This is a genomic window from Sphingomonas colocasiae (assembly GCF_019880585.1).
Lineage (GTDB): Bacteria > Pseudomonadota > Alphaproteobacteria > Sphingomonadales > Sphingomonadaceae > Sphingobium_A > Sphingobium_A colocasiae.
This window is the reverse complement of sequence record NZ_JAINVV010000009.1, coordinates 343,539-398,876: the sequence shown is the minus strand read 5'-3', so window position 1 is coordinate 398,876 and position 55,338 is coordinate 343,539. Positions and strand designations below refer to the sequence as shown.

Below are 55,338 nucleotides of genomic sequence, written 5' to 3'. Positions count from 1 at the left end.
GCCGTGGCGGACAGCAACAGAACGGATATGGCCGCCGAGGCGGCCAGGGAAGCGGTGCGGAGCATGGGGAGGCCCTTTCGAACGATTTAAGTTGCGAATCACTACTTACCAAGCTAGATTTTTAGTTGCAACTGAAAACTGAAATTTTTTGCGCGACCGATTTTTTTGAGTTAGGCTGGGACCATGGGATTGAGAGAACCGCTCAAGCTGATCGCCGAGGATTGCGGGCTGCCGGTGGCGCTGGAGGCGATGGGCGAGCGCTGGTCGTTCATGATCCTGCGTGCCGCCTTCAACCGCATCTATCATTTCGAGGAGTTCCAGTCGGAACTCGGAATCGCGCGCAATATCCTGGCGAACCGGCTCTCACGGCTGGTCGATCACGGCATATTGATGCGCAACCCTTGCCCCGACGATCGTCGCAAGATCGAATATCGGCTGACCGAAAAGGGCCTGGCGCTGTTGCCGGCGATGATCGCGCTCCGCCAATGGGGCGAGCAATGGGGATCGGGCATTCCGTCGACGCCGGTGCTCGTCGATGAGCGCGACCATCAGCCGATCCGGCCGGTCACCATCCGCGCGCATGACGATCGTGTGCTGGGCGCGCAGGATCTGTGCTGGCGACAGGCCGAGGAGATTCGGCCGCTCAGCATGTCGCGCGAGGAAGAAGCGCAGGCGGCCGAATAGCAGCAAAAAAAAGTCGATGGAACTTACATTGTCATTCCCGCGAACGCGGGAATCCAGACGATGTCAATCATAGCGCTCTACGCCACTGGATTCCCGCGTTCGCGGGAATGACAAGAGGACCGGATCGCCCAGGCCATCCAATCATATCAAGCGTGAAGCGCGACCGCCGTCTTTCGACGGCAGTCCTGCACCAGTTCAGCCGTCGTAATCGGCGCCCAGATTCTGGTTGCGCGGCGGCGCGGCGGCGGTGAGGCGAAGCGCCTCGGCCGACTGGCTCAGCGAGCCGATCTCGTCCGCGACATCGTCGTCGTCGATCTGGACGCGCTGCAGGTTGGAAACCACCGCTTCGCTGAGATCTTCGGGGTGAACCGTCTCGTCGGCGATCTCGCGCAGGGCGACGACCGGATTCTTGTCACGGTCGCGATCGATGGTCAGCTCCGCGCCGCCCGAGATCTGGCGCGCGCGCTGTGCCGCGAGCAGAACCAGATCGAAGCGGTTCGGAATCTTGTCGACGCAATCTTCGACAGTAACGCGCGCCATAGTCGCTCCACCAATCCTCTAGGCGATTTCACGTCGGATATCATCCGATGAGTCGGAAATCACGGAAAACAAGCCATAAGCATAGTCTGTCTCGCTGTCATCCAGGCAAGCCAGGCTCTGCTGATATCGGAAAGGCGGCGAGGTAGCGACGACGGCGCCGGATGTCAAGGAAATGCGGCTTTTCCCTTGCTCTCCGCGCCTTGCACACCCATGAATCGGATATGGCTTTGGCGGCTCCGATCGTGATCGACGACGTTCCCGCGCTGGACGGCAACCGGCTGGAACTGGTCGTCGACGGCCCTGCGAGCTGGGCGGCGCTGATCGCGCTGATCGAAGGCGCCAGGACCAGCCTCAAACTCTATTATTACATCTTCGAGGGGGATGAATCCGGCCGGGCGGTGCGCGAGGCGCTGCTCGACGCGATCAATCGCGGCGTTTCCGTGTCGCTGATCGTCGATGGTTTCGGCAGCAGCAACACGCCCCCCGCGTTCTTCGCGCCGCTCGTCGAGGCCGGATGCGACACCTGCCGTTTCCTGCCGCGTTTCGGCCGGCGCTATCTGCTGCGCAACCACCAGAAGATGGCGATCGCCGATGGCCGTGTCGCGATCATCGGCGGATTCAATATCGCCGACGATTATTTCCGGCCGCCCTCGGCGGGCGGCTGGCACGATCTCGGTCTGGAGATCGAAGGGCCGGCGGTCCATTGGCTTTCGCGCTATTTCGACGCGTTGATGATCTGGGCGCGGCTGGAGCGCCCGAGCCTGCGCCGGCTGCGCAAGTTGTTGCGCACGATGCAGCATCATGCGCGCGGGCGGCTGCAATGGCTGCTGGGCGGGCCGACGCGCCGGCTGAGCGCCTGGGCGCGATCGGTGAAGCACGATCTGGAACATGCCCGTTCGGCGGACATGATCGAGGCCTATTTCTCGCCGGGCCGTTCGATGCTCAAGCGTATCAAGCGCGTGGTGAAGCGTGGCGGCCGCTCGCGGATCGTGACCGCGCGCCTGTCGGACAATGGTGCGACGGTCGGCGCCGCGCGTTTCCTCTATGGCGGGCTGCTGCGGCGTGATGTCGAGGTCTATGAATATCTGCCGGCGAAGCTGCACATGAAGCTGATCGTGATCGACGACGTCACCTATATCGGATCCGCCAATTTCGACATGCGCAGCCTGTTCCTGAATCTGGAACTGATGCTCCGGATCGACGATGCGGCGTTCGCCGCCCGGATGCGCGCCTTTTTCGAGGCCGAACTCGCCGATTGTGAGCGGATCACGCCGGAAATCCACAAGGCGAATGCGGGTTTCCTCAATCGCATGAAATGGGCGCTGTCCTATCTGGTGGTCGGCGTGGCCGACTATACGGTGACGCGCCGGCTCAATTTCGGGCTGGACTGACGCCTAATCCTTCCAGGCCCAATAGAGCTGGGCGGGGGGCACGTTCCACCACTCGATCGCGTGGTCGATGCGCTCGAAATTCGGTGCCAGGAAGTCGTGGACCTTGGGGGAGAATTGATAGACGAGGAACGCGCCGCCCGGGCGGATCGCCGCGGCGGTCTCCTCGGCGATCTTCGGGCCGATGCCGGCGGGCAGGGTGGAGAAGGGCAGGCCGGACAGCACATAATCGGCATGTTCGGCGCCATGTTCGGCGATGATGCGGCGAACGTCCGCTGCCGATCCCAGCACGGGCACGAAGCGCGGATCGGGAATTTCCTCGCTCAGATAGGCGATGAAATCGGGATTGGTGTCGATCGCGATCAGCTTCGCGTCATTGGGAAGCTTCTTGAGCACCGGCCGGCAGAAGGTGCCGACACCCGGGCCATATTCGACGAAGATCTTGGTATTGGCCCAGTCGACCGGACCGAGCATCTTCGCGATGGTCGCATCGGACGACGGGATGATCGATCCCACCATCACCGGGTGCTTCAGAAAACCTTTGAAAAACATCGCCAAGGGGCCGGTTCGCCGCGTCATACGCCGCATCCAGGCGGGAAGCTTGCGCCCGGTCTTCGCGGATGATGCGGTCATGTAATCCCCTTTGGGCGTTTATCGAAACACTGGCAGTCGCAAATAAACCGGCCTTGTTCAAGCATCTCTAAACGCTTCCGTCGCCAAGCCTATCCTTCCTTGCGCCAGTCCGGCGCACTATCAGGCCGCATGGACGCGAATCGGACAGGGGAGGACGCGGCCGCGATGGTGGCCGATCGTGAGCGCAGACGCGATTTCGGCCTGCTTTTCGTCGTCATGCTGACGGTGGCGGCGGGCAATACCGCGATGCAATCGGTCCTGCCTGCGCTTGGCCGATCCTTGGGGGTAATGGACAGCGCGGTCGCGGCGGCCTTTTCGGTCTCGGCGGCGATCTGGGTGTTCGCGGCGCCGTTCTGGGCGAAACGGCTCGATCGCTACGGGCAGAGACGGCTGGTCATCACCGGCATGATCGGCTTCACCATCTCGACCCTGGCATGCGGATTGTTCCTGGCGGCCGGCATTCTCGGCTGGATCACGCCGGCCGCGGCATTCCTGTTGTTCATCCTCGGCCGGCTGATCTACGGCGCGTTCGGATCGGCGACGCCGCCCGCGGCGCAGGCGATGGTCGCGGTGCGCACCACCCGCGCCGAACGGACCAAGGCGCTGACCCTGCTTGCCTCCGCCTTCGGCCTCGGCACGATCCTGGGCCCCGCGCTTTCGCCCTATCTGTTGTTGCCGGTGGTGACGATGGCGGGGCCGGCCTTCGTCTTCACGGTCGTCGGCATCGCGGTCGTGATCGCTGCGGCGAAGCTGCTGCCCGACGATCGCCCGGCGATCGACGAGGATGCCCGCGGCGCCGCCGTGGCCTATCCCACGATCGGCGGGCAATCATCGGGCGCGAGCGTGACCGCGGCGACGGCAGGGCCGTCGCGCGATGTGCGACTGCGCGATGCACGGATCTGGCCATGGATGCTTGCCGGGCTGGTGATGGGCCATGCCCAGGCGATGACCGGGCAGACGATCGGTTTCCTGTTGATCGATCGATTGGGCGGTGGGCTGAGCGACGCGCTCCAGTCGACCGGGCTGGTGCTGATGATGGGGGCCGGGGCGGCGCTGCTCGCGCAATGGGGCCTGATCCCCATCCTCAATCTGGCGCCGCGCGCGTTGATCCTGATCGGCCTCGCGCTGTCGGCGGCGGGATGCGTGCTGCTCGGCATCGCCGATTCGCTCCACGGCATCGCCACCGCCTATGCGCTCGCCTCGCTCGGCTTCGGCTTTGTCCGGCCGGGATTCACCGCCGGCTCGTCGCTGGCGGTGGGCGCGAATGAGCAGGGATCGGTCGCCGGCAAGACCACGGCGATCAACGGTGCGGCGTTCGTCTTCGGCCCCTCGCTGGGCGTCGGCCTGTACGAGGTCTGGCGGCCGCTGCCCTATGGCATCGCGGCCGCCGCGCTCGTGCTGCTGATGGCCTATGTCTGGTTCAATCTGCGCCCTTCGGCCCACGAGGCTTGAGCATCCCTGGCGCGACGAAACCGATCGGATCGAGCTTCAAGGCATTCTGCTTCAGTTTCGACGCGATCGTCTCATATTCCTGTTCCATCTCGGGCGTGACGGATGCGCGCGTCTCGTCGAACGCCTTTTCGAAATGGTCCATGGTCACCTGCTTGACGTCGAGCGACTGGCGCAGCGCCGACAGGCCGGCGCGGCGAACCAGATCCTCCAGATCGGCGCCGGTGAAGCGCTCGGTGCGTTCCGCGATCTCGTCCAGGTCGACATCCTTGCCCAGCGGCATGCGGCCGGTGTGGATCGCCAGGATGCGCCGACGTCCGCTTCGATCGGGCACGGGCACATAGATCAACTCGTCGAAACGACCCGGGCGCAGCAATGCGGGATCGACCAGATTGGGGCGATTGGTCGCGCCGATCACCACCACCGATTGCAATTCCTCCAGCCCGTCCATCTCCGAGAGGATGGTGTTGACCACGCGCTCGGTCACCTGCGGTTCGCCCAGCCCGTTGCCGCGCGCGGGGACAAGGCTGTCGAGCTCGTCGAAGAAGATCACGGTCGGCGCCACTTGGCGCGCGCGCGCGAACAGGCGGGCGATCTGCTGCTCGCTCTCGCCATACCATTTGCTCAGCAGGTCCGATGATTTGGTCGCGATGAAATTGGCCTGCGCCTCGCGCGCCACCGCCTTGGCGAGCAGGGTCTTGCCCGTGCCTGGCGGACCATAGAGCAGAAAGCCCTTGGCCGGACGGATACCGAGCCGGCGGAACGCGTCGGGATCCTTCAGCGGAAGCTCCACGCCTTCCTTCAACCGTTCCTGCGCGACGTCGAGCCCGCCGATATCGTCCCAGCGCGTCGTCGGCATCTGGACCATCACTTCGCGCATGGCTGAGGGCTGGACGCGCTTGATGGCGGCCATGAAATCCTCGCGCGTCACCGACAGCGTATCGAGCACATCTGCGGGAATCGATCCTTCCGACAGATCGATCCTGGGCATGATGCGCCGGACCGCCTCGATCGCGGCCTCGCGCGCAAGTGCCGCTAGATCGGCGCCGACGAAGCCATAGGTCATCCGCGCGAGTTCGCTCAGGTCCACCTTGTCGCCCAGCGGCATGCCGCGCGTGTGGATGCCCATGATCTCGCGGCGGCCACGCTCGTCAGGCACGCCGACCACGATTTCGCGGTCGAACCGGCCGGGACGGCGCAGCGCCTCGTCGATCGCCTCGGGGCGGTTGGTCGCGGCGATCACCACCAGGTTCACGCGCGCTTCCAGCCCGTCCATCAGTGTCAGCAACTGCGCGACCAGGCGTTTCTCGGTTTCGCCCTGCACCTGTCCGCGCTTGGGCGCGATCGAATCGATCTCGTCGATGAACAGGATCGACGGGGCGGATTTGGTCGCCTGCTCGAACACGTCGCGCAGCCGCTTCTCGCTCTCGCCATAGGCGGAGCCCATGATTTCCGGGCCGTTGATCAGGAAGAATTCGGCGTCGCTTTCATTGGCGACCGCGCGCGCCAGCCGCGTCTTGCCGGTTCCCGGCGGGCCGTGCAGCAGCACCCCGCGCGGCGGATCGACGCCCAGCCGCTGGAAGAGTTCGGGATAGCGCAGCGGCAGCTCCACCATCTCGCGAAGCTGGTCGATCGTGCCCGCCATGCCGCCGATATCGTCATAGGTGACGTCGGCGCGCCGCGATTCCTTGGGCTCGGTATATTCGGGAAGCAGTTCGACCTCGGTCTCCGGGTCGATATGGACGATGCCCTTGGGCACCGTCGAGATCACTGCAAGGCGGATCTCCTGCAGGGCATAGGCGGGTGCCGCCAGCATCTGGCGAAGCTGGGCGGGCATCGCGCCCTGATCCACCTGCTGTTGCCCGGCGGTCGCCACCGTGTCGCCGGCGGCGAGCGGACGGCCGATGAAGCTGCGCTTCAGCGCGTTGGAGGAACCGTGCAGCCGAAGATTTTGTTGTGCAGGTGCGAACACGACGCGCTGCGCGGGGCGTGATTCACCTTTGCGGATCTCGACGAAGTCGCCCGATCCGACGCCGGCATTGGCGCGCTGCAAACCGTCGAGCCGGATCAGGTCCAGCCCTTCATCCTCGCGATAGGGGCCGACGGCGCGCGCGGGGGTGACGCGCTTGCCGACGATTTCGATGACGTCGCCTTCGGCCAGGCCCAGTGCCTGCATCGCCGCGCGGGACAGGCGAGCCAGCCCGCGCCCGCTGTCTTCGGGCCGGGCATTGGCTACCTGGATACGGTGCCCGGTCTCAGCTTCGGCCATAGTCACGCTCTCCCCTCGATCGGTTCGAAACCGGAAAGATAGGGGCGGGGTTCCGGGCTTGCGAGCCCAAGCCAAAAAAAAGGCCGATCCCGAAGGACCGGCCCTTGAAAGTTTTAGGAGAGGATGCCTGAAAGGCAGGATCAATTTGCGTTGCAGTACGAAATTGTGCAAGTGCGAAAAGGAATTTGTTGATTGCAAAGAATGCACTCATGGATTCCTGATACACGCGCGCTACAAAGCGCGGACTGGATAGGACCCTGGGATCAAAATGCGGCGATTGCCTCCATTGACGGCGCTCGAGGCGTTTCTGCAAGTCGCGCGGCTCGGCTCGATCAAGGCTGCGGCCGAGGATCTTTCACTGTCGTCGCCGGCGCTCAGCCGGCGCGTGCAGGCGCTCGAACGCTTTCTGGGCAAGCCGCTTTTCCATCGCCGGCACCAGTCGCTCGCGCTGACCGAAGATGGCGAGAAGCTGCTCCATCAAGTGGCGCCCGCGATCGACATGCTGTCGCTCGCGATCGAGGGCATGTCGAACAGCGCCGATGTGATGCGGTTGCGGCTGGGCATCCTGCCGCTGTTCGCCTCGCAAAAGCTGATGCCGCATCTGCCCGAACTGCGCGCGCGCCATCCCGGCCTGCATCTCGATATCGACACGGCCGCGCACAGCCTGTCGCGGCTGGGCGAAGGGCTCGACGTCGCGATCCCGCTGGCGCGGGAGATCGATCCCGCGCTCTATGCGCGCCGGCTCGGCCGCAACCTGATCTGCCCGATCGCGAGCCGCGCCACGACCGAGGGGCCGGATGCGATCCGTACGCCCGCGGATCTCGCGCGCACCACGGTGCTGATCCATCGCGACATGGCGGAGACCTTCGAAGTCTATCGCAACGCGATCGGATTGCCCGATCTGACGCCGCTGTCGATCGACCAATATGATTCGGGACAATTGATCCTGGAGGCCGCGGCGGCCGGGCTCGGCGTGGCCTTCATGCTCGAAAGCCATCTGGCGGATGCGCAGGATGATCGGCTGGTGCGGCTGTTCGACCATGTCGTCGAAAGCCCATACAGCTATTGGTTCGCTTGCCGCCCGCGCGCGCTGGAAATGCGCCCGGTGCGGATCTTCCACGATTGGCTGGTCGATCTGTTCGGCGGCGACGTGGAGCGGCCCGGCGTTTGACGGGCATATCGCCCCGGCGGTTGCCGGGGCGATGCCGAAATTCAGGCGGCGGTCGCCTTGACGATCTTGCCGGGTTCGCGCGGCGGCTCACCCTTGGGCAGCGCGTCGATATGCTCCATGCCCTCGGTCACTTCGCCCCAGACGGTATATTGGCCGTCGAGGAAGGTCGCATCGTCGAAGCAGATGAAGAACTGGCTGTTCGCGCTGTTCGGATTCTGCGCGCGCGCCATCGAGCAGACGCCACGGATATGCGGCTCGCGGCTGAACTCCGCCTTCAGGTCGGGCAGCTTCGAACCGCCCATGCCGGTACCGGTCGGATCGCCGCCCTGCGCCATGAAGCCGGGGATCACGCGGTGGAACACGACGCCATCATAAAAGCCCTCATTGGCGAGGGTCGTGATGCGCTCGACATGCCCGGGGGCGAGGTCGGGGCGCAGCTTGATGACGACATCGCCGCCTTCGAGCGTGAGGGTAAGCGTGTCGGCCATGGCAAAACTCCATCGGATCGCGGGAAAACGCCCATATAGGGCCATTATGGGGAAGCGGAAGAGGGCGTTGCATGGCGGCGGTTGCCTGATGCCGTAAGAGCGCCTAGGGCACGGAAATCGCGGCACGATCCGGCGGAGAACCGCATGAGCCTAGACGAGCTGAATCCGCCGCCGCCCGGCCATGAACAGGACGGGTCCGATGCGGGGCCGCCCGAAACCAGCCTGGATGCCGACGATCGGCTGAAGCCGGAATTCGTGAGCGCGGTGCTCGAACGCGTCGAGGAGGGCGATTCGGAAGGCGCCCGCGCGCTGGTCGAACCGCTTCACCCCGCCGACATCGCCGATTTGTTCGAACTGACCCCGGCGGAGGAGCGCCGCGCGCTCGCCGCCGCGATTTCGGACCTGCTCGACGCCGACGTCTTCGCCGAAATGAACGATTGGGTCCGCGAGGACCTGATCGACGCGCTCGATCCGCACGAAGTGGCGGAAATCGCGGGCGAACTCGATACCGACGACGCCGTCGCGATCATCGAGGACATGGAGGAGGACGACCAGCGCGCCGTTCTCCGCGCGCTGGCGCCCGACGATCGCGCCGCGATCGAAGAAGCGCTGAGCTATGGCGAGGAAACCGCCGGCCGCCTGATGCAGCGCGAGCTGATCGCGGTGCCCGAGCATTGGACGGTCGGCGACGTGCTCGACTATCTGCGCAGGAACGAGGATCTCACCACCGATTTCTGGGAGATCTTCGTGGTCGATACCGGCCACAAGCCGATCGGTGCTTGCGCGCTGTCGTGGATCCTCCGCACGCCGCGATCGATCGCCATCTCCGACGTCATGAAGCGCGAACAGACGCTGATCCCCGTCGATATGGATCAGGAGGAAGTCGCGCTCCGATTCCAGAAATACGCGCTGATCTCGGCGGCGGTGGTCGACGGCGCGGGCCGGCTGGTCGGCATGATCACCGTCGACGACGTGGTTCACATCATTCAGGAAGAGGCCGGGGAGGATATCCTCAAGCTGTCCGGCGCGGGTGAAGGCGACATCAACGAGCCGGTGCTCGACAGTTACAAGAGCCGTGTCCGCTGGCTGATCGCCAATCTGGGCACGGCCCTGGTCGCCGCGACCATCATCAGCCTGTTCGAAGGCACGATCAGCAAGATGGTGACGCTCGCCGCGCTGATGCCGATCGTCGCGGGCGTCGGCGGCAATGCCGGCACGCAGACCATGGCGGTCACCGTGCGCGCGCTTGCCACCAACCAGCTCACCCAGTCGAACACCTGGCGGACGATCCGGCGCGAGATTCGCGTCGCGATGCTCAACGGCGTCACCGTCGCCGCGGTGATCGGCGTCGGTGTCGCGCTGGTCTTCTCCAATCACCAGCTCGGCGCGGTCATCGCCGCGGCGATGCTCGCGAACATCCTGATCGCCGGCCTTGCGGGGGTTCTGATTCCATTGACGCTGGAAAAGCTCGACGCCGATCCCGCCGTGGCATCCTCGGTCTTCGTGACGATGATGACCGATTCAATGGGTTTTCTGGTCTTTCTCGGCCTCGCCAGCGCCAGCGGCCTGGTCCGTTAGAGCGATCTGCAGTTCGGAATCATCGAACGGCTCGAAAATCGCGGCAAAGCAAAACCTGGAGCATGCGATCCGCTTCCGGCGGATCACAGCATGTTCCAGGAATCTCGACGGACCCGGGTTGAACCCGGCGGACTGCGCCGCCAAATTGCACTTATGGCTCCGCTCAACATCACCAAGGTCGCGGTCGGCTGCGCCTCGCTCGACATATTGGCCGAACGCATCGCCGCGCGCGCCGAAAACGAGGTCGCGGTGGTGACGACGCGCTATCGCCCGACGCGTCATGCGGAACTGATCGGCGGATCGCTCTACTGGATCATCAAGCACCGGCTCGTCGCGCGGCAGGAGATACTGGGCTTCGCCGAGATGGAGGATTCGCGGCGCTGGCAGATCCTGGTCGCCGCGCGGCTGGTGCCGGTGCTCGAACGGCCGCGTCGCGCGCATCAGGGCTGGCGCTATCTGGAGGGCCAGGACGCGCCGGCCGATATCGATGCCGGGCATGGCGCGCTGGGCGAACTGCCCGCCGCGCTGCGCGGGGAGCTCTCGGCGCTGGCGTTGATCTGAATCCCGGGTTCCCGCTGTGTTAACCATTTTGTGACGGCTGCCGGGTTACGCCATCGGCATGGATCAGGCTTCGACTCATGCGCCCGGCGGCACCAGGGACATACTCGTCGTCGACGGGGATTCCGGAAGTCGCGACGAAATCGGCCGCAAGCTGATCCAGGGCGGCTATCGCGCGTCCCTGTGCTCGAGCGCGCGCGAAGCGCTCGATCGCATGCAGGGCCGCTGCTTCGATCTGATCCTGCTCGACATGGAACTGCGCGGCCAGGCCGGATTTTCGGTGCTGAGCGAGATCCGCTCGAATCATGCGACGACGCATGTGCCGGTCATGATGGTTTCGGCGAGGAACGATCCCGGCGCGGTGATCGAAGCGCTCAACGCCGGAGCCGACGATCATATCGCCAAACCCTTCGCGTTCGATGTGCTCGCCGCGCGCATGGAGCGGCTGATCGAACGCGCGCGCAATATCGCCGAACTGCGGCGGTCCAACATCGCGCTCGACGAACGCATCGCGCACCGCGCGATCGAGATCGGCGAATTGCGCGAGCGAATCGCGTTCATGCAGGCGGAACGCCAGCGGCTTCAGCAGCAGATCGACCGGATGAGCGCCTGACGGCCGGGGATCGCGGTCAGCGCCCCAGCCAATGCCGCGCGGCGAACCACGCGCTGATCGCCACGCCGATCGCCAGACAGACACCAACGACACCCCAGAACGCCCAGGGCGCCTCAGCGAAGGGTATGCCCTTCACATTCATGCCGAGAAGGCCGGTGATGAAGGTCAGCGGCAGGAACACCAGCGCGACGATCGAGATCATCAGCGCGCGCGAATCCATCAGTTCGGCGCGCAGGTCGGTCAATTCCTCATGCATCAGCGCCGCGCGTTCGCGCACCGCTTCCAGTTCCTCCGCCATCCGCGCGCAGCGATCGGCGGCCTCGCGCAGATGCATCCGGTCCTGTTCCTCCAGCCAGTCCGCATCGAGCGCCGAAAGCCGTTCGAGCGCCTGGCGCTGCGGCACGAGGAAGCGGCGATAGGCGATGGCCTTGGCACGCGCACGCGCGATCATCCGGCGCATCTTGTAGACGCCCTGTGCTTCCAGCGCGGTCTCGCAATCGTCGAGCGTATCGCCCAGCTCGGCGACCTGCGGATCGAGCTCGCGCGAGATCGCGGTGGCGATTTCGGAAATGAGGTCGCCGGGATCGCGCACCACGCCCCGCGCGACGGCCTCGCACACCGTGTCGATCGCCGACGGCGTGCGAAAGCACACCGAGATCACGCTGCCGCGCTGCGCCCAGATCCGGATCGAAACCAGCGCGTCGGGATCGTCCTCGGGCGTCTTGCCCAGCGCGCGCAGGTTGATCAGCGCGCCTTCGCCCATGGGTTCGCTGCGCGGCCGCGTCTCCTCCGCGATCAGCGCGCCGCGCGCGATCTCCGGGATTCCGCCGCGCGCGGCGAGCCATTCGAGCGATTCATGCTGGCGGCCATCCAGGTGGAACCAGACGAAATCGGCCGATCCGTTGGCCGCCGCTGCGGCATCGAGCGCGACCTTGCGACCGCCATCGCCATCCACGATCCAGGCGAAGGTCATGGCGCGGCCTTTCCGAGCAGATAGAGCGATAATCCCGCTGGCGGCGATGCCGGTGGCGCCGTCGCCACCGTCCGTGCGGCATCGGCGCGCGCGCGCGCCAGGATGCGGGGATGGATCGCCGGGCTATGGTAGACATGGTCGGCCTGACCGAGCAGCCGGGCTTCGCCGAGCGTAAGATCGTCGGGATCATCGGACCGCACGGTGATGAAGACCAGTCCGGCGGAAATGGCGTCCGACGGTGATTCGAGCCAGTCGTTCACCGTGTCGGCGGCATCGGCGCGCAATGGATCGAGCGGACCTTCGAGGGCCGCGTCGATCGCGCGGCGGCGGTCGGCGGCATCCGGCCAGCGCGTCCGGATCGCCCGCCGTGCGCGATCGAGCGCCACCGCGAGTCCGCCGAGCGATGCGGGCAGCAGCGCGTCGAGCCGTTGGCGCAGCGCCTTGGCAAGGCCCGCTGACGCTCCGCCCGTGCCGATCGCGATCATCACGGGATCGCGATCCACGATCGCGGGCAAGGTGAAATCGCAGAGTTTCGGGCGATCGGGCGCATTGACCAGGATGCCGCGCGCCTTCAGTCGGGCGGTCGCCGCCTCGGCTTCGGCATCATCCTCGATCGCGACGATCGCCAGCGCCGCCGTCACATCCTCGTTGGAGGGGATGGCGCCGGCGCGTTCGAGCAGGCGGCGTTTCGCCGCCGCCGCTTCGCCGTCACCCAGCAGGATGACCGGGCGATCGCGGAGCTTCAGGAAGACGGGCAGGCTGTGCATCGGCCCGCTTTTCGCGCGGCGCGCGGCGCTTGCCAAGTCCGCAAGCCGGCCTGTTCAGGCCTTGAGCCAATCCGGGATGGTTTCCGCCTCGATCAGCGCCTCCAGCGGCGGTCTCGGCCGCACCACCGCCCATTTGTCGCCCGACACCATCACCTCGGGCACCAGCGCGCGGCTGTTATAGGTGCCCGCCATGGTGGCGCCATAGGCGCCGGCCGAGAAGAAGGCGACCAGATCGCCATCGGACACGGCATCCATCTCGCGCGCGATCGCGAAGGTGTCGCCGCTTTCGCAGACCGGTCCCACGATATTCGCCACGATGCGTTCGCCGGTGGGTGCGATGGCGCGGATATCGTGCCAGGCATCGTACAGGCTCGGGCGCAGCAGATCGTTCATCGCCGCATCGACGATCACCCATGGGTGGGCGGCGCCATCCTTCACGCGGATCACGCGCGACAGCAGCAGGCCGGCATTGGCGACGATCAGCCGGCCGGGCTCGAACGCCAGTCTGACGCCCCAGCCCGTGGTCACGCGCTTCACCATCGCGCCGTAATCGGCGGGGCTCGGCGGCAGCGGCAGCGCGGGATTATAGGAAACGCCCAGCCCGCCGCCGAGATCGGCCAGGGTGATCGCATGGCCGGCGGCGCGGAGTTCAGTGATCAGCGTCCCAACCTTGGCGAAGGCGGCCTCGAGCGGGGCGAGGTCGGTGAGCTGGCTTCCGATATGGACCGCGACGCCCTGCGCCTTCAGTCCGGGAAGTGCTGACAGCCGGGCATAGGCCTCGGGCGCGGTATCGATCGGGATGCCGAACTTGTTCTCCGACTTGCCGGTGGAGATCTTGGCATGGGTACCGGCATCGACATCCGGATTGACGCGATAGGCGACGGCCACTTCGCGCCCCATCTCGCTCGCCACGGCGGAAAGCGTCACGGCCTCTGGCTCGGATTCCAGGTTGAACTGGCCGATGCCGTGCGACAGCGCGATCGCCATTTCCTCGCGCGTCTTGCCGACGCCTGAGAACACGATCTTTTCCGGCGCGATGCCGGCGGCCACCGCGCGCAGCAATTCGCCGGCCGATACGACGTCCGCGCCGAGCCCGGCGCGCGCCATCGCCGCGAGCACGGCGCCGTTGGGATTCGCCTTCACCGCGAAGGCGATCAGCGGCTCGCCTTCGCCGGCGCCGGCCAGCGCGTCGCGGAAGACGCGGATGTGCCGCTCGATCGTCGCCGCCGAATAGACATAGACGGGCGTGCCCACCGCGTCCGCGATCGCGGTCAGCGGAACATCCTCGGCGTGAAGCGCGCCGTCGCGAAGCGTGAAATAGTCCATGGGATCAATCCGTTGGCGGCAGGTCGAATCGGTCGTCCTGGCGGCGTTGCGAGCGCTTGAGCACTTCGTCGTTGCGATTGGGGCGTGCCTGCGAATCGGGAGTCACCAGTGCGTCCGAATCGGGCGCGGTCTCCGCCGTGGCGGGCTTTGCCGGTACCGGGTCGCCGGCCGGACGCGTGAGCGGCTTCTTGCTGCCGCACGCGGCCAGCGCGGCGCTGAGCGCGAACATCGTCAGGACGGCGAACGCTTTCTTCATTCGGTCATTCCCAGGCTGGTCCTGGCCTCGGCGATGCGTTCGCGCACCTGCGACGGCGCGGTGCCGCCATGGCTGGCGCGGCTCGCGACCGAGGCATCGACGCTCAATAGCGCGAAACAGCTTTCCGCGATACGCGGATCGACGGTCTGCAGCGCGTCGAGCGGCAACTGGTCGAGCCGGCAACCGCGATCCTCGGCCAGCTTGACCGCGCGGCCGGTGACATGGTGTGCCTCGCGGAATGGCAGGCCCGCCTCGCGGACCAGCCAGTCGGCGAGGTCGGTCGCGGTCGAAAAGCCGCTTTCGGCGAGCGCGCGCATGCGATCGGTGCGGAAAGTCGCGCTTTCGACCATGCCCGTCATCGCCGCGATCGACAGGCCGAGCAGGTCGTGCGCCTCGAACACCGGCGGCTTGTCGTCCTGCATGTCCTTCGAATAGGCGAGCGGCAGCCCCTTCATCGTGATGGTGAGCGCGGTCATGCAGCCCGCGATCCGCCCGGCATGGCCGCGCACCAGCTCGGCCGCGTCGGGATTGCGCTTTTGCGGCATGATCGACGATCCCGTCGACCATTGGTCCGACAGCGAGACGAAGCCGAAGGGCTGGCTCGCCCAGATGATGAATTCCTCCGCCAGCCGCGACAGGTGCAGGCTGCACTGGGTGGCGGCCATCAGATAGTCGAGCGCGAAATCGCGGTCGGATACCGAATCGAGCGAATTGGCGGTCGGCCCGTCGAAGCCGAGCGCGGCCGCCGTCATGTGGCGATCGATCGGATAGCCGGTGCCGGCAAGCGCCGCCGATCCCAGCGGGCATCGGTTCAGCCGGGCGCGCGCGTCGGTGAAGCGCGAACGATCGCGCGCGACCATCTCGTAATAGGCCATCAGATGATGGCCGAGCGTGACCGGCTGCGCCGACTGGAGATGGGTGAAGCCCGGCATCACGCTGTCGGCATGTTCGCCGGCGCGGGTGACGAGCGCGCGCTGAAGCGCGGCGAGGGCATCCTCGACCTGATCGATCGCGTCGCGCACCCACAGGCGGAAGTCGGTCGCGACCTGATCGTTGCGCGAGCGGGCGGTGTGGAGGCGGCCGGCGGTGGGGCCGATCAGCTCGGCCAGCCGGCTTTCCGTGACCATATGGATGTCTTCGAGCGCGAGATCCTCGGGAACGCCCTCGGCCGCATATTCCGCGGCGACTCGGTCGAGCCCGTCGCTGATCGCCTCGGCGTCGGCCGCCGCGACGATACCTTGCTTCGCCAGCATGGCGACATGCGCCTTGGATCCCGCGATGTCCTGCCTCCACAGGCGCTTGTCGAACGGAATCGACGCGTTAATCTCGCGCATCACCGAAGCCGGCCCTTCGCTGAAGCGCCCGCCCCACATGCTGTTGGAGGATTTGTTGCGATCGCTGATTTTGCTTCTCCCGCTCGGCTGCCTCGCGCTCGGCGGATGCGATAGGCAATCGCAGACAAGCCCGCAAGCGAGTGCGAACGCCGAAAACGTCTCTCGACAGGCAAGCGGCGATGCGACGGGCGCCGAACCCGCCGAGGAGGAACTCACCGGCTCGCTCGATATCGAGAATCGCGGCAAGCCGATGCCGTCCGACAGTTTCGAGGCGCCCGACGGCAAGACCGTCCGCCTGGCGGACTTCAAGGGCAAGCCGGTGCTCGTCAATCTCTGGGCCACGTGGTGCGGGCCGTGCGTGAAGGAAATGCCGACGCTCGATGCGCTGGCGGCGCGCACGCGAGACAAGCTGGTCGTGCTCACCGTCGCGCAGGACAGCAAGGGCGGCGAGGTCGTCCATCCCTGGTTCGCGAAAAAGGGATTCGCGATGCTGAAGCCCTATCTCGATCCCGAGAACAAGCTCGGGCTCAACTATGGCAGCGGCATGCTGCCGACGACGATCCTCTACGATGCGCAGGGCCGCGAGGTCTGGCGTGTCGTCGGCGGCATGGACTGGAACGGCCCGCGCGCGAACACACTGCTCGCCGAGACCCTGGGCTGATCATGGCGACCGACAGGATCGACGCACTCGTCCAGGAAAGCGGCGGCAGCGATTTTGCGGTTCGGATCGTCGTGTCCGGCCATGTCATCGACGGTGACGAGCCCGAAGCCGCGGGTGGCCGCAATCTCGGGCCTTCGCCCTACGATCTGTTGCTGGCGGCGCTCGGCGAATGCACCGCGATGACGATCCGGCTCTATGCGCGGCAGAAAGGCTGGCCACTCGACGAGGTCGAAGTGGGCCTCACGCATCGCAAGGGCGATGTCGAGGGTCGCCCGGCCTGGACCGATCATTTCACCAAGGTGATCCGCCTGCACGGCCCGGCGCTGTCCGACGAGCAACGCGCGAAGCTGGTCGAGATCGCCGCCAAATGCCCGATCCAGCGGACATTGCAGGGCGATCCCGTGATCGAGACGCGCCTCGCGACGAGCTGACCGTTACGCCGCGAGGCCGAGAGCCTCCAGGTCCGCGAGCTGATCGGGCGTCAGGCTGGGCCGCGCCGCAAGTTCGTAAACGGCGGCATAGGCTTCGGCGGGCGCATTGGCTTTCATGCCGCCAAGCAGCGCCGCGCGCTCGGCGGCATTGGTGGCGGGCACCATCAACTGCATGAAACCCATCGCGATTTCGGGCGGCAGGCTGCCGACGATCTCCGCTTCGATCTCGGCAAGCTCGACATCGCTGAACAGGGCGCAGAGCCGTGGCCAGACCGATTCCTCTTCCTCGGCCATATGAACGAGATCCTCGGCAACGAAACGCGAGAACAGCAGGTGGAGCGTCCGTCCCCGCTCATCGGCAAGCCGCGGGTCCGCGGCGGCTTCGAGCGCGTCGATCGCGGCCTCGATCTCGGTGAAGCGTGCGCGGTGGTGCGCGTGGTCGCGCTCGAGATCGCATGCGGCACCGGGCGAATGCCGTTCGAGCGCCGTGTGGATGAAGCGCTCTTCATCGGCCAGATGCGTTTCCCCCAGCATCAGATGCATGCGAAGATCGGCGATCAGCGCGGTGGTGTCGCGTGTGAAATCGGTGGTGGCGAGGCGCTGCAGCAGAGCGCAGTGCCCGCGTCGCAGTCCCTTGTGCACAGGGCCGTAGATGTCCCAGCGGCCGGCGGTCGCCGGAAGATCGGATGAAGTCGTGGTCAGCATGGCATGTCCTTTCAATTCCGGCGTCGCGGCCGGATGGATGGCGGGCGTCTAGGTGCTGACGGTTCGGCGCTCATCCTAAATGGTTCCTAACGGCGTGATTTCGGAGCGCGCGGCAATCGGCTAGGAGTCTGTTTGGAAAAGCCGGTACCGGCCCGCTCCCCCGCCCAACCACCCGATCGAGCGTGATCCTGTCGGGTGGTTGGGCGGGGGAGCGGGCTGGTACCGCCTCCAGAAAGCGTGCTTCCGCGCTTTCTCAAACAGGCTCTAATCATTCGTGGGGATTGGGGGCAGGCACCATGATTCACTCGACGCTCCGCGCGTTTCTGGAGCAACCCGTCATGATGGTGATCGCCGTCGGTGAAGCCTCGGGCGGCGCTGCGCTGGGGCGATGCCTCGGGCTGCGGCTTCCGGCCGGAGATGGCCCGATCGAGGTCGTCTTCTCCGCCTGGCAATGGCCGGATCTCGCACGCTCGGCCGGCCCGAGCCGCGCCGTCGCGCTGACCCTGGTGCATCCGAGCACATATCGCACCTATCAGCTCAAGGGGCGGATCGAGACGGTGGGCGAGGGCGATGCGGCGGATATGGCGCTTGCCGATGACTATATCGATCGGATGATCGGCATGCTGGGCGCGCTGGGCGTCGAGCGCGATGTGATCGATCGCTGGTGCGGCATCGATGCGGTGATGCGCGTCGCGATCCGCGCGGACGATCTGTTCGATCAGACGCCGGGGCCACACGCGGGCGAGCGGATTCCGGCATGAGCGTTTCCCTGTCCGACATACTCGATTGCTTCGAAGGCGTGATCCCGTCGGTGATCGCCACGTCCGACGGTGATGGCCGGCCCAACATCTCCTATCTGTCGCAGGTCTTCCATGTCGACGATGCGCATGTGGCGCTGTCGAACCAGTTCTTCTCCAAGACCGCGGCCAATGTCACGCGCAGCGGCCGGGCCACGCTGCTCGCGGTCGATGGCCGATCGGGCGATCAATATCTGCTCGACCTCGTCTTTGTCCGATCCGAACGGACGGGAACATTGTTCCGGCGCATGGCGGCGCATCTCGATGCGATCAGCTCGCAGCACGGCATGGAATCGGTGATGGCGCTGCGCAGCGCCGATATCTTCCGGGTGGAGCAATGCCGGCCGGTGCCCTCGCCCGGCCCCGCGCCGCCGCCGCGCGACGATCGGTCCGCGCCCGAACAGCTCACCTTCGGCGCCGCGCTGGCGGCCGAGCTCGCGTTCGAAAGCGATCCGGACCGGATGCTGGACATCGTGCTCGATCGGCTGACGACGCTGCCGGGCTTCACCAATCTCATGATCCTCGTGCCCGATGGGAGCGCGGCACGGCTGACCACGCTGGCAAGTCGCGGCTATGGCAATACCGGCGTCGGTTCGGAAATCGCGTTCAACGAAGGCGTGATCGGTATTGCCGCGGCCACCGGGGTAGCGGTGCGGATCAGCGACATGAGCCGTGGTCACCGCATGTTCCAGGCGGCACGCGCGACGTCCGGACTGGTCGCGGAACGCCATATTCCCGTGCCGGGGCTGGCGGATCCGCAAAGCCAGCTCGGCGTGCCGATGCTTTCGCGCGGGCGGCTCGCCGGCGTGCTGTTCGCGGAATCGCCGCACCGCTTCGCCTTCACGCGTGAGGATGAGCGCATGCTCGTCATGGTCGGCGCCCAGCTCGCAGGGCATCTCGGCGCGGCGGAGCAGGAGGGGGGCGATATATCCGCCCCCGCTTCCGGCATCGAGGCGCGGCGGTCGCCCATATCGGCGACCGGATCCTTCCATGTCCGCTATTTCGCGTTCGACGACAGCCTGTTCATCGACGATGCCTATGTCATCAAGGGCGTGCCGGGGCGGCTGCTGTTCCATCTCCTCTCGATCCATGCGGAGCAGGGGCGGATCGATTTCACCAATCGCGAATTGCGACTGGATCCGCGCCTTCGCCTGCCCGATTTCAAGGACAATCTGGAAACCCGCCTGATCCTTCTGCGCCGCCGACTCGACGAGCGCGAAGCACCCGTCCGGCTCGCCCGCCCGGAGCGCGGCCGGATCAGGCTGGAGCTTCGCGGCACGCCTTGTCTCTCGGTGATTTCGGACTTGTCCGGGCTCTGAGGGATATCAGCGATCGGATCTGTCGAGACTGGCTTCGTCGAGCAGGGTGAGTTGGGCGGGGCTCAGGTCGAGCGACATCGCGGCCGCGATGTCGTCGAGTTGGGTCATGCTGGTGGCGCTCGCGATCGGTGCGGTGACGCCGGGCTGCGCGGCGTTCCAGGCCAATGCGACCTGCGCTGGCGTCGCGCCGGTTTCGCCTGCCACCGTATCGAGCGCGGCGAGGATCGCCTGCCCGCGGGCGTCGAGATAGCCGGCCATGCGGCTTCCGCGCAGGCTTTGCCCGAAATCGGCTTCCTTGCGGTATTTTCCTGTCAGAAACCCTGATGCCAGCGCGAAATAGGTCAGTACGCCCAGTCCGCGATCGATGCACAGCATCTGCAGCCGGCCCTCGAAATCGTCACGCTTGACCAGATTGAGTTCGGGCTGAAGCACGGTATAGCCCGGCAGCCCCTGCGCGGCGCTGATGTCGAGCGACTCCGCCAGCCGTTCGGCGCTGAAATTCGACGCGCCCAGCGCCCGTACCTTGCCCGTTTCGACCAGCCGGGAAAAGGCGCCCAATACATCCGCGATCGGCGTCTCCGGATCATCCCGATGAGCGTAATAGAGATCGATGTAATCGGTGCGCAGCCGCTTGAGCGATGCGTCGACCGCAGCCGCGATCCGCTCCGGGTGCAGCCCCGTGCCGCCCTCGCCGGGCAGCATGCCCACCTTGGTCGCGATGAGTACGTCATCGCGCCGACCGCGCCGCGCAAGCCAGTCGCCGATCGCACTTTCCGATTCGCCGCCCACATGGCCGGCAATCCAGGCCGAATAAACATCCGCGGTATCGATCATCGTTCCGCCCCGCTCGATAAAGCCCTCCAGGATCATGTCCGAGTCGGCGTCGCCGACGGTCCAGCCGAACACATTGCCGCCCAACACCAGCCGTGGCGTCTTCAGACCGCTCGAACCCAGGGGACGTGTCTCGATCATTTCTGCTCTTCCTTGAGATGGTCGGTTACCTTGCGGACGTCCTGCGATCGTCCACGCGGCAGGATCAATATGTCGTTGCCGCTGGCGACGACGATCAGGTCGTCGACACCGACCAGTGCGATGCGGGGGCCGTCGCTGCGCACCAGGCAATTGTGGCTGTCGATCAGGATGGCGTTGCCGTCACAGGCATTGTCGCTGGCGTCACATCGGCTGAGCGCGTGTAGCGCGTCCCAGCTGCCGAGATCGGACCAGCCCATATCCACCGGCACCACCGCGACACGCTCGGCTTTCTCCATCACCGCATAGTCGATCGAATCGCTCGGCGATTCGGCGAAATGCCCGGCATGTGGGTGGATGCGCCCGCCGTCGCGTTCGGCATCGCGCATGGCGGCCTGAACCGAAGCGAGCATAGCGGGCGCGTGGGCTGAAAGCGCGTCCAGGAAGATGTCGGCGCGGAACAGGAAGATACCGCCATTCCAGGCGTGACCACCGGCCGCCAGCATGGCTTCGGCAGTCGCGCGATCGGGTTTCTCGACGAAACGGGCAACGCGATGGACGCCGGGTGCGAGCGCCTCGCCCGTCTCGATATAGCCATAGCCGGTTTCGGGCTTGTCGGGACTGATGCCGAACGTGACGAGCCAGCCATCCTCGGCAAGCGGCAATGCGGCTTCGATCGCTCGGCGAAAGCTGGCGTGATCGGTGATGACATGGTCGCTCGGCATCACGAGCAATGGGCTGGCCGGATCGGCGGCGATCGCAGCAAGCGCGATCGCCGGCGCGGTGTTGCGCCCGACCGGTTCGAGGATCAGCGCCTGAGGGACCACACCCACCTTGGCGAGTTGCGTTTCGACCGTATCGGCATGCGCATCGTTGGCAACGATGATCGGCGGGTCGAAGCGTGCTTCGTCAAGCGTCCGGCGAGCGGTCAACTGCAGCATGGTCTCCTCGGCCGTGAGCGCCAGCAGCTGTTTCGGGGTTTCGGGGCGCGACATCGGCCAGAGCCGTGTCCCCGATCCTCCAGACAGGATGACCGGTACGATGCGCGTGCTGTTCATAAACGGATTGGCTCCCCTGTGGCCCGACTTGCCGTACCTGCCGGATAAAGATTGCAGCACTGCAAATGGTTGCAACCCCGTCTTCAGGATTTTTTTGTCAATTTGAGCGACACTCCCCCTGTCGGATTATTTTACGGCACGGACGAGCGAACGTGATCAGATTCTTCAAGCACTATATCCCGCATGCCGTGCTGCTGCTCGGTCTGCTCGATCTCGCGCTGCTGCTGACCGCGGCCGAACTCGGCTGGGTGGTCCGGCTGCGCCAGATCGACCAGTCGGTGTTGCCGATCGCAACGCGCTGGCCGCAACTGCTGAGCTTCGCCGCTACGCTGCAACTCGCGATGGTCGCGGTCGGCGTTTACGGCGCGGACGCACTTCAGTCGCTGCGCTTCGCCGCCGCGCGCCTGCTGGTCGCGATTTCGATCGGCGTGCTGTTCCTTTCCGCGCTGTTCTTCCTGATCCCGGAACTCAGCCTGTGGCGGTCCAACCTGCTCTACGCGATGGCCTTCGCGACGGTCTTCCTGTTCGCGATGCGCATCCTGCTCGGCCAGGCGCTGGGCAGCCATGCGTTCAAGCGCCGTCTGGTCGTCCTCGGCGCGGGTGCGCGCGCCGCGCGCGTCAAGGCGCTGGCGCAGAAGCCGGGCGCCGGCTTCGTCGTCGTCGGTTATGTCGGCATGAACGATGGACCGCAGGAGATCCCGGAGGCGATCAACCGCGACGCGATCTACAATCTCGCCGATTATGTCGTGCTGCTCAACGCCAGCGAAGTCGTGTTGGCGCTCGAGGAACGCCGCAACGGGATGCCGCTCAAGGATCTGCTGCGGATCAAGACCACGGGCGTCCATGTCAACGAGATCTCGACCTTTCTCGAGCGTGAGACCGGCCGGGTCGACCTGGCGAGCGTCAATCCGAGCTGGCTGATCTTCTCCGACGGATTTTCGTCGGGGCGGCGGCTGTCGAGCATCGCCAAAAGGTTGTTCGACGTCACCGCCAGCCTGTTGCTGCTGGTGCTGACCGCGCCGCTGATCCTGATCGCGGCGATCGCGGTCAAGCTGGAGAGCCGCGGCCCGGCTTTCTACCGTCAGGCGCGTGTCGGGCTGTTCGGCGAGGAGTTCAGCATCGTCAAGCTGCGCTCGATGCGCACCGATGCGGAGAGCGACGGCAAGGCCGTATTCGCGCAGAAGAACGATCCGCGCGTCACCCGTGTCGGTCGCTTCATCCGCAAGACGCGGATCGACGAACTGCCGCAGACCTGGAGCGTGCTGAAGGGCGAGATGAGCTTTGTCGGCCCGCGCCCGGAACGGCGCCAGTTCGTCGAGGATCTCGAACAGAAGCTGCCCTATTATGCCGAACGCCATATGGTGAAGCCGGGCATCACCGGCTGGGCGCAGATCAATTATCCTTATGGCGCCAGCCTGGAGGATAGCCGCCACAAGCTGGAATATGATCTTTATTACGCGAAGAACTACACACCTTTCCTGGACCTGCTGATCCTGCTGCAGACCGCGCGCGTCGTGCTGTGGCCGGAAGGTGCGGGCGCACGCTGAGGCACGGGCGATGATCGCCACCATCGGCATCTGGAGTCACGCGGTCGCCGCCGGGCTGTTCGCGCTGCTTGCCGCCTGGCAGGCGCGGCGCGGAATTGCCGGTGCGCAGATCATGGCGCTGATCGGCGCGCTGGCCCTGTCGGCGGTCTGGGCATTCGCCGCGGCCGCGGCCGGATCCTGGTCGGTTCTCGGCCAGGGAGCGGAGACGTTGCGCAACATGGGCTGGCTGGGCTTCATGTATCTGCTGCTGCGCCAAGGGCGACGCGGCGACGAGAAGTTCGGGGTTACGCTGATCTATATCGCGGTCGCGCTGCTCGGCGTGGGGCTGATGATGGTCAATCTGGCCCCGCTCGTCCTGCCGGTGACCGAGCCGACCGTGGAAGCGCTCTTCTATCTTTCGCTCGTTCTGCGGATGATGAGCGCGGTCGCGGCTCTTGTGCTGGTGCACAATCTCTACACGGCGGCGGCACCCGAAGCGCGCTGGGGAATCCGCCTCGTCATGTTCGGCCTGGCCGGCATATGGCTGATCGACCTGAACATCTACACATTGGCTTATCTGGGCGGTGGCTGGTCTTCAGAGGCGTTCATGCTGCGCGGCTGCGCGATGGTGGTCGCGGCACCCGTTTTCGGCTTCGCGCTACGCCGCAACGAGCGATGGCAGTTGCGGCTGTCACGCACCGTCACCTTCCAGTCGCTCTCGCTGATCGCGCTGTGCGCCTATCTGGTGGCGGTGGTGCTGGTCGCGGGCGTGATCGAATCGGTCAGCGGTGCGCTGGCGCGCACCGTTCAGGCGGGCTTCGTGATGACCGCGACGGTCGCCGCGCTCGCTCTGCTGCCGTCGCCGCGTTTCAGGGCCTGGTTCCGCGTCAAGCTCGCCAAGCATTTCTTCCGGCATCGCTACGACTATCGTGCCGAATGGATCCGCTTCACCGATACGCTGGGCCGCCCTGGCGAAGGGGCCGTGCCGCTCGACGTGCGGGTGATCAAGGCCGTTGCGGACATCACCGAATCACCCGGGGGACTGTTGCTCGTTCCCGGCGAGGCGGACGGCCTGGGCGTCCAGGCGCAGTGGAACTGGTCGTCGCTCGATGTTCAGGGCGCTGGCGGCGACGCGGGTCTGGCGGCGCATCTGGCGAGCGGACGGATCGTCGAGTTCGACGCGCTGCGCCACGACGATCCGAGGCACGATCGCGAAGCCGCGCTGTTGCCGCAATGGATGCTGGGGACTCCCGATGCCTGGGCATTGGTGCCGCTCGTCCATTTCGACCGGCTTCAGGGTGCGGTGCTGCTTGAACGACCCCCGGTCGATCGTGCGCTCGATTGGGAGGATTTCGATCTGTTGCGCATCGTCGGTCGCCAGATCGCGAGCTATCTTGCCGAGGCCCGGGGGCAGGAGGCGTTGAGCGATGCGCGGCGTTTCGACGAATTCAATCGTCGGTTTGCCTTCATCATGCACGACATCAAGAATCTGGTGAGCCAGCTCAGCCTGGTCGCGCGCAACGCCGAGCGCCATGCCGACAACCCCGAATTCCGCGCCGATATGGTGGCGACGCTGCAATCGTCGGTCGGCAAGATGAACGATCTGCTCGCCCGTCTGTCGCAGCACAACAAGGGACGGCACGAGGAGCCGCGCCGCGTGTCCGGCCAGCGCATTGTCGAGGCGGTGGCGGCAGCCCGCAATCGCCAGCATCCAGTGGTGGTCATGGCCGTGGGTGATCCGATGTTGATCGCCGATCCCGCACGGCTCGAACAGGCGCTGGGGCACCTTGTCCAGAATGCGATCGAAGCCAGCCCGGCAGGTGAGCCGGTTTTGCTCAGCCTGGTGGACAAGGGCGCGGAGATCGCGATCGAGGTGCGCGACCGTGGCGCGGGCATGTCTCAGGAGTTCGTCCGTTCGAGTCTGTTTAAGCCGTTCGCGTCGACGAAGGAGGGCGGCTTCGGCGTCGGCGCGTTCGAGGCGCGCACGCTGATCGCGGCGATGGGCGGCCGCATCGACGTGGAGAGCCGCGAAGGCGAAGGCACCAAATTCATCGTGACGCTGCCGGCGGCGTCCAGAATACCGGAGATGCAATGACGATCGAAAAACCCAAGCTCCTTATCGTCGAGGATGACGAGGGGCTGCAGCGCCAGCTGCGCTGGGCTTATGACGATTATTCGGTGATCACCGTCGGCGATCGTGCGTCGGCGATCGCCGCGTTGCGCGCCGAGGAACCGGCCGTGGTCACGCTCGACCTGGGTTTGCCGCCCGATCCAGACGGCACCAGCGAGGGGTTCGCGACGCTGGCCGAGATCCTCGCGCTCAAGCCGGATACGAAGGTGATCGTCGCATCCGGCCATGGCGCGCGTGAAAGCGCGCTGCGCGCGATCGCGAGCGGCGCCTATGATTTCTATCAGAAGCCCGTCGATATCGACGAACTGGGGCTGATCGTGCGCCGCGCCTTTCAGCTCCACGCGATCGAGGCGGAGAATGTGCGGCTGGCGCAGGCCGGCGGCAGCGAGGCGACGGTGCTGGGCGGGATGATCACCGCCGCGCCGGAAATGCAGAAGGTCGCGCGCACGATCGAGCGCGTCGCCACCGCCGACGTATCGGTGATGCTGCTGGGGGCGAGCGGCACGGGCAAGGAATTGCTGGCGCGCGGCGTGCACCAGTCGAGCGGCCGGCGCGATGGTGCGTTCGTCGCGATCAATTGCGCCGCCATTCCCGAAAATCTGCTCGAAGCCGAACTGTTCGGGCATGAGAAGGGCGCCTTCACCGGCGCGGTGAAGACCAATCAGGGCAAGATCGAACAGGCGCAGGGCGGCACGCTTTTCCTCGACGAGGTCGGGGATATTCCGCTGCCGCTTCAGGTAAAGCTGCTGCGTTTCCTGCAGGAACGGGTGATCGAACGGATCGGCGGGCGGGTTCCGATCGCGGTCGACACGCGCATCGTCTGCGCGACGCATCAGAATCTGGACGCGATGATCGCCGACGGCCGCTTCCGCGAGGATCTTTATTATCGCCTGGCGGAAATCGTCGTCCGTATCCCCTCGCTCGCCGAGCGGCCGGGGGATGCGCCGTTGCTCGCACGCCACTTCCTCCTGCGCTTCGCCAAGGACATGAATCCGGCGGTGAAGGGCCTCGCGCCCGACGCGCTTTCGGCGATCGATGCCTGGAACTGGCCGGGCAATGTCCGCGAGCTGGAGAATCGGATGAAGCGCGCGGTGATCATGGCCGATGGCCGGCTGGTCACCGCCGCCGATCTCGATCTTCCAGGGCAGGCGCGTGCCGACGATGGCGACGTGATCAACCTGAAGACCGCGCGCGAAGCCGCCGATCGCAAGGCGATTCGTCGGGCGCTGGCGCGCAGCGAGGGCAATATCTCGAGCAGCGCCAAGTTGCTGGGGATCAGCCGGCCGACGCTGTACGACCTGCTCAAGCAATATGGCATGCAGGCCTGATCGATCCATGCGCCGCATCACCACCCTGACAATCGCGCTCGCGCTGCTTGCGGCGCCCGCGCTGGCTGCCGACCGCGCCGCCGCGGATGCCGCCATGCGGCGCGCGATGGCGGCCTTCGGCGCCGGCGATCCACGCACCGCGCGCGTCGAGATGCAGAATGCGCTGAAAGCCGATCCCGGCTGGGCGGCGGCGCATGCCATGCAGGCGCGCATCCTGCTGGCGCTGGGTGACGGTCTGGGGGCGGAGGCCGAACTGGAGCGTGCCTTGCGCGCCGGCGTGCCGGCCGCCAGCATATCCTCGTTCCTCGCCCATGCCCATGTGCTCAACGGCAATGGCGAGGCGGCGCTGGCGGTGCTCGATCGCGATCCGCCGCCCGCCGATCAGGCGGGTTATGCCGCGCGAATCCGCGCCCAGGCGCTTGCCGCGCTGGGCGACATGGCGGCCGCCGAAGCCGCGTTCGACCAGTCGCTCGCGCTTGCGCCCAAGGATGTCGCGACCTGGGTCGCGCTCGGTCGGTTCCGCATGGACGTCGCGGATCAGGCGGGCGCGGTGGCGGCGGCCGATCGCGCGATGGCGATCGCTCCACGTTCGGTCGACGCGATGGTTCTCAAGGGCATTCTCGTCCGCAACCAATATGGGCTTGTGGCGGCGCTGCCATGGTTCGAGCGCGCGGCCGAGATCGATCCGCAGGATGTGGATGCGCTGCTCGAAGCGGCGGCGACGCTCGGCGACCTTGGCCGCGCGCGCGAAATGCTGGCGATGACGCGCCGCGCGCTCGCGCTCGATGGCCGCAACGTCCGGGCCTTCTATCTGCAGGCGGTGCTCGCGGCGCGCGCCCGCAATTTCGGCCTGGCGCGCTCGCTGCTGCAACGGACGGGTGACGCGCTCGACGATATGCCCGGCGGCATGCTGCTCCAGGCCGTGCTCGAAATCGATTCGGGCAGCTATGAACAGGCGATCGGTCGGCTCGACCGGCTGGTGTCGATGCAGCCGGACAATCTGCGCGTGCGCCGGTTGCTTGGAACGGCGCAGTGGCGTGCCGGCAATTATCGCGAAGCCATCGCAGCGCTTCGCCCGATCGCGGATCGGCCCGACGCCGATGTCTACACGCTGACGGTGACGGGGCGCGCGCTGGAGGCGATCGATGCGCGCGACGAAGCCGCCGCCTATCTCGATCGCGCCTCAACATCGGCGCCGCGCGGCGGTGCGCCGTTCGACGGCGGCGGTGATCTCGGCACGCTCGCGCGAGAGGCGGCGCTCGATCGCGGCGCGCCCGCACGAATCCGCTATATTCGCGGCCTGCTCGCGGTGGGGCGCGGCGATCAGGCGCTGTCGGAGGCGCGCGCGCTCCAGCGGGCGCACTCCGGGACGCCGGCGGCGCATATCCTGGTCGGCGATGCGCTTGGCGCGATCGGGCAACCGCTGGAGGCGGCGGACGCTTATCGCCTGGCTGCCAATATCAGCTTCAACGAACCCGTTGCGTTGCGCCTGATCGATGCGCTCGATCGCGGCGGGCGTCGCGCCGATGCGATCGCGACGCTCAACCTGTTCCTCACACAGAATCCGCGCAACGTCGCGGCGCTGCTGCTTGCGTCGGACTATTTCCAGGCTGCCGAACAATGGGGCGATTCGATCCGCATCCTCGAAGGGTTGCGCGCGCGCATCGGCAATCGCGACGCGCTGATCCTCAACAATCTGGCCTGGGCATGGTTTCGCAAGGGCGATGCCGACAAGGGGCTGGCCTATGCCGCGCGCGCCTATGCGCTTGCCCCGTCCAATCCTGCGGCGGCGGACGCGTTCGGCTGGCTGTTGTTCGAAACCGACACCGATCGTCGTGCGGGCATAGAATTGCTCGAGAAGGCGCGCGCGATCGCGCCGGCCTCGCCGGCCGTGCACTGGCATCTCGCCCAGGCCTATGCGGCGGTCGGCCGCAAGCCCGAGGCGATGGGTGCGGCGCGATCGGCGCTCGCTTCGCCCGGTTTCGGGCAGGCGGCGGAGGCGAAGGCGCTGATCGCCAGATTGTGAAGCACCTGAAAAAAAGACAAAAAAAGGGCCGATCCAGAGGGACCGGCCTTTGAAAGTTTAGGAGAGGATGCCTGAAAGGCCCGTCCCTCTTGCGGCGCGGTGGCCGATCTCGCAAGTGCGAATGACACCGGTATGCGTGCAAAGATTGCAACCGTACGCAATTTTGCTGCGTGCGGCTGCAATCATGTTCAGTGCGCCACGGGGGCTCCGCGCACGATTCCCGATGCTGAGAGCTGTGCGTCGATCTGCGCCAGCAACCGCTCCAGACCGGGTTCGTCATGGGCTTCGGCGCGTGCGACCAGAACGTCCTGGGTGTTCGATGCGCGCAGCAGCCACCAGCCATCGTCGGTGGTGACACGCGCGCCGTCGGTGCGATCGACCCGGGCGCCATCGGCCTCCAGCCGGTCGAGCACTTCGTCGACAACCGCGAACTTGCGCGATTCGTCGACCTGGAAGCGCATCTCGGGCGTGTTGACCATCGCCGGCATCTCGTCCTTGAGCTGCGTCAGCGACTTGCCCGACATGCGCACTGCGCTCATCAGCCGCACCGCGCCATAGATCGCGTCGTCGAAGCCGTAATAATCCCAGAAGAAGAAGATGTGGCCGCTCATCTCGCCGCCGAGCGGGGAATTTTCCTCTTTCATCTTCGCCTTCACCAGGCTGTGACCGGTCTTCCACATCAGCGGCTTGCCGCCCAGCTCGGCGATCCGGTCGAACAGCGCCTGGCTGGTTTTCACATCGGCGAGGATGGTTGCGCCCGGATTGGCCTTCAGCACGGGTTCGGCCAGGATGCCGAGCAACTGATCGCCCCACACGACCCGGCCCTCGCCGTCGATCGCGCCGATCCGGTCGCCATCGCCGTCGAAGGCGACGCCGAAATCGAGCTGCTTTTCGGCGACGAGCGCCTTCAGATCGGCGAGGTTCTTTTCCTCGGTCGGGTCGGGATGATGGTTGGGGAAGTTCGCATCGACATCCGTGTAGAGCAGGTGATGCTCGCCGGGCAGCAGCTTCACCAGCTTCTCGATCACCGGGCCGGCGGCGCCGTTGCCTGCGTCCCAGCCGATGCGATAGGCGCCGCCGGCATAGCCCGCGAGCAAGCGGCCGACATAATCGTCCATGATGTCGGCATTGGAAACCGTGCCCGATCCTTCGGACCAGTCGCCCGCCGCCGCGAGCCGGCCGATCTCCAGGATCTGCTCGCCGTAAAAGGGCGCGTGATGGATCACCATCTTGAAGCCGTTATAATTGGCGGGATTATGGCTGCCGGTGATCATGATGCCGCCATCGACCTCGAGCACGGCCTCCGCATAATAAAGCATCGGCGTCGGCCCCAGTCCGACGCGGACGACATCGATCCCGCCTTCGTTCAGGCCGCTGATCAGCGCGTTTTCGAGCGACGGAGAGGATTCGCGGCCGTCATAACCCACCGCGACGCGCGTGCCCCCGGCCTTGCGCACCAGCGTCGCGAAGCTGCGGCCGATCGCATAGGCGTCCTTGGTGCCCAGCGTCTGGCCCACGATTCCGCGGATATCATATTCGCGCAGCGTGGTGGGATCGAAGACATGGCTCATCGCTTCACTCCGTTACTTATGGGGCCGTGCCCCGCACTATCGGGATGGCGGCACAACGCGCGAACGCAGCAACAGGTCGCGCGCGGCGTTGATTTTTCCGGCCAGCTCGGCGCTGCCACCGGCATCGGGATGGACGCGCGCGATCAGCCGGCGGTGCGCCGCGCGAATCTGGTCGGGCGTGGCCTCGGGCGGCAGATCGAGCAGGCGCAGGGCCTCGGCGACGCTCATCGTCGGACGCGGCGTGCGACGGCTCATCTTGCCACGCCACCAGAACCAGATCAGCAGGCCGATCCCGGCAAGGAGGATCAGCTTCGCCATGTCAGAGCGCGAGCTCGCCCTGCGGCTGGGGCAGTTCGAGCGCGGAGATCATCTCGCGCAGTTCCTGCCGGGCGGCGATGTGGCTGATGCCGAGCTCACCCAGTTCCTCCAGGTCGAGCAGGGTGATGCCGCGCGGAAACAGCTCGCGGTAGATCACGCGCTCGCCAAGGCCGGGGATCACGCGGAAGCCCACGCGCCGCGACAATTCGGCGACGGCGTTGCCGACGCGGCGCATGTTGCGTGCCTCGACATGCTGAAGGCGATTGCGCAGCACCACCCAGTCGACCGTCGCGCCATCGGCGCGCGCGCGCAATTTGCGCTGGTCCCAGATCAGCTCCGCATAGAAGCTGGGGCGCTTCACCTTGAAGGTCTCGGGGTCGACCTGGCCGATCAGGTCCAGATCGATGAAACTGTCGTTGATCGGCGTCACCAGCGTGTCCGCCATCGCGATCGCGGCGCGCGCGACATCGTCATCGCGGCCCGGCGTATCGATGATCAGGAATTCCCTGCCTTCGCCCAGCTTCGCCACCGCGGTTTCGAGCGCGGGCACCGTCAGCGGATCGAGCACCTCATGGACGGGCAGGATCAGGTCGACCGACTCGCGGCGCACCGTTTCCGCGCGATTGTCCAGATAGCGGCCCAATGTCCGCTGCCGGGTATCGAGGTCGAGCGCCGCGACGCGGCGGCCGGCCTTGGCCAGGCCGATCGCGGTATGGACCGCGGTCGTCGATTTGCCGCTGCCCCCCTTTTCGTTCGCAAAGACGATCAGATGCACGCCATTCACCGCCATGTAGCGATCGGGCCCCCTAGCCACTTGATTCCAGAAGACGCCCCCCGCAAAGAGCGCGTCCCGGCCATATCGGAGGCAAGGCAGGCGTGCAAACGGTCCGTGATCTCGAACAGCTGCGCGCCGCGATCGCGGCGTTTCGCGCCGAGGGATTGTCGGTGGCGCTGGTGGCGACCATGGGCGCGCTTCATGCCGGGCATATGGCGCTGGTCGAAGCGGCGAAGGCGCGCGCCGATCGCGTCGTCACGTCGATCTTCGTCAATCCCAGGCAGTTCGGTCCCAATGAGGATCTCTCGCGCTATCCGCGTCGCGAGCGCGCCGATGCGGACATGCTGGAGGCGGCGGGCTGCGCGCTGCTGTGGATGCCCCCCGTGGAGGTCATGTATCCGGCGGGCTTCGCCACGACGGTTTCGGTGACCGGCGTCAGCGACGGACTCGACGGTGCGTCGCGCCCCGGCCATTTCGATGGCGTCGCCACCGTCGTGTCCAAGCTGTTCAACCAGGTACGGCCCGATTTCGCGCTGTTCGGGGAGAAGGATTATCAGCAGCTCGCGGTGATCCGCCGCATGGTCGCCGATCTCGACATGGGTATCGAGATCGTCGGCGTGCCGACGCAGCGTGACGAGGACGGCCTGGCGCTGTCGTCGCGCAATATCTACCTGACCGAGCAGGAGCGCGAAGCCGCGCGCATGTTGCCGCGCGCGCTGGGAGAGGCGGCGCGCGCGATCAGCGGCGGAACGGCTGTGGCCACGGCGCTCGAACGCGCCGAAGCGGCGCTCGCCAGGGCGGGATTCGATCCGATCGATTATGTCGCGCTTTGTGATGCCGAAACGCTCCAGCCGGTGGACGATCTCGAAAGGCCGGCGCGTCTGATGGCGGCCGCCCGGATCGGCGGTACCCGTCTGATCGACAATCTGGCCGTCGAGGCGGAATCGGTAGCGCAATAATCCCGTTTTTCCTCGGAAAAACAAAGTGAAGATGCGTTAACCATTTCTTTAAACCATATGGTGGATTGTGCCCCTGGGCCGAAAGGCTGAACAGGGGTGTGGGAACATGGGACATAGCGCGGAGCTTGAAAGCTTCTTCATCGAAAGCCGCCTTGCCGATGCCGGCCGCGGCGATCCGGATGCCTGCCTGGAACTGGGCATGGCCTATTCGTCGGGATCGGGAAACACGATCGTCGATCTGATCCAGGCGCACAAATGGTTCAACCTCGCGGCGTTGCGTGGCAGCCATGAAGCGCAGGGTTGGCGGGCCGAAATCGCGGGCGAAATGAGCCCGCGCGAAATCGCCGAAGCACAGCGCCAGGCGCGCGCCTGGCTCATCGAGACGGCGCGCCACGCCGCCTGAGCGCCGACCCCATCGTAAAAAGGGTCAGCAGGATTTCCTGAAGGGGCCGAGTTCGGCGAGCGCGCCGATCTCATGCGATACGGCATCGCGCTCGCGGCGCAGAAAATCCGCGATCGCCGCGCGAAAGCCGGGATCGGCGATATAATGCGCCGAATAGGTCGGCACCGGTTCATAGCCCCGCGCCAGCTTGTGGCCGCCCTGGGCGCCGGCTTCGACGCGATCGAGGCCGCGTGCGATCGCCGCGTCGATCGCCTGATAATAGCAGAGTTCGAAATGGAGGAAGGGCACTTCCTCGATACAGCCCCAATAGCGGCCGTACAGCGTGTCTCCGCCGATCATGTTGAGTGCGCCGGCGATCGGCCTGCCGTCGCGCAGCGCCAGGATCAGCAACAGCGAATCGGCCATGCGTTCGCCGAGCAGCGTGAAGAACGGGCGCGTCAGATAGGGGCGCCCCCATTTGCGCGCGCCGGTGTCCTGATAGAATTGCCAGAACGCGTCCCAGTGGCGCGGTTCGATCGCGTCACCCTGGAGATGGACGATCTCCAGCCCTGCGACAGCGGCCGCGCGTTCCTTGCGGATCGCCTTGCGCTTGCGCGATGCCAGCACGTCGAGGAAATCGTCGAATCCGCGATAACCGCGATTCTGCCAGTGGAATTGGCTGTCGGTACGGATCAGCCAGTCCGCCGCTTCGAACAACGGCACCTGATCGGGCGCGACGAAGGTGGCATGCGCCGAGCTCAATCCGTTCTGCGTCACGATCGTTTCCGCCGCCGCGATCAGGTGTGATGCGATGGCGGGATCGCGCATCAGCAGGCGCGGCCCGGGCACGGGGGAAAAGGGAACGGCGATCTGCAGCTTGGGATAATAGCGTCCGCCCGCGCGTTCCCAGGCATCGGCCCAGCTATGGTCGAACACATATTCGCCCTGGCTGTGGCTCTTGGCATAGGCGGGCAGCACGCCGGCCAGCCGGCCGTCATCGCCGTCGACGGCGATCGGCACGGGCTGCCAGCCGGCGGCGGTGCCGACGCTGCCCGAATCCTCCAGCGCGCTCAGGAAGCCATGCGATACGAAGGGATTCGCATCGCCGGCGCAGGCATTCCAGGCAACGGCGTCGAAATCGCCGACGCCCTGTCCGATGCGGGCGACGAAGCCGTCGTTCATCGGTGGGGCGCCGGCGTCGATGCCGTCCGGATCGCGCAGCCATCATCCATGCGGGGATTGCGATGGCGGCGCGATGCGAACGGACCTGTGGGCATATGGTCTATATGGGATCAGGCGGGCTTGACCGCCACGATCGCATCGACTTCGACGGCGGCGCCCAGCGGCAGGGCGGGCACGCCGACGGCGCTGCGCGCATGCTTGCCGGCATCGCCGAACACCGCCTGCATCAGTTCCGATGCGCCGTTGGCGACCTTGGGCTGTTCGGTGAAGTGCGGATCGCTGGCGACGAACACGCCCAGTTTGACGACGCGCTCGACGCGATCGAGCGAACCCAGGGCCTGTTCCATCTGCGCGAGCAGCATCAGCGCGCAGTTGCGCGCGGCTTCGTAGCCGAATTCGACATTGACGTCCTCGCCGACGCGGCCGGTCATCAGGTCGCCGCCGCGGAAGGGGAGCTGACCCGAGATATGGAGGAGGCCGCCGATTTCCACGGCGGGAACATAGGCCGCGATCGGGGCGGCGGGCTTGGGCAGCTTCAGGCCGAGTTCCTCGAGCTTCTGGGCAGGCGTATCAGTCATGATCTGGGCTCCGTCTTTGGGAAGGGGTGGTCGGAAAGGTGAAGGGCTTCAGCGCACAAGAGGGGCGGGGGCGAGCTTTTCCGCTATCCAGTGCCGCGCCTCGCTCCAGTCGTCGATACGGACATGTGCGGCGGGGGCCGGCGGCACGGCCGGCGCCAGGCTGGGTTCGGCGATCATGTGCAGCCGCCAGACCTCGGGCGCCTCGTCGGCCACCGACTGGTGATGATGCGCGAGATCGTCGACGAAAACCGCCGCGCTCGGTGCATATTCCTCGAGCAGCGCACGCACTGGCGTGCCCTTGCCGCCCTGGTTGGTGACGACGCGGAAATCGATGCCGAACCCACGCAATTGCGCGACGCGATGCGGCTGACGATGGTCCTCCAGATTGGTGAGCACGACGACATCGGCATAGCGGGATATGTCGGCCAGTGCCTCGCGTGCATGGGGCACCAGCGTCTGGCGGTGCATCTCGGTATCGAAAAAGCCGCCGAGCAGCGGCCACATCTCCGCGCGCGACAGATATTCGCCATCGGTCCGCCGGCGCATCGCGCGCGAGAAATCGGCGCCGTCGGGCGTGAAATCGATCGCGTGGGTTTCGCCCAGCCACGCGCCGAAATGGCTGACCATATGGAGCAGCACTTCGTCGCAATCGGTGATCAGCAGTGGCCGGCTCATGCGTCGAGCATCCTGCGCGTCTCGACCAGGATCAAGGGCTTCACCTCGAGCGCGGCGGCGCACGCGATCAGATCGGGTTCATGCGCTTCGAGAAAGGCGAGCACCGCCGAAAGCAACGCGCGATCGCCCGCGCGGGCGCGCAGATCGTCGGCGGTCAGCCCGGTCACGCTCAGCAGTCGATCGGCACGCGCCGGTTCGCTCAGCGTCCAGACCAGCGCCGAGAGCGCCAGCGGCTCTGCATTTGTCTCGGGGCCTGCCATCGCCTAGAGCGTCTCCATTGCATCGAAGAGGCTGGGACGTGGCAAAAAGGGTGCTCGTTGTCGAGGACAACGAACTCAATCTCAAACTTTTCTGCGATCTGCTGCGTGCCCATGATCACGAAGCGGAGCCCGTTCGCGACGGCCGCGAGGCGGTGGACCGCGCGCGCGCCTTTTCGCCCGACCTGATCATCATGGATATCCAGCTGCCCTATGTCAGCGGGCTCGACCTGATCCGCACGATCAAGGCGGATGATGCGCTGAAGCGGATTCCGGTGATGGCGGTGACCGCCTATGCCGCGCATGGCGACGAGGAGCGCATCCGCGAAGCGGGCGCGGAGGCTTATGTCTCCAAGCCGATCTCGGTGATGAAGTTCATCGGCGAGGTCAGCGGGCTGCTATAGGACCGCAGCGGCGTCGATCCGACATTTTCCAGGAGTTCCGGACATGACAAAGGGCGAGCGCATGCGCGGCCCGCCCCGTCTGCCCGGTCGTCACCCTTCCTTGCGCGGAAGGGTGCGAGGGATCACTTGATCTTGGCTTCCTTGAACTCGACGTGCTTGCGCGCGACGGGATCATATTTGCGGAAGGACAGCTTCTCGGTCTGGGTGCGCGGATTCTTCTTGGTGACGTAGAAGAAGCCGGTGCCTTCCGAGCTGACGAGCTTGATCTTGACGGTGGTTGGCTTGGCCATGACCCGAAACCCTTATGCGAATCTGAATTCAGCGAATCTGAAAAAGAAAAGCGGCGAAAACCGCCGCTCGTTCAAGGGCGGCCCAATGCGCGATGGGGGGCGGATTGTCAACCGCCTTATGCCGGGATGCGCTGAGCATTGCTCATCGCATCCCGGTCCAGCCCGCGCGGTGCCTGAGCGTTCCAGGGTGCGGATGCGTCAGCATCCCTGCACCCTGCTATTGGAGCGGCTCCGGGGCAGCCGGACTCGGCTGCCGGCTCGGGAACCACGACATATCAGGGAATCCGGAGTCGCTTCGGTTCGATCCGAGCCGGAACGACTCGAGCATCGCGAGAGGGCGGCATTTATCGGCGCCGGCGGCGGATTTGCCGAATCGCACCGATTCGATGCGGTCTGGCGGCGGCTCTCCTCACGCGATAAGCAACCGTCACAGAGAGATAAAGGAGAGCCTCCCCATATGCGTGCCCATCTACCTGCCCTGTCACTCGTCCTGATGCTCGCGGCCTGCGGGCCGGCGACCAAGACCGCGGAACCCGTCGATGCCGCCGCGCTCCATGAAAAGCTGCTCGTGCTCGATACGCATCTCGACACGCCCGCCAATTTCGGCCGGCCGGGTTGGGATATCGCGCAACGGCACACCATGGGCGACGATATGACCCAGGTCGATCTGCCGCGCATGAAGCAGGGCGGCCTCGATGGCGGCTTCTGGGTGATCTACACCGCGCAGGGGCCGCTGACCGCCAAGGGATTCGCCGACGCGAAGGCCTTCGCGCTCAAGCGCTCGGATGAGATCGCGGCGATCGTCGCGAAGAATCCCGACACGATGGCGCTCGCGACCACGGCCGACGACGCGCAGAAGATCGCCGCCTCGGGCAAGGTGATCGTCTATCAGAGCATCGAGAACAGCTATCCGTTGGGTGAGGACCTGTCGCTGCTCGGCGAATTCTACCGGCGCGGCGTGCGCATGGTGGGCCCCGTCCACAGCGCCGACAACCAGTTCGCGGACAGCACCACGGGCAAGGCGCGCTGGGGCGGGTTGAGTCCGCTCGGCAAGCAATGGGTGGCGGAAATGAACCGGCTCGGCATGGTGATCGACGGCAGCCATTCGTCGGATGCCACGCTCGATCAGATGCTGGCGCTGTCCAAGACGCCGATCATCCTGTCGCATTCGGGGCCGAAGGCGGCGAACGATCATCCCCGCAATCTCGACGACGGCCGGATCAAGGCGGTTGCGGCCAAGGGCGGCGTGATCCAGATCAACAGCATCTTCCTGGCACCGCTCAACAGCAGCCCCGAACGCGATGCGCTCGAGGCGCGCAAGGAAAAGATCGGCACGATGACGCCGGAGGAGCAGCGCAAGCTCGCGGCGGATTTTGCCGCGCTGGACGCCAAGGCGCCCTATCAGGACGCCAGCTTCGAGAATTTCATGGCATCGATGCTGCACGTGCTGAAGCTGGTCGGTGCCGATCATGTCGGCATGGGCGCCGATTGGGACGGCGGCGGCGGCGTCAAGGGCATGGAGGATGTCTCGCTGCTGCCCAAGATCACTGCGCGGCTGCTCAAGGAAGGCTATTCGGAAACCGATATCGCCAAGATCATGGGCGGCAACACGCTGCGGGTGCTGCGCGCGGCAGAGGCTGCCAAAGGCAAATAGGCGGGGTTTTCGCGGGTGTCGCGCCGACGGCGCGGCGCCCGCCGACTCCGTTGTGCTTGCCGGATATCGAGAAAGGGCATAGCCTTCTTCCGGACGCTTGGGAGAGGGTGTCGCCATGACGAGAAATCTGTTGTTCGCGCTTCCGGCCGCGGCGCTCGCCGTGGCCGTGCAAGCCCCTGCGCAAGAGGCGCCGAAGCCCGCCGCGACCGTGGCTGTCGCGACGCCGCATGCGGAAGTCGTCGATATCGGAATCGACAAGACCATGCGCATGACGGTGCCGGTCAGCATCGGCGGCGTCGGGCCGTTCGCCTTTCTGGTCGATACCGGCGCGGAGCGCACCGTGATCTCGCGCGAGCTTGCCGATCGGCTGGCGCTCAGCGATGCGGGATCGGCGCTGGTCCATTCGATGACGGGCAGCGAGCGGGTGACCACGGTGCTGATCCCGTCGCTCAAGGTCAGCGCGAATCCGACCACGGACATTCGTGCCCCCGCATTCGCCCAGCAGCATATCGGCGCATCGGGCCTGATCGGCATCGACAGCCTGCGCGATCAGCGCGTCACGCTCGATTTCAAGGCAGGCACGATGACGATCACGCCCGCGCGGAAGGTGAGCGATCGCCACGATCCGGACGAGATCATCGTCACCGCGCGGCGGCGCGCCGGCCAGCTTATCCTGACCGGGGCGACGCTCAACGGCTCGCGCGTCGATGTCATCATCGACACGGGCGCGCAGGTGTCGGTGGGCAATGGCGCGTTGCGGCGGCGGCTGCTCGAACGCAATCCGCGCCATCCGCCCAAGTCGATCGAGTTGATCAGCGTCACCGGTGGGCGCGCCGAAGCCAGCTATACCAGCGTGCGAGAGATCAAGCTGGGCGGAGCGACGATCAACAACATGCCGATCGCCTTCGCCGACGCGCCGATCTTCCGTACGCTCGATCTGACGCGACGTCCCGCGATCCTGCTCGGCATGGATGCATTGCGCATGTTCGATCGCGTCTCGGTGGATTTCGCCAATCGCAAGGTTCGGCTGCTGCTGCCCGACGGCGCGGAACGCAATACCGGCACGCGCATGGCGGCCCGAGTGATTTCGAGGCAGGCGGACTCACCGGCCGGCTCGGAAATCACCCGAAATTCGGAACCTGGGCATATGCCTGCGATTTGATAACGAATGCTGGTTGCCGATAGCTGGAGCGAGATCGCGCTGCGCCTGGGGATCGCGACGGCGATCGGGCTGCTGCTCGGGCTCGATCGGGAATTACGTGGGCATGACGCCGGACTCAGGACCAATGCATTGGTCGCGCTCAGCTCGGCGATGGTCACGCTGTCCTCGCTGCTGCTGTTCGATACGCTCAAGCATCTGAATTCGCAGCCCGATCCGCTGCGTGTGATCCAGGGTGTCGCGCAGGCGATCGGCTTCATCGCGGCCGGGCTGATCTTCGTGAAGCGGGGCGATGTCCACAATGTCACCACCGCCGCCAATCTCTGGGTCTCCGCCTCCGCCGGGATCGTCGCGGGGCTCGGCCAGTACAAGTTGCTCGCCGTCGGCACCGTGCTCGCGCTGCTGCTGCTGCTGTCCGAATTCCTCTTCAAGCGGCTGATTCCGCATTATCACCAGCCGCCGCCCGACGATGGCGATGCGGCTTCGCAACCCCAGGGCGCGATTCATCGCAACACCGCCAAATATGATGATCCTCCGCCTTGAACGCGGCGACGAAGGCGGGTTAAGAGGGGGCATGGTTCCCTTTTCGTTCGCAGGGCATGATCTGATCGCGCTGCCGCAGGGGGCGCTGTTCTGGCCGGCGCGGCGCGCATTGCTGGTCGCCGATCTGCATTTTGAAAAGGCGAGCTGGTTCGCGCGTTTCGGCCAGATGCTGCCGCCATATGATTCGATCGCGACGCTGGCCGATCTTGCGGCGCTACGCGCGGCGACCGGGGCGGTGGAGATCTGGTGCCTTGGCGACAGTTTCCATGATAGCGAGGGTGCGGCGCGACTGCCCGAGCGGGCACGCGACATGCTGCGCACACTCACCGCCGCGACGCGTTTCGTGTGGATCACCGGCAATCACGACGGGGCGCTGGCGGATTGGCTCGGCGGAGAGATTCTCGCGGAGGCGGTGGTGGACGGGCTGGTGCTGCGTCATGAGGCGGATCCGCTCGAGATACGGCCCGAATTGTCCGGGCATTTCCATCCCAAGTTCCGCGTCACCGTGCGCGGGCGGCATGTTTCGCGCCGCTGCTTCGTCGCGACCGGTGCCAAGCTGATCCTGCCCGCCTTCGGCGCGCTGACGGGCGGGCTCGATGCCGGCCACCCGGAGATCATCCGCGCGGTCGGCCGTGGCGCTCAGGCGCTGGTGCCGCTGAGCGATCGCCTGCTGCGGTTCCCGCTGGCGGCTTGAATTTCCAACCTGTCGTCCCCGCGTTCGCGGGGTATTATCGCGCCAATGCCGGAAAACCGGCCTTGAATGCCGCCACCTTCGGCTTGTCCCAGCGCAGGATATAGGGATGGTTCGGGTTGCGGCGGAAGAAGTCCTGGTGGAAGGGCTCCGCCGGATAGAAGCGGCCCGTCTCGATACGGGTGACGATGGGCTTGGGAAAAGCGCGGACGCGCCCGAGCTGTGCGATATAGGCCTGCGCGATCTTCGCCTGTTCCGTATTTTGCGGAAAGATCGCGGAGCGATAGCTGGGGCCGGTGTCCGGCCCCTGCCGATTGAGCTGGGTGGGATCGTGCGCGACCGCGAAGAAGACGCGCAGGAGCGTGCCGTAGCTCACCAGCGCCGGATCAAAATCGATGCGGATCGCCTCTGCATGGCCGGTGCGCTCGCTGGAGACCTGGCCATAGGTCGCGGTGTCGGCGGTGCCGCCCGCATAGCCGGAGGTGACCGAGCGGACGCCCTTCATCTGTTCGAACACCGCCTCCATGCCCCAGAAGCAACCGCCCGCCAGCACCGCGGTCTGCGTGCCCTTGCCGGCGGCGGCGTCGATCGCCGCGCGGGGCAGGTTTCGCGCCTGCTCGGCATTGGCGGGGGTGGCGGACAGCATCGGCCAGGCCAGGGCCGCGAGCGCGGCGGCGGCGATGGTGAACGGAATGACGGCGAATTTCGAAGTCATGGCGGGCATCCTTCGCCCACCCCTTAGCAGTTTCCCGATGAATGCGGGATGGCTCGATCAGGCGAGGCCGGCGGCGACCTTCAACGCTTCGATGGCAAGGATGGCGCCTTCGGGCGGCTGCACGGCCAGGATGGCGATCGCCCCCACCAGAAAACCGCCAGCGAAGCGGCGAGCCAGATCGGATTTCAGCACCGATATCATTGTCTCGTTTCCTCTTTCGTCCGACGCTGGGCCGAATCAATATCGTTTCCGATCAACCCGCGATGCCACCGCGCGCCTGACGCCGCAGTGAACGGGATCACAGGGTTTCGTTCATCTTCGAAAGCGCCCGCGCGGATGCGGCGGTGCCGGTCATCCGCTCGGGCGTCTCTTCGCCATGACGGCGCCGGGGCGCCGTTTCCGCATCAGCGCAGCGCGGCGCATGCCTCCTGGATGCGGGTGCACGCCTCGGTCAGGATCGCTTCCGACGTCGCGTAGCTGACGCGGAACGCGGGCTCGAGGCCGAATGCCGCGCCATGGACGGCGGCGACGCGCGCATCGTCGAGGAAATACTCGATCAGCGCGGCATCATTCTCGATCGTCTTGCCGCCCGGCGTGGTCTTGCCGATCAGGCCCGACACGTCGGGATAGACGTAGAAGGCGCCTTCGGGGCGCGGGCAATGGATGCCGTTGACCTGGTTGAGCATCGAGACGACGAGGTCGCGACGGCCCTGGAACGCCTTGTTGCGTTCCTCCAGGAAGCTCTGGTCGCCGGTAAGGGCGGCGGTGGCGGCGGCCTGCGCGATCGAACAGGGGTTCGACGTCGATTGCGACTGAAGCTTGCCCATCGCCTTGATCAGCCATTCGGGGCCGCCGGCGAAGCCGATGCGCCAGCCGGTCATCGAATAGGCCTTGGAACAGCCATTCACCGTCAATGTGCGATCGTAGAGATCGGGCGCGATCTGCGCGATCGTGGTGAAGGCGAAATCGTCATAGACGATATGCTCGTACATATCGTCGGCCATCACCAGCACCTGGGGGTGGCGGCGCAGCACCTCCGCGATCGCTTCCAGCTCGGTCCGCGAATAGGCGGCGCCCGTCGGGTTCGACGGCGAATTGAGGATCAGCCACTTGGTCGCGGGCGTGATCGCCGCTTCGAGCTGCGCCGGAGTGATCTTGTAATTCTGCGATGCGCCCGCTTCGATCACCACGGGCGTGCCGCCCGCGAAGTTCACGATATCGGGGTAGCTGACCCAATAGGGCGCGGGGATGATCACTTCGTCGCCCGCTTCCACGCTTGCCACCAGCGCGTTGAACAGCGTGTGCTTGCCGCCCACGTTCACGCTGATCTGGCCGGGGGTGTACACCAGTCCGTTGTCGCGCTTGAACTTCGTGGCGATCGCGTCCTTGAGCTCCGCGGTGCCGTCGACATTGGTATATTTGGTCTTGCCCGCGCGGATCGCCTCGATCGCGGCTTCCTTCACGAAATCCGGCGTGTCGAAATCGGGCTCGCCGGCGCCCAGGCCGATCACGTCGATGCCCTGGCGCTTCAGGTCGAGCACGCGGCTGGTCATCGCCAGCGTTGCGGAAGGCTGGATGCGCCCGAGCGCGGCGGAGGTGCGGGACATGGAATACGCTCCTGTTGCGGTGCGGCATGCCCCATAGGCCGGGCGATTCGTTACGGCAATGGCGGTTCGTCCAAGAATTCCGGCCGGTGGATATTTTTTCGGTCAGCGAACCAGAACCGCCGGAATCAGCCCGCGCACGGCATTGCCGACGAAGAATCCGTCGGCGAGATCGGCCGCCGTCAGATCGGCTTCGACGGCGCGACCCTCGTCCAGAAGCCGTCCCCGCAGGATGCCCGGCAACAGTCCGCGCGCGAGCGGCGGGGTCAGCAGCGCGCCGTTCCGTTCGACGAAGATGTTGGTGAAGCTGCCTTCGGTCAGCCGGCCTTCGCCGTCTTCGAAGATCACCTCGAAGCTGCCGGCGCTGCCCAGCGCCTCGCGATAGAAGCCGCGATCGGTCGTCTTGTGGCGCAGCCGGAAATCGGCGGGATCGACGGGAAGCGGTTGGAGCGCGACCGTGACGGGCGCTTGTGCTGGCGGTGGAGCGGGGCGGATCTCGATCGCGACGGCGCCGCTCTTCGCCAGCAACAGGCGGACGCGCGATGCGGCGCGCAGCCGGAATGTCGCGGCCTGCAGCTCGTTGCGGACTTCGTGGCGGTCGAAGGCGAAGCCCAGCGCGTCGGCACTCGCCTTCATCCGTTCGAGATGGCGTTCCAGCAGCAGCAACCCGTCCGACGGGTCGAAGGCCATGGTTTCGATCAGGTCGAACGCGCGCGCGCCTGTGGTCACGAAGCGGCCCTTGGCGAGGCATTCCGCCCATTCGCCCGCCGCGCTCGAATCCGCGACCACCGCGCTTCCCAGTCCGATTTCAGCGTCAACGGCCCCCCGCTTCATTGTCAGTGTCCTGATGACGACATTGAACGCCGCATCGCCCGCCGGATCAAGCCATCCGATCGATCCCGTATAGGCACCTCGCGCCGAAGTCTCGACCTCGGCGATGATTTCCATCGCGCGGATCTTGGGCGCGCCGGTGATCGATCCGCAGGGAAACAGCGCTTCCAGCACGTCCACCGGGGCGCGGCCAGGCGACAGCCGCGCGGTGACCGTCGATGTCATTGTGTGGATCGTCGGATAGGTTTCGACGGTGAACAGGTTCGGCACAGCGACGCTGCCGGCCTCCGCCACGCGCGACAGGTCGTTGCGCAGCAGATCGACGATCATCAGATTCTCGGCCCGCTCCTTGGGATCGGCGCCGAGCGCCGCCGCTGCCGCGCGATCCGCGACGGCATCCGCGTGGCGGCGCGCCGTGCCCTTCATCGGCCGCGCGGTCAGCATGCCCTTGTCGAGCGTGAAGAACAATTCGGGCGAGGCGGACAACAGCCAATGCTCGCCGGTGAACAACGCGCCACCCCAGCCCGCCTCCGACGCGGCGCGCAGCCGCGCATAAAGCGCGAGCGGATGGCCCGCGACCGGAACGCGCGCGCGGAAGCTGAGATTGGCCTGATAGATGTCGCCCGCCGCGATATAATCGCGGACGCGGGCGAAGCGCGTCGCATAGTCGGGGGCGGACAATTCGGGCTCGGGCGTGCCCGCCCAGGCGCCGGCGGGATCGGGCAGCAATGCCGCGACCTCATCCGCCGGGATCGCGGTGAAGCCCCGGAACAGGCCGAACCAGAGCAGCGGCAGCGATGGATCGTGCCGCATGGGCAATCCGGGCTCGAAAGCGGGGCTCGCTTCATAGGCGATATAGCCGGCGGCATGCAGGCCGTCCGTCCGGGCCCGGGCCAGGCGTTCCATCGCGGCTGGAATATCGGCGATCGCCGATGCCGCGACGATGCCGACGGGATCGCGATACAGCCGCGCCATGCCCGCGCCGGTGGCGCGCGCGTCGTCGAGCAGGACGAAAGGCTGGGTATCGGCGATCATCGGGTGCAGCGATTGCCTCACCCGATGGGCCTGCGTAAAGCGAAAGCCATAAAATCGCGGAGAGCCGGGATGATCACGCATATGGCAGGCGCCGGTATCGGCCGTTGACGCCCCTCATCTATCTTGGCGCCGCGCTGGCGGAGATCTTCGGATGCTTCGCCTTCTGGGCATGGCTGCGGCTGGGCAAGTCGGCACTTTGGGTCGCACCGGGCATGGTGTCGCTCGCCTTGTTCGCCTGGGCATTGACGATGGTGGAAAGCGCGCTGGCGGGACGGGCCTTCGCGGCCTATGGCGGCGTCTACATCGTCGCGTCGCTCGGCTGGCTCTGGGCGGTCGAAGGTGCACGGCCTGATCGATGGGACATCATGGGCGGTGCGGTCTGTCTGCTGGGCGCCGCGCTGATCCTGTTCGGGCCGAGAGGACATTGAGGGGCTGAAATGGTTGCGAGCGTATTCGACCTGTTCAAGATCGGGGTGGGGCCGTCGAGTTCGCACACCATGGGGCCGATGACGGCCGGCGCCGATTTCGCGCGGCGCCTGTCGGACCTTGGCGTCATCGATCGCGTCGTCCGTGTCGATGCGGCGCTTTATGGGTCGCTGGCGCTGACCGGCAAGGGCCACGCCACCGATCGCGCGGTGTTGCTGGGGCTGGCCGGCCATGTGCCTGCCGCGATCGATCCCGATGCGGCCGACGCAGCGATCGCGGCGATCCGCGCGGAGAGCCGGCTGAAGCTGGGCGGCGTCCACGATATCGCGTTCGACGAAGCCAGGGATCTGCGCTTCCTCCAGCGCGAGCGGCTCGATTTCCATTCCAACGCCATGACCTTCACCGCATTCGACGGCGCCGGGGCCGAGCTTGCGCGCCGCACCTATTATTCGGTCGGTGGCGGCGCGGTGCTCGATGAAGACCAGATCGGCCGCAATGCCGCGCCCGAAGGCGGATGGGACGTGCCGCATATCTTCCATTCGGGCGCCGAACTGCTCGCGCTCGCCGAGGAGAAGGGCCTGACCATCGCCGGGCTGATGCGCGCCAACGAGGAAGCGACGCTGGCGCCGGACGAGGTTTCCGCGCGGCTCGGCGCGATCGCCGACGCGATGTCGGCCTGTATCGATCGCGGCATCCGCTCCGCGAGCTGCGAGCTGCCTGGCGGTCTGCGCGTCAAGCGCCGCGCACCCGGCGTCTATCGCACGCTCATCGAGCGCCAGGAACGCGCGCTCGCCGATCCGCTGACCGTGATCGACTGGATCAACCTGTGGGCGCTGGCGGTGAACGAGGAGAATGCGGCCGGCGGCAAGGTGGTGACCGCGCCGACCAACGGCGCTGCGGGCATCGTGCCGGCGGTGCTGCGCTATTATGAGCGTTTCACGCCCAAGGCGACGCGCGAGGGCGTCGAGGATTTCCTGCTGACCGCCGCCGCGATCGGTTCGCTCTTCCGCGAGAATGCCTCGATCTCGGGCGCCGAAGTCGGTTGCCAGGGCGAAGTCGGTGTCGCCTGTTCGATGGCGGCCGCCGGCCTCGCCGCCGCGCTCGGCGCGACGCCCGCGCAGATCGAGAATGCCGCGGAGATCGGCATGGAGCATAATCTGGGTCTCACCTGCGATCCGGTGGGCGGGCTGGTCCAGGTGCCGTGCATCGAGCGCAATGCGGTGGGATCGATCAAGGCGGTGGAGGCGACGCGGCTGGCGATGCTGGGCGACGGCACGCACCGGGTGAGCCTGGACCAGGTGATCGAGACGATGCGCAAGACCGGGCTCGACATGTCCGAGCGCTACAAGGAAACGTCGCTCGGCGGCCTCGCTGTCAATGTGGTGGAGTGCTGAGGGATAGCTGCGACATGGCGGATGCCGTCACTTTCTGCGGCTGACGACTATCCGTTTGCTTCGAGCGCAGGTTCGAGCTTGTCGAGAACCGAAGTCGAGAAGGGCGCCGGAAGACTTCTCGACGGCCGCGTCTCGACAGGCTCGACGCTGCTCGAAGCGAACGGAATAGGGATTGATGTCTAATCGCTTCGGTCGAGCGTACGCGCCTCTTCGACCAGCAGCACCGGTACCCCGTCGCGTACCGGATAGGCCAGTCCCGCGGCTTCGGACACCAGTTCCTGCCGCGCTTCATCGTAACGCAGCGGCTGGCGGGTGAGCGGGCAGACCAGGATCGCGAGCAGGTCGGGATCGATGCTCATTGCAGCGTCGCTCCGTCGCCGTCGTCATTGCCGTGGCGCGCGAAGAATTGCATCAATTGCACGATCAGGTCGGCGCGTTCGGCGATGTCGGAAGCTTCGAGCAACGCCTGTTTCGCCGCGACGTCGAACGGCGCGATCTGCGCGATGCCGTTGACCAGCGATTCGTCGTCGAGCCGCGCCACCGCTTCCCAGTCGACGGCATAGCCCTGGGCATCGGCGAAGCGGCGCGATTCGATCTCCAGCGCGGCGCGGCGGGCGATGTCGAGCACCGCGTCGTCCTCGTCGTCGGCAAAACCGTCGAAGCTGACTTCGAGCTGGCGGAACGGCGTGGTCACGTCCAGCTCGCGCAGCGTGCGGAAGCGCGCCAGCCCTTCGAGCACGATATTGTAGCGGCCATCGTCCAGCGCCTCGACATGCGCGATCCGGCCGACACAGCCCACACCGAACAGGGGCGGCGCTTCATTGGCCGTAGTTGCCGATTCGAGCGCGACCGGAATCGGCTGGATCATGCCGATACGGCGGTCGCGCGCCATCGCGTCGCTGACGAGCGCGCGATAGCGCGGCTCGAAGATATGCAGCGGCAACTGCATGCGCGGGAACAGCAACGCGCCGGGCAGCGGAAAGACCGACAGGCGGGATCCGCCGCCAGCCATCAGGTGAACAGGATCGCGGAGAGCCGCCGGCGAAGCTGCGACACCCAGGGATCCTCCAGCCCGACGACTTCCATCAGCTTCAGCAGCCGCTGGCGCGCCGCGCCATCGTTCCAGGTGCGATCGCGCGCGATGCTTTCGAGCAGCGCGTCCGCAGCACCCTCGCGGTCGCCCGCCGCCATCAGGCCGCCGGCCAGTTCGAAGCGCGCCTCATGATCGTCGGGGTCGGCCTCGACGCGTGCGCGCAGGGCGGCGAGATCGTCGACGGGTTGCGCTTCCTTGGCGAGCGCGAGCGCGCTCTCGGCGCGCTGGATCGCGGCATCCTTGCGCAGCGCTTCCGGCAGCGCGGCAAGCATCGCCTCGGCTTCCTCGGTGTGGCCGGCCGCGACCGCGGCGCGCAATTGCCCGGAAAGCGCGGCGGCTTCCTCCGGCGCCATTTCGACGATCTGCCCGAAGATTGCCAACGCGCGCTCCGCATCGCCCGCCGCCAGCACCTCCTCGCCCATGGCGAGCAGTGGCGCGATTTCCTGCTTCAGATCGGCTTCGGCGCTCTGCACCGGCAACTGCCGCAGGATCTGATCGAGCATCTGCTTGATCTGGCCTTCGGTGCGCGCGGGTGTCATGTCCGCGACGATCTGGCCCTGGAACACCGCATAGACGGTGGGGATGGACTGGATGCGGAACTGGGCGGCGACGGCCTTGTTGGCGTCGACATCGATCTTGACGAGCTTGACGCCCTTGTCGGCATAATCGGCCGCGACCTTTTCGATCACCGGGCCGAGCTGCTTGCACGGGCCGCACCATTCGGCCCAGAAATCGATGATCACCAGGCTCGTCATCGAGGGTTCGATCACGTCGCGCTTGAAGGCCTCGAAAGCCTCGCGTTCGTTAGCACCCATTCCGAGACTCGCCACCGATCTTCACTCCTGCTGATGTCGCGGCCTTATGTGGGGCCGAGGGGCGTCTTGCCAAGCCCCGTACCGGACTATTGCGTGCCGGGGATGACAGCGCCTTGCCGCGCCAGCATCGCGAGCAGCGCCGCGCCGGCCGCGGCGATCCACAGGCTGGCGAGGCCGGCATGCATATAGCCGATCGATCCGGCGACCGCGCCGGCGACCAGCCCTAGCCAGAGCAGCAGATAGGGGATCCAGGCCATCGGGGCGCCGCCGCGCAACGCATCGGCGATCCGCTGGCCCAGCTTGACCAGCGTGCCGGTCATATAGGTGACGCCGATGCTCACTTCGCCGTCTCGCTGGAAAACGGTGTTCGCGCACCCCATCGCAAGCGCCATGGCGCCGATCGCGGCATTGTTCATGCCCAGCAGGTCCGCCAGCGCGGCGGAGAGCAACAGCGCCGCGACCATCGCGAGCACCGCGCGCGGGCGGTTCTTCGCCGTGGCGGGCAGCAGCGATCCGGCGACGACGCCGATCACGAACGCCGCGATCAGCAGCGCCGCGCGCCATGCGAAGGACGACCCTTCGGAAAGGCCCACCGCCAGCCGCGTCGAATTGCCGCTCATGAACGATACGAACAGGCCGCCCAGCTTCAGAAAGCCCACCGCATCGACAAAACCCGCGAGCATCGCCAGGCAAATGGCCAGCCGTTGCGCATGTCGGTCGTGTCGGATCATGCCGCTTCATAACCCGCCATCGAGCCCGGCGGAACGGCGCGATCGAAAGAGTCGCGATCCGCTTGTCACTGGGCGCGGCGGGTGGCAGACAGCGCCCCGCCTGATCCGAAAAATCATCCTGATCAGGAGAGAATCAAGAATGAGGGGAACGAAATGCCCAAGTCTTTCCGCATGGCTCTGGCGGCGGGTGCCGCGCTGCTCGCCTTTCCCGCGATCGCTGCGGCGCAGGACGATACCGCATTCCTCCGTTTCCCGCTCGCCACGACGGTCAGCGCCGCCGACGCGCCCGCCTTTGCCTGGCTGATCCGCCAGGGCAGCGACAGCATCATCATGGCCGCCAGTGCCCCCAAATTCGAACGAATCAAGCTGTTCTCGCGCACCGATAGCGATGGCCAGCCGATCACCGATGTCCGCATGTCGCCCGACGGCCGCTACGTCGTTTTCCAGACCGCGGCCGGCTTCGGCGGCGGACGCGCCTATAATCCCGCCAGCCTGATCGATCCGCCCAAGCCGACGCTCTGGGTGATGGAGGCGCGCGCCGGGGCGAAGCCGGTCCAGGTCGCGGCCGGCCAGGGCCCGATCTTCTCCCCGGATGGGCGCACGCTCATCTATCGCCAGGGCCGCGATCTCTGGTCGGCCGAACTCGCCGCGCCCGGCCAGTCCAAGCTGATGATCGCGGGCGGGGCCGCGTTCGGCCAGCCGATCTGGACCAGGGACGGCAAGGGGCTGATCTTCGTTTCCGATCGCGGCGGCTATTCGTTCCTGGGTCGCTACGCATTGGGTGCGGACAAGGTGGAGTGGCTGGTCACGGGCGCCGACCGGGTCGGTTCGCCGGTGCTGTCGCCCGACGGCAAGACCGTCGCCTATCTGCGCTTCGGCGGCCGTCAGCATGACGTGACCTACGATCTGACCGAAAGCGAGCCTTTCGCGGTCGAGACCGTCGAGATCGCGACCGGCGCGATCCGCACGTTGTGGCAGAGCAAGGACCGCGCGGTGACGGCGGGGCTCGAGGATGGCGACAATGCGCTGCGCTGGGTGGGCGACGACACGATCGTCTTCTATTCCGAGCATGACGGCTGGGGCCGGCTTTACGCGGTGGCGCGCGGGGGCGGCGAGATTCGCGGCCTGACCCCAACCGGCTGCGAGGCGGCGGAAAGCGAGCCGGCCGGCGCCGATTCGCTGTTCGTCGTCCATAATTGCCGCGACATCGACACGCGCCAGCTTTCGATCATCAATGTCCGCACCGGCGCCGAGCGTCAGGTGAAGCGCGATGACGTCGTCATGGCCAATGCGGTCACGGCAGGCGCCAGCGGCTATGTCGCGCTCACCGGCGGCGATACCGACAATGCGCCGCTCGTCCGCGTGCTCGATCTGAAGTCGGGCGCGACGGTGATGGCGGAGAAGCCGGCCGACTATGGCTATAGCCGCAGTTTCGCGGCGCCCGCCCCCAAGGCGGTCCGCATCAAGGCCGCCGATGGCGGCACCGTGCCCGCGCAGCTCTTCATGCCCGCCGGCAAAGGGCCGCATCCCGCGCTCGTCTATGTCCATGGCGGGCCTTCACGCCAGATGTACCCCGCCTTCCACTATAGCGATTATTACGCGAACGATTATGCGATGAACCGGCGCCTGGCCGAACAGGGCTATGTCGTCGTCGCGGTCAATTATCGCTCCGGCATCGGCTATGGCCGCGCCTTCCGCGAGGCAGAAGGGCGCGGCTGGCGCGCCGCGTCCGAATATAGCGACGTGCTGGGCGTCGGCCGCTGGCTCGCGCAGCGCGACGATGTCGATCGCAAGCGGATCGGCATCTGGGGCGGTTCCTATGGCGGGCTGCTCACCGGCCAGGCCTTGGCGCGCAATTCCGATCTGTTCAGCGCGGGCGTCGCGATCCATGGCGTGTTCGACTGGTCCTGGCCGTCGGCGCTGGAAGGGCACCTCAATCCCAGCCGCTTCTTCGGGGTGAGCGAGGCCAATCGCCCGACCGCGCTCAAGGCGTCGCCGCTCGGCGCGATCGACGGCTGGCGCTCGCCCGTGCTGCTGTTCAGCGGCGACCAGGACATGAATGTCGATGTCCGCGAAACCGTCGACCTCGCGCAGAAGTTGAAGGCGCGTAACGTCGATGTCCGCACCGTGATCCTGCCGGGCGAGGCGCATGGCTTCGTGCGACACGAAAGCTGGGTACGACTGTGGCACGAGCAGGATCGCTTCCTGAACGAGAAGCTGGGCGCGAAATAACCGGGCGGCGCCCCCCGAATGCTGCTATGTGAATGACAAGGATGGAGAATAATAGCGGGCGTCGGGGTGCAGCAGGGGTCGGATCGATCGGAGGGCAGGGACGGGCGACCTGATCGGTCGATCGGGCGCGTATCGGGGATGGCCGCATGAGCGGCGCATCCTTCGCGCTCGCCGCCAATGCCGTCATCGCGCTGCTCTTCGCCGCCAGTTTCGCGGCGATCGCCTATTCCTACCGATGGCAGCGCGCCGCCCTGTGGTTCAGCGTGAGCTATCTGATCGGCATGTTGACGCCGATTAGCGAGTTGCTCGTCCGCTATAGCGCCGCGTCCGACCTGTTCGTCGCGACCAGCTATGCGAGTTTCCTCGGCGGGTTGCTGATCATGGGGGCGGGCCTGTCCGCCTATCATGGCAACCGGCCGCGATGGCGCGTCATCATCGGTATCTTCGTGGGGGGGCTGCTCGTGCGCGCGCTGATCTGGGGCGGCCAGCGCGACATGCTGTCCTACGAACTGGCCTATCAACTCCCCTTTGCGGCGGCGGCGCTGCTCAATGCCGCGATCGTGCTGCGGCTGGATGTGCGCCGCCCATCCCATCACATGCTCGCGGCGGCCCATGCCGCCCTGGCGCTGCTGCTGCTGCTCAAGCCCTTCTTTGCGCATGCCTTCGGTTCGGGCGCGACCGCGAGGGACTATATGGCGAGCACCTATGCGCTGTTCTCCCAGGCGAGCACGGGCATCGTGCTGATCGGCATCGGGCTGCTCACGCTGCTGCTCGTGGTGCAACGGGCGGTGGCGCAATCGCTGGTCGATGCCGAAACCGATGCGCTTTCGGGCATCGCCAACCGGCGCGGCTTCGATCGGCAGGCGCAGGACATGATCATCCGGACGGCCCGGCGGAAACGGCGGGTATCGGCGGTGATGTTCGATCTCGACCGGTTCAAGGCAATCAACGACACGCATGGCCATGCCGTGGGTGATCGGGTGATCGTCATCTTCTCCGGCCTGTTGCGGCGCATGGCGCCGCCATCGGCGATCATCGGCCGCGTCGGCGGGGAGGAGTTCGCGATGCTGCTCGAAGGTGGCGTGGCGGATGGCGCATTGTTCACCGCCGACGCGATCCGAACCGCCTTTGCCGCCGCCGGCGGATCGGACCTGCCCGTCATGAGCGTGAGCGGCGGCGTGGCCGAGCGACGCGAGGGGGAAAGCCTGTCGGACGTGATGCGCCGCGCCGATCGCGCATCCTATCGGGCGAAGCAGACCGGCCGCGACCGCATCTGCCTGTCCGATGATTGAGCGCTGCCCCGGAGCGGCGCCTGCCGCCCCGGGGATTGAAAGCTTCACCAGCCGAAGGTGACGCCGACGCGGCCGCCCGTCGAACCCTTCACCGTCGAGCCGGCGATGCCGCCACTCACCCAGACGGTATCGGTCACCCGTGCCACCGCCGCGCCGGAGAAGCCCTGCTGCCCCCGATAGGTGGCAAGGTTGAACGACACCGCGAAGCTGGCGTCGGGCGGCAGCAGTGTGCCGCCCAGCGCCATGGCGGCGGCGATGCCGCCATTGGCCTGCCGCGCCTGTCGATCGAGCACGGCGACGCGGCTTTCGAGCAGCGACGCACGATTCTCGAGCGTGGTGGTCCGGCCATTCAGGCCGGCCAGCGTGCCGATATCGAGTGTCGACGTGGCGAGGTTGCCGAGCGCGTCGGTGGTGACCAGGCTGAGCGCCCCCGATTGCGCGGTGCGGCTGGCGGATGACGCGATGCCCGACATGGTGTGCGTCGAATTGGCCGCGCCCAGCGCCACCTGATTGGCGCGCGTGGCGACGGCCCCCGTGCCGATCGCGACCGATCCGGCCTGGCCCGCGGTTGCGCCATTGCCCAGCGCGATCGCGCCGTCTCCGGTTGCGCTGCTGGCATTGCCGAGGGCCACGGCGCCGGTGCCCGTGGCGCTGTTGTTGGCGCCCAATGCGACCGCGCCGGTGCCGGTCGCGACATTGGGATCGCCGATCGCGACGGCGCCGTTGCCCGACGCGGTGTTGCCCGCGCCGATCGAAACCGCCTGGCCGTTGATCGCGCGCGCGCCCGCGCCCATCGCGACCGACTGGTTGCCGCTGGCGACGGACGCGGGGCCGACCGCGATGGCGTCGGTGCCCGTCGCCTGCGGCCCGGGGCCGGTGCTGTTGGCGCGGAAATAGGCGCCGTTGGCGGCGGCGGCATTGGCGGTGGATTGGGCGGCGGCGGCTTCGCTGCGCGCGGTGTCCGCCGTCGCCTGTGCGGTCGCGGCATTGGCGAGCGCCGTGTTCGCGGTTCCCTGTGCGGCGGCTGCCTCGACGCGTGCGGTGTCGGCGGTGGTCTGCGCGGCGGCCGCGTTGGCGAGCGCGGTGTTGGCGGTGTTCTGCGCGGTTGCCGCATTGGCGAGCGCCGTATCGGCCGTGCCCTGCGCGGCGGCGGCGGCGGCGCCACCGTTGGCAGCCGCCGTCAGCGCCGCATCCGCCTTGGCGTCCACCGCATCGAGCTGGCCCTTGTTGACCGCATCGGTCGCCGCCGTGCCGGCCGCGACATTGACGACGCGGCGTTCGGCGCCGGCCTTGCCGACCGATACGGTATTGGCCTGATCGGCCACCGAATGATCGCCGATCGCGACCGCGCCGAAGGCCGTCGCTTCGGCGAGATTGCCGATCGCGATCGCGCCGCCGCCGGCATTGGCCTTCGCGGCGGAACCGATGGCGATCGCATATTGGTTCGATGCCGTGGCGAAGGTGCCGACCGCGACGCTCAGCCCGCCGATGCCCTTCGCGCCATAACCATAGGCGGAGGACTGGTTGCCGATCGCCTGCGCTTCATAACCGCCGGCCAGCGCGTAATTGCCCTTCGCTTCGCTATCGGCACCGATCGCGGTGGCGCCGAACTTGTCGGCGGTCGCACCGTTGCCCAGCGCGACGGTGTCGGTCGCATTGGCGTTAGCCTGAACCCCGATCGCGACCGCGCGCGATCCGGTCAGTACGCCTTCGGTATAGCCGGCGCTGGCGTTGAGCCCCAGCGCGACGCTGAAATCGGCGGTCGTGGCGTTATATCCTCCGGAAATGCCATAGGCGCCGCGCGCGTTCGCATCCCTGCCAAGCGCGACCGCCGCGAAGCCGCTCGCCTCGGCACTGACGCCGATGCTGGTGGAGTTGACGCCGGTCGCCTCGGCATAGGCGCCGAGCGCGGTGGAGGAATGTTGCGTCGCCTTGGCTTGTTGCCCCAGCGCCGTGGTCTGCGCGTCGCTGGCGCTGCTCAACAGGCCGATCGCGACATTGCCGTCGAGCGCCGCCGATGCGCTCCTGCCGATCGCGATCGCATCGTTGCCCGTGGCTTGCGCGCTGCCGGTCGTGCTGTTGACGACGACATAGGGATTGTTCGCCGACATCGCCAAGGCCGCGACCGCGTCGAGTTGCGCCTTGTTCACTGCGTCGAACGCCTGGGTGCCGGCGGCGACATTGATGATCTGGCGCTGGAAGGGGAGGATCGGTGAACCCGGAATGCCCGAATCGCGCGGACTGGCCATGCCGACCGAAACCGCGCTGCCGCGATCGGCGACCGATTGCGCGCCCAGCGCGACGCCATGGTTATCGGTCGCGAGGGAGAATGTGCCGATCGCCGTTGCGTAGGAGGCTTCGGCGCTCGACGCCCGGCCGATGGCTGTCGTCGCTTCATTGGTCGCGGTTGCCTGGAATCCGATGGCGACGGATCGGACCGCCGCCCGGGCGCTGTCTCCGACGGCAACGGCGACAGTGCCGGTCGCGCGGGCGGTCGGGCCGCAGGCGACAGATCGCTCGACGCCAGGATCGACGCCGCCGCTCGGATCGCCCTCCGTATCGGAACAGATCACATTGTCCTGCCCAGCCTGTGCGGGTGTCGGCAGGCTAAGTCCCGTGACCAGCGCGAGCGGGGCGGTCGCTGTGAGGAGGCTGATGGTCTTGCGCATGATTCCTGTCCCTTGTTGCGCGGCTTGTCCAGGCCGGCGCGGTTGACGGTTTCGACCCACGGCAGGCGCATGTTCCCCGCACTCT

At 66.5% G+C, this 55,338-nt stretch carries 56 protein-coding genes (1 of these 56 cut by a window edge); 26 read left to right on the top strand and 30 right to left on the bottom strand.

Annotated elements, in window-relative coordinates; translation table 11 throughout:
• Positions 1–65 carry the 5' portion of a CC_3452 family protein gene (locus K7G82_RS20535; protein ID WP_222991783.1) on the bottom strand. The gene continues 253 nt to the left of window position 1, outside the view, so only the first 65 of its 318 coding nucleotides appear in the window; its start codon is at positions 63–65; the stop codon falls past the left edge of the window.
• Between the two features lie 118 nt (positions 66–183).
• Here K7G82_RS20535 and K7G82_RS20530 point away from each other — a divergent pair, with 118 nt between their 5' ends.
• Positions 184–684, top strand: a complete 501-nt coding sequence (locus tag K7G82_RS20530) for a winged helix-turn-helix transcriptional regulator (protein WP_222991782.1) — start codon at positions 184–186, stop codon at positions 682–684.
• Between the two features lie 195 nt (positions 685–879).
• Here the strand turns inward: K7G82_RS20530 and rpoZ are convergent, their stop codons facing one another.
• Entirely contained in the window at positions 880–1,224 is a 345-nt protein-coding gene (gene rpoZ / locus K7G82_RS20525; RefSeq protein WP_222991781.1) for a DNA-directed RNA polymerase subunit omega, read from the bottom strand.
• A 221-nt stretch (positions 1,225–1,445) separates the two neighbouring features.
• Between rpoZ and K7G82_RS20520 the strand changes: the two genes are divergently transcribed.
• Positions 1,446–2,615: a phospholipase D-like domain-containing protein gene (locus tag K7G82_RS20520; protein WP_222991780.1), complete on the top strand. Its 1,170-nt coding sequence runs from the start codon at positions 1,446–1,448 to the stop codon at positions 2,613–2,615.
• Between the two features lie 3 nt (positions 2,616–2,618).
• On the opposite strand, the gene K7G82_RS20515 is transcribed toward K7G82_RS20520, so the two are convergent.
• Entirely contained in the window at positions 2,619–3,245 is a 627-nt protein-coding gene (locus K7G82_RS20515) for a class I SAM-dependent methyltransferase (protein ID WP_425517295.1), read from the bottom strand.
• A gap of 129 nt (positions 3,246–3,374) precedes the next feature.
• On the opposite strand from K7G82_RS20515, the gene K7G82_RS20510 reads away from it, so the two are divergent.
• Positions 3,375–4,697, top strand: a complete 1,323-nt coding sequence (locus tag K7G82_RS20510; protein ID WP_246623722.1) for an MFS transporter — start codon at positions 3,375–3,377, stop codon at positions 4,695–4,697.
• On the opposite strand, the gene K7G82_RS20505 is transcribed toward K7G82_RS20510, so the two are convergent.
• Positions 4,666–6,963 (bottom strand): CDC48 family AAA ATPase, encoded by a 2,298-nt coding sequence (locus K7G82_RS20505; RefSeq protein WP_222991779.1) that lies wholly within the window; start codon positions 6,961–6,963, stop codon positions 4,666–4,668. The two genes, K7G82_RS20510 and K7G82_RS20505, sit on opposite strands and share 32 nt — an antisense overlap.
• 268 nt (positions 6,964–7,231) lie before the next feature.
• Between K7G82_RS20505 and K7G82_RS20500 the strand changes: the two genes are divergently transcribed.
• Positions 7,232–8,134, top strand: coding sequence for a LysR substrate-binding domain-containing protein (locus K7G82_RS20500; RefSeq protein WP_222991778.1), 903 nt, complete (start codon positions 7,232–7,234; stop codon positions 8,132–8,134).
• Positions 8,135–8,175: 41 nt separating this feature from the next.
• Here K7G82_RS20500 and K7G82_RS20495 read toward each other — a convergent pair whose 3' ends face one another.
• The gene (locus K7G82_RS20495; RefSeq protein ID WP_222991777.1) at positions 8,176–8,622 is read right to left on the bottom strand and encodes a peptidylprolyl isomerase; all 447 of its coding nucleotides are present in this window, start codon (positions 8,620–8,622) and stop codon (positions 8,176–8,178) included.
• A 144-nt stretch (positions 8,623–8,766) separates the two neighbouring features.
• Between K7G82_RS20495 and mgtE the strand changes: the two genes are divergently transcribed.
• From mgtE to K7G82_RS20480, 3 genes are all read left to right on the top strand, one after another.
• On the top strand, positions 8,767–10,200 hold the full coding sequence (mgtE, locus tag K7G82_RS20490) for a magnesium transporter (RefSeq protein WP_222991776.1): 1,434 nt from the start codon (positions 8,767–8,769) through the stop codon (positions 10,198–10,200).
• 153 nt (positions 10,201–10,353) lie between these two features.
• Complete coding sequence (locus K7G82_RS20485) at positions 10,354–10,761, top strand: DUF1489 family protein (RefSeq protein ID WP_222991775.1); 408 nt, start codon at positions 10,354–10,356, stop codon at positions 10,759–10,761.
• A 58-nt stretch (positions 10,762–10,819) separates the two neighbouring features.
• Positions 10,820–11,371, top strand: coding sequence for a response regulator transcription factor (locus K7G82_RS20480; RefSeq protein WP_222991774.1), 552 nt, complete (start codon positions 10,820–10,822; stop codon positions 11,369–11,371).
• A 16-nt stretch (positions 11,372–11,387) separates the two neighbouring features.
• On the opposite strand, the gene K7G82_RS20475 is transcribed toward K7G82_RS20480, so the two are convergent.
• The 5 genes from K7G82_RS20475 to argH are packed head-to-tail and all read right to left on the bottom strand — an operon-like array spanning position 11,388 to position 16,066.
• Positions 11,388–12,344 (bottom strand): zinc transporter ZntB, encoded by a 957-nt coding sequence (locus tag K7G82_RS20475; RefSeq protein WP_222991773.1) that lies wholly within the window; start codon positions 12,342–12,344, stop codon positions 11,388–11,390.
• Positions 12,341–13,111 carry a precorrin-2 dehydrogenase/sirohydrochlorin ferrochelatase family protein gene (locus K7G82_RS20470; RefSeq protein ID WP_222991772.1) on the bottom strand — a complete coding sequence of 257 codons (771 nt, stop codon included), beginning with the start codon at positions 13,109–13,111 and terminating at the stop codon, positions 12,341–12,343. The genes K7G82_RS20475 and K7G82_RS20470 overlap by 4 nt, the downstream gene beginning before the upstream one ends.
• A 54-nt stretch (positions 13,112–13,165) precedes the next feature.
• Positions 13,166–14,437, bottom strand: coding sequence for a diaminopimelate decarboxylase (gene lysA, locus K7G82_RS20465; protein ID WP_222991771.1), 1,272 nt, complete (start codon positions 14,435–14,437; stop codon positions 13,166–13,168).
• A 4-nt stretch (positions 14,438–14,441) separates the two neighbouring features.
• Complete coding sequence (locus K7G82_RS20460; protein WP_222991770.1) at positions 14,442–14,693, bottom strand: LptM family lipoprotein; 252 nt, start codon at positions 14,691–14,693, stop codon at positions 14,442–14,444.
• On the bottom strand, positions 14,690–16,066 hold the full coding sequence (gene argH, locus K7G82_RS20455; protein ID WP_222991769.1) for an argininosuccinate lyase: 1,377 nt from the start codon (positions 16,064–16,066) through the stop codon (positions 14,690–14,692). Before argH ends, K7G82_RS20460 begins: the two co-directional genes overlap by 4 nt.
• A gap of 16 nt (positions 16,067–16,082) precedes the next feature.
• On the opposite strand from argH, the gene K7G82_RS20450 reads away from it, so the two are divergent.
• Positions 16,083–16,688 carry a TlpA family protein disulfide reductase gene (locus K7G82_RS20450; RefSeq protein ID WP_343228619.1) on the top strand — a complete coding sequence of 202 codons (606 nt, stop codon included), beginning with the start codon at positions 16,083–16,085 and terminating at the stop codon, positions 16,686–16,688.
• 2 nt (positions 16,689–16,690) lie between these two features.
• Entirely contained in the window at positions 16,691–17,119 is a 429-nt protein-coding gene (locus tag K7G82_RS20445) for an OsmC family protein (protein WP_222991767.1), read from the top strand.
• Between the two features lie 3 nt (positions 17,120–17,122).
• Here K7G82_RS20445 and K7G82_RS20440 read toward each other — a convergent pair whose 3' ends face one another.
• Positions 17,123–17,824 (bottom strand): hemerythrin domain-containing protein, encoded by a 702-nt coding sequence (locus K7G82_RS20440; RefSeq protein WP_222991766.1) that lies wholly within the window; start codon positions 17,822–17,824, stop codon positions 17,123–17,125.
• Between the two features lie 338 nt (positions 17,825–18,162).
• On the opposite strand from K7G82_RS20440, the gene K7G82_RS20435 reads away from it, so the two are divergent.
• Together K7G82_RS20435 and K7G82_RS20430 are read left to right on the top strand one after the other, a co-directional pair.
• Complete coding sequence (locus K7G82_RS20435; protein ID WP_222991765.1) at positions 18,163–18,585, top strand: hypothetical protein; 423 nt, start codon at positions 18,163–18,165, stop codon at positions 18,583–18,585.
• A complete protein-coding gene (locus K7G82_RS20430) occupies positions 18,582–19,940 on the top strand; it encodes a GAF domain-containing protein (protein ID WP_222991764.1) in 1,359 nt (452 codons plus the stop codon). Before K7G82_RS20435 ends, K7G82_RS20430 begins: the two co-directional genes overlap by 4 nt.
• 6 nt (positions 19,941–19,946) lie before the next feature.
• Here K7G82_RS20430 and K7G82_RS20425 read toward each other — a convergent pair whose 3' ends face one another.
• Positions 19,947–20,912, bottom strand: coding sequence for an aldo/keto reductase (locus K7G82_RS20425; protein ID WP_222991763.1), 966 nt, complete (start codon positions 20,910–20,912; stop codon positions 19,947–19,949).
• A complete protein-coding gene (locus tag K7G82_RS20420) occupies positions 20,909–21,967 on the bottom strand; it encodes a mannose-1-phosphate guanylyltransferase/mannose-6-phosphate isomerase (protein ID WP_222991762.1) in 1,059 nt (352 codons plus the stop codon). The genes K7G82_RS20425 and K7G82_RS20420 overlap by 4 nt, the downstream gene beginning before the upstream one ends.
• A gap of 152 nt (positions 21,968–22,119) precedes the next feature.
• Here K7G82_RS20420 and K7G82_RS20415 point away from each other — a divergent pair, with 152 nt between their 5' ends.
• Genes K7G82_RS20415 through K7G82_RS20400 form a run of 4 tightly spaced genes read left to right on the top strand, consistent with a single transcriptional unit; the run spans position 22,120 to position 28,978 of the window.
• Positions 22,120–23,514 carry a TIGR03013 family XrtA/PEP-CTERM system glycosyltransferase gene (locus K7G82_RS20415; RefSeq protein ID WP_222991761.1) on the top strand — a complete coding sequence of 465 codons (1,395 nt, stop codon included), beginning with the start codon at positions 22,120–22,122 and terminating at the stop codon, positions 23,512–23,514.
• A 10-nt stretch (positions 23,515–23,524) separates the two neighbouring features.
• The gene (gene prsK / locus K7G82_RS20410; RefSeq protein ID WP_222991760.1) at positions 23,525–25,588 is read left to right on the top strand and encodes an XrtA/PEP-CTERM system histidine kinase PrsK; all 2,064 of its coding nucleotides are present in this window, start codon (positions 23,525–23,527) and stop codon (positions 25,586–25,588) included.
• A complete protein-coding gene (prsR, locus tag K7G82_RS20405) occupies positions 25,585–26,952 on the top strand; it encodes a PEP-CTERM-box response regulator transcription factor (RefSeq protein ID WP_222991759.1) in 1,368 nt (455 codons plus the stop codon). The genes prsK and prsR overlap by 4 nt, the downstream gene beginning before the upstream one ends.
• 7 nt (positions 26,953–26,959) lie before the next feature.
• On the top strand, positions 26,960–28,978 hold the full coding sequence (locus K7G82_RS20400) for a tetratricopeptide repeat protein (RefSeq protein ID WP_222991758.1): 2,019 nt from the start codon (positions 26,960–26,962) through the stop codon (positions 28,976–28,978).
• A 188-nt stretch (positions 28,979–29,166) separates the two neighbouring features.
• Here K7G82_RS20400 and pgmG read toward each other — a convergent pair whose 3' ends face one another.
• Genes pgmG through K7G82_RS20385 form a run of 3 tightly spaced genes read right to left on the bottom strand, consistent with a single transcriptional unit; the run spans position 29,167 to position 31,657 of the window.
• Positions 29,167–30,549, bottom strand: a complete 1,383-nt coding sequence (pgmG, locus tag K7G82_RS20395) for a phosphoglucomutase/phosphomannomutase PgmG (protein WP_222991757.1) — start codon at positions 30,547–30,549, stop codon at positions 29,167–29,169.
• Positions 30,550–30,585: 36 nt separating this feature from the next.
• A complete protein-coding gene (locus K7G82_RS20390) occupies positions 30,586–30,867 on the bottom strand; it encodes a J domain-containing protein (protein ID WP_222991756.1) in 282 nt (93 codons plus the stop codon).
• 1 nt (position 30,868) lies between these two features.
• Positions 30,869–31,657 (bottom strand): division plane positioning ATPase MipZ, encoded by a 789-nt coding sequence (locus K7G82_RS20385; protein WP_222991888.1) that lies wholly within the window; start codon positions 31,655–31,657, stop codon positions 30,869–30,871.
• Positions 31,658–31,743: 86 nt separating this feature from the next.
• Between K7G82_RS20385 and panC the strand changes: the two genes are divergently transcribed.
• Together panC and K7G82_RS20375 are read left to right on the top strand one after the other, a co-directional pair.
• Positions 31,744–32,601 carry a pantoate--beta-alanine ligase gene (gene panC / locus K7G82_RS20380; protein WP_222991755.1) on the top strand — a complete coding sequence of 286 codons (858 nt, stop codon included), beginning with the start codon at positions 31,744–31,746 and terminating at the stop codon, positions 32,599–32,601.
• Between the two features lie 106 nt (positions 32,602–32,707).
• Positions 32,708–33,004, top strand: a complete 297-nt coding sequence (locus tag K7G82_RS20375) for an SEL1-like repeat protein (RefSeq protein ID WP_222991754.1) — start codon at positions 32,708–32,710, stop codon at positions 33,002–33,004.
• A gap of 24 nt (positions 33,005–33,028) precedes the next feature.
• On the opposite strand, the gene K7G82_RS20370 is transcribed toward K7G82_RS20375, so the two are convergent.
• The 4 genes from K7G82_RS20370 to K7G82_RS20355 all read right to left on the bottom strand — a co-directional run bounded on the left by K7G82_RS20370 (position 33,029) and on the right by K7G82_RS20355 (position 35,678).
• Entirely contained in the window at positions 33,029–34,165 is a 1,137-nt protein-coding gene (locus K7G82_RS20370; RefSeq protein WP_222991753.1) for a GNAT family N-acetyltransferase, read from the bottom strand.
• A 110-nt stretch (positions 34,166–34,275) separates the two neighbouring features.
• Positions 34,276–34,743, bottom strand: a complete 468-nt coding sequence (locus tag K7G82_RS20365; RefSeq protein WP_222991752.1) for a RidA family protein — start codon at positions 34,741–34,743, stop codon at positions 34,276–34,278.
• Between the two features lie 48 nt (positions 34,744–34,791).
• Entirely contained in the window at positions 34,792–35,418 is a 627-nt protein-coding gene (locus K7G82_RS20360; protein ID WP_222991751.1) for an HAD family hydrolase, read from the bottom strand.
• Positions 35,415–35,678 carry a DUF3572 family protein gene (locus K7G82_RS20355; RefSeq protein ID WP_222991750.1) on the bottom strand — a complete coding sequence of 88 codons (264 nt, stop codon included), beginning with the start codon at positions 35,676–35,678 and terminating at the stop codon, positions 35,415–35,417. The genes K7G82_RS20360 and K7G82_RS20355 overlap by 4 nt, the downstream gene beginning before the upstream one ends.
• 38 nt (positions 35,679–35,716) lie before the next feature.
• Between K7G82_RS20355 and K7G82_RS20350 the strand changes: the two genes are divergently transcribed.
• Complete coding sequence (locus K7G82_RS20350) at positions 35,717–36,079, top strand: response regulator (RefSeq protein WP_222991749.1); 363 nt, start codon at positions 35,717–35,719, stop codon at positions 36,077–36,079.
• 122 nt (positions 36,080–36,201) lie between these two features.
• Here K7G82_RS20350 and rpmG read toward each other — a convergent pair whose 3' ends face one another.
• On the bottom strand, positions 36,202–36,369 hold the full coding sequence (gene rpmG / locus K7G82_RS20345; protein ID WP_222991748.1) for a 50S ribosomal protein L33: 168 nt from the start codon (positions 36,367–36,369) through the stop codon (positions 36,202–36,204).
• A 457-nt stretch (positions 36,370–36,826) separates the two neighbouring features.
• Between rpmG and K7G82_RS20340 the strand changes: the two genes are divergently transcribed.
• The 4 genes from K7G82_RS20340 (at position 36,827) to pdeM (ending at position 40,419) form a co-directional block, all read left to right on the top strand.
• Positions 36,827–38,023 (top strand): dipeptidase, encoded by a 1,197-nt coding sequence (locus tag K7G82_RS20340; RefSeq protein ID WP_222991747.1) that lies wholly within the window; start codon positions 36,827–36,829, stop codon positions 38,021–38,023.
• Between the two features lie 115 nt (positions 38,024–38,138).
• Positions 38,139–39,185: a retroviral-like aspartic protease family protein gene (locus tag K7G82_RS20335; RefSeq protein WP_222991746.1), complete on the top strand. Its 1,047-nt coding sequence runs from the start codon at positions 38,139–38,141 to the stop codon at positions 39,183–39,185.
• Positions 39,186–39,191: 6 nt separating this feature from the next.
• On the top strand, positions 39,192–39,725 hold the full coding sequence (locus K7G82_RS20330) for an MgtC/SapB family protein (RefSeq protein ID WP_222991745.1): 534 nt from the start codon (positions 39,192–39,194) through the stop codon (positions 39,723–39,725).
• Between the two features lie 31 nt (positions 39,726–39,756).
• Complete coding sequence (gene pdeM / locus K7G82_RS20325; protein ID WP_222991744.1) at positions 39,757–40,419, top strand: ligase-associated DNA damage response endonuclease PdeM; 663 nt, start codon at positions 39,757–39,759, stop codon at positions 40,417–40,419.
• Between the two features lie 34 nt (positions 40,420–40,453).
• Here pdeM and msrA read toward each other — a convergent pair whose 3' ends face one another.
• From msrA to pabB, 4 genes are all read right to left on the bottom strand, one after another.
• Positions 40,454–41,131, bottom strand: a complete 678-nt coding sequence (gene msrA, locus K7G82_RS20320; protein ID WP_246623720.1) for a peptide-methionine (S)-S-oxide reductase MsrA — start codon at positions 41,129–41,131, stop codon at positions 40,454–40,456.
• Between the two features lie 57 nt (positions 41,132–41,188).
• The gene (locus tag K7G82_RS30060; RefSeq protein WP_281423038.1) at positions 41,189–41,323 is read right to left on the bottom strand and encodes a hypothetical protein; all 135 of its coding nucleotides are present in this window, start codon (positions 41,321–41,323) and stop codon (positions 41,189–41,191) included.
• A gap of 212 nt (positions 41,324–41,535) precedes the next feature.
• On the bottom strand, positions 41,536–42,738 hold the full coding sequence (locus K7G82_RS20315; protein WP_222991743.1) for a pyridoxal phosphate-dependent aminotransferase: 1,203 nt from the start codon (positions 42,736–42,738) through the stop codon (positions 41,536–41,538).
• A 102-nt stretch (positions 42,739–42,840) separates the two neighbouring features.
• Positions 42,841–44,601, bottom strand: coding sequence for an aminodeoxychorismate synthase component I (pabB, locus tag K7G82_RS20310; protein ID WP_222991886.1), 1,761 nt, complete (start codon positions 44,599–44,601; stop codon positions 42,841–42,843).
• Between the two features lie 104 nt (positions 44,602–44,705).
• Between pabB and K7G82_RS20305 the strand changes: the two genes are divergently transcribed.
• Entirely contained in the window at positions 44,706–45,029 is a 324-nt protein-coding gene (locus K7G82_RS20305) for a YnfA family protein (RefSeq protein WP_222991742.1), read from the top strand.
• Between the two features lie 9 nt (positions 45,030–45,038).
• The gene (locus K7G82_RS20300) at positions 45,039–46,421 is read left to right on the top strand and encodes an L-serine ammonia-lyase (protein WP_222991741.1); all 1,383 of its coding nucleotides are present in this window, start codon (positions 45,039–45,041) and stop codon (positions 46,419–46,421) included.
• A 179-nt stretch (positions 46,422–46,600) separates the two neighbouring features.
• Here K7G82_RS20300 and K7G82_RS20295 read toward each other — a convergent pair whose 3' ends face one another.
• The 4 genes from K7G82_RS20295 to K7G82_RS20280 form a co-directional block, all read right to left on the bottom strand.
• Entirely contained in the window at positions 46,601–46,780 is a 180-nt protein-coding gene (locus tag K7G82_RS20295) for a Trm112 family protein (RefSeq protein WP_222991740.1), read from the bottom strand.
• Complete coding sequence (locus K7G82_RS20290) at positions 46,777–47,433, bottom strand: LON peptidase substrate-binding domain-containing protein (protein WP_222991739.1); 657 nt, start codon at positions 47,431–47,433, stop codon at positions 46,777–46,779. Before K7G82_RS20290 ends, K7G82_RS20295 begins: the two co-directional genes overlap by 4 nt.
• Positions 47,433–48,344 (bottom strand): tetratricopeptide repeat protein, encoded by a 912-nt coding sequence (locus tag K7G82_RS20285; RefSeq protein ID WP_343228618.1) that lies wholly within the window; start codon positions 48,342–48,344, stop codon positions 47,433–47,435. Before K7G82_RS20285 ends, K7G82_RS20290 begins: the two co-directional genes overlap by 1 nt.
• A 71-nt stretch (positions 48,345–48,415) precedes the next feature.
• Positions 48,416–49,060, bottom strand: a complete 645-nt coding sequence (locus K7G82_RS20280; RefSeq protein WP_222991738.1) for a YoaK family protein — start codon at positions 49,058–49,060, stop codon at positions 48,416–48,418.
• A 153-nt stretch (positions 49,061–49,213) separates the two neighbouring features.
• Here K7G82_RS20280 and K7G82_RS20275 point away from each other — a divergent pair, with 153 nt between their 5' ends.
• Positions 49,214–51,292 carry a S9 family peptidase gene (locus K7G82_RS20275; RefSeq protein WP_222991737.1) on the top strand — a complete coding sequence of 693 codons (2,079 nt, stop codon included), beginning with the start codon at positions 49,214–49,216 and terminating at the stop codon, positions 51,290–51,292.
• A 146-nt stretch (positions 51,293–51,438) separates the two neighbouring features.
• Positions 51,439–52,584, top strand: a complete 1,146-nt coding sequence (locus K7G82_RS20270) for a GGDEF domain-containing protein (protein ID WP_222991736.1) — start codon at positions 51,439–51,441, stop codon at positions 52,582–52,584.
• Positions 52,585–52,628: 44 nt separating this feature from the next.
• Here K7G82_RS20270 and K7G82_RS20265 read toward each other — a convergent pair whose 3' ends face one another.
• Positions 52,629–55,253, bottom strand: coding sequence for a YadA-like family protein (locus K7G82_RS20265; RefSeq protein ID WP_222991735.1), 2,625 nt, complete (start codon positions 55,251–55,253; stop codon positions 52,629–52,631).
• Positions 55,254–55,338 lie beyond the last annotated feature (85 nt).

Bases quoted from the DNA above. Each gene is read 5' to 3' on its own strand.
- K7G82_RS20355 (WP_222991750.1), bottom strand. From the start codon at position 35,678: ATGGCAGGCCCCGAGACAAATGCAGAGCCGCTGGCGCTCTCGGCGCTG.
- rpmG (WP_222991748.1), bottom strand. From the start codon at position 36,369: ATGGCCAAGCCAACCACCGTCAAGATCAAGCTCGTCAGCTCGGAAGGC.
- K7G82_RS20530 (WP_222991782.1), top strand. From the start codon at position 184: ATGGGATTGAGAGAACCGCTCAAGCTGATCGCCGAGGATTGCGGGCTG.
- K7G82_RS20420 (WP_222991762.1), bottom strand. From the start codon at position 21,967: ATGAACAGCACGCGCATCGTACCGGTCATCCTGTCTGGAGGATCGGGG.
- K7G82_RS20440 (WP_222991766.1), bottom strand. From the start codon at position 17,824: ATGCTGACCACGACTTCATCCGATCTTCCGGCGACCGCCGGCCGCTGG.
- K7G82_RS20515 (WP_425517295.1), bottom strand. From the start codon at position 3,245: ATGACCGCATCATCCGCGAAGACCGGGCGCAAGCTTCCCGCCTGGATG.
- K7G82_RS20470 (WP_222991772.1), bottom strand. From the start codon at position 13,111: ATGCACAGCCTGCCCGTCTTCCTGAAGCTCCGCGATCGCCCGGTCATC.
- K7G82_RS20485 (WP_222991775.1), top strand. From the start codon at position 10,354: ATGGCTCCGCTCAACATCACCAAGGTCGCGGTCGGCTGCGCCTCGCTC.
- prsR (WP_222991759.1), top strand. From the start codon at position 25,585: ATGACGATCGAAAAACCCAAGCTCCTTATCGTCGAGGATGACGAGGGG.
- pdeM (WP_222991744.1), top strand. From the start codon at position 39,757: ATGGTTCCCTTTTCGTTCGCAGGGCATGATCTGATCGCGCTGCCGCAG.
- pabB (WP_222991886.1), bottom strand. From the start codon at position 44,601: ATGATCGCCGATACCCAGCCTTTCGTCCTGCTCGACGACGCGCGCGCC.
- K7G82_RS20390 (WP_222991756.1), bottom strand. From the start codon at position 30,867: ATGGCGAAGCTGATCCTCCTTGCCGGGATCGGCCTGCTGATCTGGTTC.
- K7G82_RS20445 (WP_222991767.1), top strand. From the start codon at position 16,691: ATGGCGACCGACAGGATCGACGCACTCGTCCAGGAAAGCGGCGGCAGC.
- K7G82_RS20360 (WP_222991751.1), bottom strand. From the start codon at position 35,418: ATGAGCCGGCCACTGCTGATCACCGATTGCGACGAAGTGCTGCTCCAT.
- K7G82_RS20500 (WP_222991778.1), top strand. From the start codon at position 7,232: ATGCGGCGATTGCCTCCATTGACGGCGCTCGAGGCGTTTCTGCAAGTC.
- msrA (WP_246623720.1), bottom strand. From the start codon at position 41,131: ATGACTTCGAAATTCGCCGTCATTCCGTTCACCATCGCCGCCGCCGCG.
- K7G82_RS20295 (WP_222991740.1), bottom strand. From the start codon at position 46,780: ATGAGCATCGATCCCGACCTGCTCGCGATCCTGGTCTGCCCGCTCACC.
- K7G82_RS20475 (WP_222991773.1), bottom strand. From the start codon at position 12,344: ATGACCTTCGCCTGGATCGTGGATGGCGATGGCGGTCGCAAGGTCGCG.
- K7G82_RS20510 (WP_246623722.1), top strand. From the start codon at position 3,375: ATGGACGCGAATCGGACAGGGGAGGACGCGGCCGCGATGGTGGCCGAT.
- prsK (WP_222991760.1), top strand. From the start codon at position 23,525: ATGATCGCCACCATCGGCATCTGGAGTCACGCGGTCGCCGCCGGGCTG.
- K7G82_RS20335 (WP_222991746.1), top strand. From the start codon at position 38,139: ATGACGAGAAATCTGTTGTTCGCGCTTCCGGCCGCGGCGCTCGCCGTG.
- K7G82_RS20340 (WP_222991747.1), top strand. From the start codon at position 36,827: ATGCGTGCCCATCTACCTGCCCTGTCACTCGTCCTGATGCTCGCGGCC.
- K7G82_RS20385 (WP_222991888.1), bottom strand. From the start codon at position 31,657: ATGGCGGTGAATGGCGTGCATCTGATCGTCTTTGCGAACGAAAAGGGG.
- K7G82_RS20275 (WP_222991737.1), top strand. From the start codon at position 49,214: ATGCCCAAGTCTTTCCGCATGGCTCTGGCGGCGGGTGCCGCGCTGCTC.
- K7G82_RS20495 (WP_222991777.1), bottom strand. From the start codon at position 8,622: ATGGCCGACACGCTTACCCTCACGCTCGAAGGCGGCGATGTCGTCATC.
- K7G82_RS20370 (WP_222991753.1), bottom strand. From the start codon at position 34,165: ATGAACGACGGCTTCGTCGCCCGCATCGGACAGGGCGTCGGCGATTTC.
- mgtE (WP_222991776.1), top strand. From the start codon at position 8,767: ATGAGCCTAGACGAGCTGAATCCGCCGCCGCCCGGCCATGAACAGGAC.
- K7G82_RS20300 (WP_222991741.1), top strand. From the start codon at position 45,039: ATGGTTGCGAGCGTATTCGACCTGTTCAAGATCGGGGTGGGGCCGTCG.
- K7G82_RS20375 (WP_222991754.1), top strand. From the start codon at position 32,708: ATGGGACATAGCGCGGAGCTTGAAAGCTTCTTCATCGAAAGCCGCCTT.
- lysA (WP_222991771.1), bottom strand. From the start codon at position 14,437: ATGGACTATTTCACGCTTCGCGACGGCGCGCTTCACGCCGAGGATGTT.
- pgmG (WP_222991757.1), bottom strand. From the start codon at position 30,549: ATGAGCCATGTCTTCGATCCCACCACGCTGCGCGAATATGATATCCGC.
- K7G82_RS20505 (WP_222991779.1), bottom strand. From the start codon at position 6,963: ATGGCCGAAGCTGAGACCGGGCACCGTATCCAGGTAGCCAATGCCCGG.
- K7G82_RS20435 (WP_222991765.1), top strand. From the start codon at position 18,163: ATGATGGTGATCGCCGTCGGTGAAGCCTCGGGCGGCGCTGCGCTGGGG.
- rpoZ (WP_222991781.1), bottom strand. From the start codon at position 1,224: ATGGCGCGCGTTACTGTCGAAGATTGCGTCGACAAGATTCCGAACCGC.
- K7G82_RS20270 (WP_222991736.1), top strand. From the start codon at position 51,439: ATGAGCGGCGCATCCTTCGCGCTCGCCGCCAATGCCGTCATCGCGCTG.
- K7G82_RS20365 (WP_222991752.1), bottom strand. From the start codon at position 34,743: ATGACTGATACGCCTGCCCAGAAGCTCGAGGAACTCGGCCTGAAGCTG.
- K7G82_RS20315 (WP_222991743.1), bottom strand. From the start codon at position 42,738: ATGTCCCGCACCTCCGCCGCGCTCGGGCGCATCCAGCCTTCCGCAACG.
- K7G82_RS20265 (WP_222991735.1), bottom strand. From the start codon at position 55,253: ATGCGCAAGACCATCAGCCTCCTCACAGCGACCGCCCCGCTCGCGCTG.
- K7G82_RS20280 (WP_222991738.1), bottom strand. From the start codon at position 49,060: ATGATCCGACACGACCGACATGCGCAACGGCTGGCCATTTGCCTGGCG.
- K7G82_RS20430 (WP_222991764.1), top strand. From the start codon at position 18,582: ATGAGCGTTTCCCTGTCCGACATACTCGATTGCTTCGAAGGCGTGATC.
- argH (WP_222991769.1), bottom strand. From the start codon at position 16,066: ATGTGGGGCGGGCGCTTCAGCGAAGGGCCGGCTTCGGTGATGCGCGAG.
- K7G82_RS20460 (WP_222991770.1), bottom strand. From the start codon at position 14,693: ATGAAGAAAGCGTTCGCCGTCCTGACGATGTTCGCGCTCAGCGCCGCG.
- K7G82_RS20520 (WP_222991780.1), top strand. From the start codon at position 1,446: ATGGCTTTGGCGGCTCCGATCGTGATCGACGACGTTCCCGCGCTGGAC.
- K7G82_RS20330 (WP_222991745.1), top strand. From the start codon at position 39,192: ATGCTGGTTGCCGATAGCTGGAGCGAGATCGCGCTGCGCCTGGGGATC.
- K7G82_RS20290 (WP_222991739.1), bottom strand. From the start codon at position 47,433: ATGGCTGGCGGCGGATCCCGCCTGTCGGTCTTTCCGCTGCCCGGCGCG.
- K7G82_RS20480 (WP_222991774.1), top strand. From the start codon at position 10,820: ATGGATCAGGCTTCGACTCATGCGCCCGGCGGCACCAGGGACATACTC.
- K7G82_RS20400 (WP_222991758.1), top strand. From the start codon at position 26,960: ATGCGCCGCATCACCACCCTGACAATCGCGCTCGCGCTGCTTGCGGCG.
- K7G82_RS20425 (WP_222991763.1), bottom strand. From the start codon at position 20,912: ATGATCGAGACACGTCCCCTGGGTTCGAGCGGTCTGAAGACGCCACGG.